The 57288-nt window shown below is 70.6% G+C and carries 54 protein-coding genes, 1 pseudogene and 1 riboswitch (1 of these 56 only partly in view); of the genes and pseudogenes, 28 read left to right on the forward strand and 27 right to left on the reverse strand.

The window, feature by feature from the left end; genetic code table 11:
- The 3 genes from D452_RS28825 to D452_RS0123030 all read right to left on the reverse strand — a co-directional run.
- Positions 1-483: biotin/lipoyl-containing protein (locus D452_RS28825; RefSeq protein WP_040694709.1), on the reverse strand; the 483-nt coding region annotated here is incomplete at its 3' end.
- 123 nt (positions 484-606) lie between these two features.
- Positions 607-1983 (reverse strand): dihydrolipoyl dehydrogenase, encoded by a 1377-nt coding sequence (lpdA, locus tag D452_RS0123025; RefSeq protein ID WP_017546497.1) that lies wholly within the window; start codon positions 1981-1983, stop codon positions 607-609.
- A gap of 146 nt (positions 1984-2129) precedes the next feature.
- Positions 2130-3650 carry a leucyl aminopeptidase gene (locus tag D452_RS0123030; RefSeq protein WP_083927600.1) on the reverse strand — a complete coding sequence of 507 codons (1521 nt, stop codon included), beginning with the start codon at positions 3648-3650 and terminating at the stop codon, positions 2130-2132.
- A 434-nt stretch (positions 3651-4084) separates the two neighbouring features.
- On the opposite strand from D452_RS0123030, the gene D452_RS30740 reads away from it, so the two are divergent.
- Positions 4085-5815 (forward strand): hypothetical protein, encoded by a 1731-nt coding sequence (locus D452_RS30740; protein WP_017546499.1) that lies wholly within the window; start codon positions 4085-4087, stop codon positions 5813-5815.
- Positions 5816-5824: 9 nt separating this feature from the next.
- On the opposite strand, the gene D452_RS0123040 is transcribed toward D452_RS30740, so the two are convergent.
- Together D452_RS0123040 and D452_RS0123045 are read right to left on the reverse strand one after the other, a co-directional pair.
- A complete protein-coding gene (locus tag D452_RS0123040; protein ID WP_017546500.1) occupies positions 5825-6610 on the reverse strand; it encodes an adenosylcobinamide-GDP ribazoletransferase in 786 nt (261 codons plus the stop codon).
- Positions 6607-7596: a bifunctional adenosylcobinamide kinase/adenosylcobinamide-phosphate guanylyltransferase gene (locus D452_RS0123045; RefSeq protein WP_017546501.1), complete on the reverse strand. Its 990-nt coding sequence runs from the start codon at positions 7594-7596 to the stop codon at positions 6607-6609. Before D452_RS0123045 ends, D452_RS0123040 begins: the two co-directional genes overlap by 4 nt.
- 206 nt (positions 7597-7802) lie before the next feature.
- Here D452_RS0123045 and D452_RS0123050 point away from each other — a divergent pair, with 206 nt between their 5' ends.
- On the forward strand, positions 7803-8006 hold the full coding sequence (locus tag D452_RS0123050) for a hypothetical protein (RefSeq protein ID WP_017546502.1): 204 nt from the start codon (positions 7803-7805) through the stop codon (positions 8004-8006).
- A gap of 259 nt (positions 8007-8265) precedes the next feature.
- Here D452_RS0123050 and D452_RS28830 read toward each other — a convergent pair.
- A pseudogene (locus tag D452_RS28830) lies at positions 8266-9266 on the reverse strand (aldo/keto reductase family protein).
- A 123-nt stretch (positions 9267-9389) separates the two neighbouring features.
- Positions 9390-10052 (reverse strand): DUF3043 domain-containing protein, encoded by a 663-nt coding sequence (locus D452_RS0123060; protein ID WP_026129604.1) that lies wholly within the window; start codon positions 10050-10052, stop codon positions 9390-9392.
- A 96-nt stretch (positions 10053-10148) separates the two neighbouring features.
- On the opposite strand from D452_RS0123060, the gene D452_RS0123065 reads away from it, so the two are divergent.
- The 7 genes from D452_RS0123065 (at position 10149) to rpsD (ending at position 15641) form a co-directional block, all read left to right on the forward strand.
- On the forward strand, positions 10149-10916 hold the full coding sequence (locus tag D452_RS0123065) for a PspA/IM30 family protein (RefSeq protein WP_083927601.1): 768 nt from the start codon (positions 10149-10151) through the stop codon (positions 10914-10916).
- Entirely contained in the window at positions 10913-11191 is a 279-nt protein-coding gene (gene pspAA / locus D452_RS0123070) for a PspA-associated protein PspAA (protein WP_017546506.1), read from the forward strand. Before D452_RS0123065 ends, pspAA begins: the two co-directional genes overlap by 4 nt.
- Positions 11192-11386: 195 nt before the next feature.
- Positions 11387-12313: a zinc metalloprotease HtpX gene (gene htpX / locus D452_RS0123075; protein WP_017546507.1), complete on the forward strand. Its 927-nt coding sequence runs from the start codon at positions 11387-11389 to the stop codon at positions 12311-12313.
- Positions 12314-12348: 35 nt separating this feature from the next.
- Positions 12349-12969 carry a PspA-associated protein PspAB gene (gene pspAB, locus D452_RS0123080; protein WP_017546508.1) on the forward strand — a complete coding sequence of 207 codons (621 nt, stop codon included), beginning with the start codon at positions 12349-12351 and terminating at the stop codon, positions 12967-12969.
- Between the two features lie 261 nt (positions 12970-13230).
- Positions 13231-13581: a HesB/IscA family protein gene (locus tag D452_RS0123085; RefSeq protein ID WP_017546509.1), complete on the forward strand. Its 351-nt coding sequence runs from the start codon at positions 13231-13233 to the stop codon at positions 13579-13581.
- Between the two features lie 192 nt (positions 13582-13773).
- Positions 13774-14745, forward strand: coding sequence for a carbohydrate kinase family protein (locus D452_RS0123090; protein ID WP_017546510.1), 972 nt, complete (start codon positions 13774-13776; stop codon positions 14743-14745).
- Between the two features lie 284 nt (positions 14746-15029).
- Positions 15030-15641 carry a 30S ribosomal protein S4 gene (rpsD, locus tag D452_RS0123095; RefSeq protein ID WP_017546511.1) on the forward strand — a complete coding sequence of 204 codons (612 nt, stop codon included), beginning with the start codon at positions 15030-15032 and terminating at the stop codon, positions 15639-15641.
- 238 nt (positions 15642-15879) lie between these two features.
- On the opposite strand, the gene D452_RS0123100 is transcribed toward rpsD, so the two are convergent.
- Entirely contained in the window at positions 15880-16137 is a 258-nt protein-coding gene (locus D452_RS0123100; protein ID WP_017546512.1) for a sulfurtransferase TusA family protein, read from the reverse strand.
- Between the two features lie 404 nt (positions 16138-16541).
- Here D452_RS0123100 and ctaC point away from each other — a divergent pair, with 404 nt between their 5' ends.
- The 4 genes from ctaC (at position 16542) to D452_RS0123120 (ending at position 21190) form a co-directional block, all read left to right on the forward strand.
- On the forward strand, positions 16542-17504 hold the full coding sequence (gene ctaC, locus D452_RS0123105) for an aa3-type cytochrome oxidase subunit II (RefSeq protein WP_449289526.1): 963 nt from the start codon (positions 16542-16544) through the stop codon (positions 17502-17504).
- On the forward strand, positions 17505-19178 hold the full coding sequence (ctaD, locus tag D452_RS0123110; protein WP_017546514.1) for an aa3-type cytochrome oxidase subunit I: 1674 nt from the start codon (positions 17505-17507) through the stop codon (positions 19176-19178).
- Between the two features lie 12 nt (positions 19179-19190).
- Positions 19191-19616: a cytochrome c oxidase subunit 4 gene (locus D452_RS0123115; RefSeq protein ID WP_017546515.1), complete on the forward strand. Its 426-nt coding sequence runs from the start codon at positions 19191-19193 to the stop codon at positions 19614-19616.
- Between the two features lie 248 nt (positions 19617-19864).
- Positions 19865-21190 carry a L,D-transpeptidase gene (locus D452_RS0123120; RefSeq protein ID WP_026129606.1) on the forward strand — a complete coding sequence of 442 codons (1326 nt, stop codon included), beginning with the start codon at positions 19865-19867 and terminating at the stop codon, positions 21188-21190.
- On the opposite strand, the gene D452_RS0123125 is transcribed toward D452_RS0123120, so the two are convergent.
- The 5 genes from D452_RS0123125 to D452_RS0123145 all read right to left on the reverse strand — a co-directional run bounded on the left by D452_RS0123125 (position 21187) and on the right by D452_RS0123145 (position 26871).
- A complete protein-coding gene (locus D452_RS0123125; RefSeq protein WP_017546517.1) occupies positions 21187-22332 on the reverse strand; it encodes a glycosyltransferase family 4 protein in 1146 nt (381 codons plus the stop codon). The two genes, D452_RS0123120 and D452_RS0123125, sit on opposite strands and share 4 nt — an antisense overlap.
- A gap of 101 nt (positions 22333-22433) precedes the next feature.
- Positions 22434-23471 carry a C40 family peptidase gene (locus D452_RS0123130; RefSeq protein ID WP_017546518.1) on the reverse strand — a complete coding sequence of 346 codons (1038 nt, stop codon included), beginning with the start codon at positions 23469-23471 and terminating at the stop codon, positions 22434-22436.
- 350 nt (positions 23472-23821) lie between these two features.
- Positions 23822-24817: a C40 family peptidase gene (locus D452_RS0123135; RefSeq protein WP_083927602.1), complete on the reverse strand. Its 996-nt coding sequence runs from the start codon at positions 24815-24817 to the stop codon at positions 23822-23824.
- Positions 24818-25183: 366 nt separating this feature from the next.
- Positions 25184-26593: an NYN domain-containing protein gene (locus tag D452_RS0123140; RefSeq protein ID WP_017546520.1), complete on the reverse strand. Its 1410-nt coding sequence runs from the start codon at positions 26591-26593 to the stop codon at positions 25184-25186.
- Positions 26590-26871, reverse strand: coding sequence for a hypothetical protein (locus D452_RS0123145; RefSeq protein WP_017546521.1), 282 nt, complete (start codon positions 26869-26871; stop codon positions 26590-26592). The genes D452_RS0123140 and D452_RS0123145 overlap by 4 nt, the downstream gene beginning before the upstream one ends.
- A 131-nt stretch (positions 26872-27002) precedes the next feature.
- Here D452_RS0123145 and D452_RS0123150 point away from each other — a divergent pair, with 131 nt between their 5' ends.
- The 3 genes from D452_RS0123150 to D452_RS0123160 are packed head-to-tail and all read left to right on the forward strand — an operon-like array spanning position 27003 to position 29847.
- Positions 27003-28781 (forward strand): DEDD exonuclease domain-containing protein, encoded by a 1779-nt coding sequence (locus tag D452_RS0123150; protein WP_017546522.1) that lies wholly within the window; start codon positions 27003-27005, stop codon positions 28779-28781.
- Entirely contained in the window at positions 28759-29523 is a 765-nt protein-coding gene (locus tag D452_RS0123155) for a rhomboid family intramembrane serine protease (RefSeq protein WP_017546523.1), read from the forward strand. The genes D452_RS0123150 and D452_RS0123155 overlap by 23 nt, the downstream gene beginning before the upstream one ends.
- A gap of 48 nt (positions 29524-29571) precedes the next feature.
- Entirely contained in the window at positions 29572-29847 is a 276-nt protein-coding gene (locus D452_RS0123160) for an Lrp/AsnC family transcriptional regulator (RefSeq protein ID WP_017546524.1), read from the forward strand.
- A 45-nt stretch (positions 29848-29892) separates the two neighbouring features.
- On the opposite strand, the gene trpD is transcribed toward D452_RS0123160, so the two are convergent.
- From trpD to D452_RS0123175, 3 genes are all read right to left on the reverse strand, one after another.
- Positions 29893-30984: an anthranilate phosphoribosyltransferase gene (trpD, locus tag D452_RS0123165; protein ID WP_017546525.1), complete on the reverse strand. Its 1092-nt coding sequence runs from the start codon at positions 30982-30984 to the stop codon at positions 29893-29895.
- 61 nt (positions 30985-31045) lie between these two features.
- Positions 31046-31177 carry a hypothetical protein gene (locus D452_RS31770; RefSeq protein ID WP_017546526.1) on the reverse strand — a complete coding sequence of 44 codons (132 nt, stop codon included), beginning with the start codon at positions 31175-31177 and terminating at the stop codon, positions 31046-31048.
- Between the two features lie 19 nt (positions 31178-31196).
- The gene (locus tag D452_RS0123175) at positions 31197-31634 is read right to left on the reverse strand and encodes a hypothetical protein (RefSeq protein ID WP_017546527.1); all 438 of its coding nucleotides are present in this window, start codon (positions 31632-31634) and stop codon (positions 31197-31199) included.
- A gap of 535 nt (positions 31635-32169) precedes the next feature.
- Between D452_RS0123175 and ctaE the strand changes: the two genes are divergently transcribed.
- From ctaE to qcrB, 4 genes are read left to right on the forward strand one after another with little or no spacing between them, the layout of a single operon-like run.
- On the forward strand, positions 32170-32745 hold the full coding sequence (gene ctaE / locus D452_RS0123180; RefSeq protein WP_394297098.1) for an aa3-type cytochrome oxidase subunit III: 576 nt from the start codon (positions 32170-32172) through the stop codon (positions 32743-32745).
- 17 nt (positions 32746-32762) lie between these two features.
- On the forward strand, positions 32763-33683 hold the full coding sequence (gene qcrC / locus D452_RS0123185; protein ID WP_449289527.1) for a cytochrome bc1 complex diheme cytochrome c subunit: 921 nt from the start codon (positions 32763-32765) through the stop codon (positions 33681-33683).
- On the forward strand, positions 33676-34806 hold the full coding sequence (qcrA, locus tag D452_RS0123190) for a cytochrome bc1 complex Rieske iron-sulfur subunit (RefSeq protein WP_017546530.1): 1131 nt from the start codon (positions 33676-33678) through the stop codon (positions 34804-34806). Before qcrC ends, qcrA begins: the two co-directional genes overlap by 8 nt.
- Positions 34807-34809: 3 nt before the next feature.
- On the forward strand, positions 34810-36462 hold the full coding sequence (qcrB, locus tag D452_RS0123195; RefSeq protein ID WP_017546531.1) for a cytochrome bc1 complex cytochrome b subunit: 1653 nt from the start codon (positions 34810-34812) through the stop codon (positions 36460-36462).
- A 232-nt stretch (positions 36463-36694) separates the two neighbouring features.
- Here the strand turns inward: qcrB and D452_RS0123200 are convergent, their stop codons facing one another.
- Complete coding sequence (locus tag D452_RS0123200) at positions 36695-38503, reverse strand: AMP-dependent synthetase/ligase (RefSeq protein WP_017546532.1); 1809 nt, start codon at positions 38501-38503, stop codon at positions 36695-36697.
- 572 nt (positions 38504-39075) lie between these two features.
- Here D452_RS0123200 and D452_RS0123205 point away from each other — a divergent pair.
- Entirely contained in the window at positions 39076-39594 is a 519-nt protein-coding gene (locus tag D452_RS0123205) for a hypothetical protein (RefSeq protein WP_017546533.1), read from the forward strand.
- A 145-nt stretch (positions 39595-39739) separates the two neighbouring features.
- Positions 39740-40687 (forward strand): ROK family glucokinase, encoded by a 948-nt coding sequence (locus D452_RS0123210; protein WP_017546534.1) that lies wholly within the window; start codon positions 39740-39742, stop codon positions 40685-40687.
- 96 nt (positions 40688-40783) lie between these two features.
- Here D452_RS0123210 and D452_RS0123215 read toward each other — a convergent pair whose 3' ends face one another.
- Positions 40784-41647 carry a lysophospholipid acyltransferase family protein gene (locus D452_RS0123215; protein WP_017546535.1) on the reverse strand — a complete coding sequence of 288 codons (864 nt, stop codon included), beginning with the start codon at positions 41645-41647 and terminating at the stop codon, positions 40784-40786.
- A 417-nt stretch (positions 41648-42064) separates the two neighbouring features.
- On the opposite strand from D452_RS0123215, the gene D452_RS0123225 reads away from it, so the two are divergent.
- From D452_RS0123225 to macS, 3 genes are all read left to right on the forward strand, one after another.
- A complete protein-coding gene (locus tag D452_RS0123225) occupies positions 42065-42862 on the forward strand; it encodes an alpha/beta hydrolase (RefSeq protein WP_017546537.1) in 798 nt (265 codons plus the stop codon).
- Positions 42859-43773, forward strand: a complete 915-nt coding sequence (locus tag D452_RS0123230) for a hypothetical protein (RefSeq protein WP_017546538.1) — start codon at positions 42859-42861, stop codon at positions 43771-43773. Before D452_RS0123225 ends, D452_RS0123230 begins: the two co-directional genes overlap by 4 nt.
- A gap of 72 nt (positions 43774-43845) precedes the next feature.
- The gene (gene macS / locus D452_RS0123235) at positions 43846-44925 is read left to right on the forward strand and encodes a MacS family sensor histidine kinase (protein ID WP_017546539.1); all 1080 of its coding nucleotides are present in this window, start codon (positions 43846-43848) and stop codon (positions 44923-44925) included.
- Positions 44926-44944: 19 nt separating this feature from the next.
- Here macS and D452_RS0123240 read toward each other — a convergent pair whose 3' ends face one another.
- The gene (locus D452_RS0123240) at positions 44945-45583 is read right to left on the reverse strand and encodes a molybdopterin-dependent oxidoreductase (RefSeq protein WP_017546540.1); all 639 of its coding nucleotides are present in this window, start codon (positions 45581-45583) and stop codon (positions 44945-44947) included.
- 367 nt (positions 45584-45950) lie between these two features.
- On the opposite strand from D452_RS0123240, the gene aroF reads away from it, so the two are divergent.
- Positions 45951-46997: a 3-deoxy-7-phosphoheptulonate synthase gene (gene aroF, locus D452_RS0123245; protein WP_017546541.1), complete on the forward strand. Its 1047-nt coding sequence runs from the start codon at positions 45951-45953 to the stop codon at positions 46995-46997.
- Between the two features lie 111 nt (positions 46998-47108).
- Here the strand turns inward: aroF and thiI are convergent, their stop codons facing one another.
- The 7 genes from thiI to thiO all read right to left on the reverse strand — a co-directional run bounded on the left by thiI (position 47109) and on the right by thiO (position 55090).
- Entirely contained in the window at positions 47109-48401 is a 1293-nt protein-coding gene (gene thiI, locus D452_RS0123250; protein WP_017546542.1) for a tRNA uracil 4-sulfurtransferase ThiI, read from the reverse strand.
- A gap of 177 nt (positions 48402-48578) precedes the next feature.
- Positions 48579-49604: a 6-phosphofructokinase gene (locus D452_RS0123255; protein ID WP_017546543.1), complete on the reverse strand. Its 1026-nt coding sequence runs from the start codon at positions 49602-49604 to the stop codon at positions 48579-48581.
- 152 nt (positions 49605-49756) lie between these two features.
- Positions 49757-50422, reverse strand: a complete 666-nt coding sequence (locus tag D452_RS0123260; RefSeq protein WP_017546544.1) for a response regulator — start codon at positions 50420-50422, stop codon at positions 49757-49759.
- 87 nt (positions 50423-50509) lie between these two features.
- On the reverse strand, positions 50510-52489 hold the full coding sequence (pknB, locus tag D452_RS0123265; protein WP_026129609.1) for a Stk1 family PASTA domain-containing Ser/Thr kinase: 1980 nt from the start codon (positions 52487-52489) through the stop codon (positions 50510-50512).
- Between the two features lie 376 nt (positions 52490-52865).
- Entirely contained in the window at positions 52866-53666 is an 801-nt protein-coding gene (locus D452_RS0123270) for a thiazole synthase (protein ID WP_017546546.1), read from the reverse strand.
- Positions 53667-53669: 3 nt separating this feature from the next.
- Positions 53670-53882 (reverse strand): sulfur carrier protein ThiS, encoded by a 213-nt coding sequence (thiS, locus tag D452_RS0123275; protein ID WP_017546547.1) that lies wholly within the window; start codon positions 53880-53882, stop codon positions 53670-53672.
- A 2-nt stretch (positions 53883-53884) separates the two neighbouring features.
- Positions 53885-55090, reverse strand: a complete 1206-nt coding sequence (gene thiO, locus D452_RS0123280; protein WP_083927603.1) for a glycine oxidase ThiO — start codon at positions 55088-55090, stop codon at positions 53885-53887.
- A riboswitch (TPP riboswitch) is annotated at positions 55089-55199 on the reverse strand. It overlaps the preceding gene by 2 nt.
- Positions 55200-55318: 119 nt before the next feature.
- Here thiO and D452_RS0123285 point away from each other — a divergent pair.
- Positions 55319-55678 (forward strand): Rv2175c family DNA-binding protein, encoded by a 360-nt coding sequence (locus tag D452_RS0123285; RefSeq protein ID WP_026129616.1) that lies wholly within the window; start codon positions 55319-55321, stop codon positions 55676-55678.
- A 67-nt stretch (positions 55679-55745) separates the two neighbouring features.
- On the forward strand, positions 55746-56411 hold the full coding sequence (thiE, locus tag D452_RS0123290; protein ID WP_017546550.1) for a thiamine phosphate synthase: 666 nt from the start codon (positions 55746-55748) through the stop codon (positions 56409-56411).
- Positions 56412-56819: 408 nt separating this feature from the next.
- Here thiE and D452_RS0123295 read toward each other — a convergent pair whose 3' ends face one another.
- On the reverse strand, positions 56820-57288 hold the 3' end of the coding sequence (locus tag D452_RS0123295) for a zinc-binding dehydrogenase (RefSeq protein WP_026129611.1). Its footprint extends 503 nt past the window's final position; only the last 469 of its 972 coding nucleotides appear in the window; its start codon lies beyond the right edge, outside the window; the stop codon is at positions 56820-56822.

Here is a 57288-nt window from a genome sequence, read left to right on the forward strand (position 1 = left end):
GAGGAGCGGCTCGTCCTCCTCGACGGTGTCGCCGACGCTCTTCAGCCACTGGGTGATGGTGCCCTCGGTGACGCTCTCACCCAGGGCGGGGATGGTCACGGGGGTGCCGGGGCCGTCGGAGTCGGCGGCCGGCGCGGCGGGCTCGGGCTCGGGGGCCGGGGCGGGCTCCTCAGCGGCGGGCTCGGGCTCAGGCTCGGGCTCAGGCTCGGCGGCCTCGGGCTGAGCGGCCTCGGGCGCGGGTGCCGCGTCGTCGGCGCCGTCACCGTCGCCGCCGATGATCGCGATCTCCGCGCCGATCTCCACGGTCTCGTCCTCGTCGACGAGGATCTTGGTGAGCACTCCGGCCACCGGGGACGGGATCTCGGTGTCCACCTTGTCGGTGGAGACCTCAAGGAGCGGCTCGTCTACCTCGACGGTGTCGCCCACGTTCTTCAGCCACTGGGTGACGGTCCCCTCGGTGACGCTCTCACCCAGGGCGGGCATGGAAACGGAAGTCGGCATGGATTCCTCGTTGGATCTGGACGCGGTACCTGCCCAGGCCTTGATGGGCAGCGCGGATGTGTGCGGGGGCGGGCCGGTGAGGGCCCGCCCCCGGGGGTGAAGCGGTCAGTCGTGGACGTGCAGCGGCTTGCCCGCCAGCGCGAGATGCGCCTCGCCCAGCGCCTCCGACTGGCTCGGGTGCGGGTGGATCAGCTGCGCCACCTCGGAGGGCAGGGCCTCCCAGTTGTAGATCAGCTGGCCCTCGGCGATGAGCTCGCCGACGCGGCTGCCGACCATGTGGACGCCCAGCACGGGGCCGTCCTTCTCGGCGATGACCTTGACCGCGCCCTGGGTCTGGAGGATCTGGCTCTTGCCGTTGCCGGCCAGGTTGTAGTTCATCTCGACGACGTCGTGACCGCGCTCCTTGGCCACCTTGGTGGTCAGACCGACGGAGGCGACCTCAGGCTCACAGTACGTGACACGGGGGACACCGTCGTAGTCGATCGCGGGCGGGTTCTGCCCGGCGATGTGCTCGGCGACGAAGATGCCCTCGGCGAACCCGACGTGCGCGAGCTGGAGGGTCGGGATGAGGTCGCCGACCGCGTAGACGTTGCCCACACCGGTGTGCAGGTTCTCGTCGACCTTGACGAAGCCGCGGTCCAGGGTGACGCCCTGCTCCTCGTAGCCCAGGCCCTCGGAGACCGGGCCGCGGCCGATGGCGACCAGCAGGACCTCGGCCTCCAGGGTCTTGCCGCCCTGGAGGGTGACGACCACGCCGGAGTCGGTGGTCTTGACCGACTCGAACGGGGTGCCCAGCTCGGACTTGATCTTCCGCTTGCGGAAGGCGCGCTCCAGCAGCTTGGAGCTGGACTCCTCCTCGACGGGGACCAGGTTCTTGAGGGCCTCGACGATGGTGACGTCGGCGCCGTAGGAACGCCACACGCTGGCGAACTCCACGCCGATCACGCCGCCGCCCAGGACGATGACGGACTCGGGGACGCGGTTCAGGCCCAGGGCCTGGTCGCTGGTCATGACCTTGTCGCCGTCGATCTCCAGGCCCAGGGTCTTGGGCTTGGAGCCGGTCGCCAGGAGGATGTTCTTCCCCTTGTAGACCTTGCCGTCGACCGTGACCTCGTCCTTGCCGGTGAGCTTGCCCTCACCCTCGACGACGGTGATCTTGCGGGACTTGATCAGCCCGCTCAGGCCCTTGTGCAGGCCGCTGATCACCTTGTCCTTGTACTTGTGCACCGCGTCGATGTCGATGCCCTCGAACGTGGCCCGGACACCGAAGTTCTCGCTCTCCTTGGCGGTGTCGGCCACCTCGGCCGAGTGCAGGAGGGCCTTGGTGGGGATGCAGCCGCGGTGCAGGCAGGTGCCGCCGAGCTTGTCCTTCTCGATCAGGACGACGCTCATGTCCAGCTCCGCGGCGCGCAGTGCCGCCGCGTAGCCGCCGCTGCCGCCGCCAAGGACGACGAGGTCGAAGGTGCCGCCGCTCTCACTCACGGGAACGAACTCCTAGTTGTGGTGGCTGGTGATGGGTGGTGGAAGACCGCGGGCCACCGCCGCCGCTGGCGGTGTGTCGATCGGGGACCCCCGGCTGCCGGGGACGGGGGGCGCTCGGCTGGGGAGCGCCGCCCCGCCCTTCCGGACTACTGCTTGCGGGCGTAGTCCTCGGCGATGCGGACGAGGGTGCGGGTACCCGCACCCGTGCCGCCCTTGGGGGTGTATCCGTGCGGGCCGCCCTGGTTGAAGGAGGGCCCGGCGATGTCGAGGTGGGCCCACTTGGTGCCCTCCTCGATGAACTCCTGGAGGAAGACGCCCGCGGAGAGCATGCCGCCCCAGCGCTCGCCCGCCACGTTGGCGATGTCGGCGACCGAGGAGTCGAGCCCGGCGCGCAGCTCGGCCGGGAGCGGCATCGGCCAGGAGGCCTCGCCCTCGGCGGTGGCGGCGGCGACGATCTCGTCACGCACGGCGTCGTCGTTGGACATGACCGCGAACACGCGGGTGCCGAGCGCGACCAGCTGGGCGCCGGTCAGCGTGGCGATGTCCACGATGAGGTCGGGCTCGTCCTCGTGGGCGCGGACCAGGCCGTCGGCCATGACCAGGCGGCCCTCGGCGTCGGTGTTGAGGACCTCGACGGTCCTGCCGCCGTAGATGCTCAGGACGTCGGAGGGGCGCTGGGCCGTGCCGCTGGGCATGTTCTCGGCCACGGTCAGGTAGCCGACCGCGTTGACCTTCAGGCCCAGGGTGGAGATGGCGCGCATGGCGGCGAGCACGGAGGCGGCGCCGCTCATGTCGGACTTCATCCAGTCCATCGAGCCCGCGGGCTTGAGGGAGAGGCCGCCGGAGTCGAACGTGATGCCCTTGCCGACGAAGGCGACCTTCCTGGTGGCCTCGGGGTGGCTGTAGGCCAGCCGGACCAGGCGGGGCGGGTTGGCCGAACCCTGACCGACACCGGTCAGGCCGCCGTAGCCGCCCTCGGACAGGGCGCGCTCGTCCAGGACCTCGATCTCCAGCTCGGCCTGCTGGGCGATCTCCTGGGCCGCCGACGCCAGGTCCTCGGGGACGAGGTCGGCGGGGGCGGTGTTGACGAGGTCGCGGGTGAAGGAGACAGCCTCGGCCAGGACGGCGGCGCGCTCCACGGCGTCGGCGGCGCCGTCGGCCTCGCTGACCACGGTGAGCGTGGCGGCGCCGCGCGCGGCCTTCTTCTCCGCCTTCTCACCGGTGCGGTAGCGGTCGAAGCTGTAGCAGCCGAGTTCGGCGCCCAGGGCGACGGCACCGGCCTGCTCGGCGGTGCTCGCGGGCAGGGCCAGGACGACGCGGCCCGCACCCTCGGGGCGCGCGCTCAGCGCACGCAGCGCCGCACCTGCGGCGCGTGAGAGGACGTCGGGGTCGACGGCACCGTCGGCGGGCGCCGGGCCGAGCCCGACCGCGACGACGACCGGGGCGCTGACGGCTCCGAGGGAGGCAATGGTGTGCACCTCCTCAGGGGCGCCGCTCGCTCCCAGGAGCGACAGGGTCGAGCCGAGGCCGCCGGAGAAGGCGGCGTCGACGCTATGAGCGCCCGATGCGGGCTCCGGGGCGTCGCCTCCGGAGTGGTAACCGACGACAACCGCGTCGGCGTCGAGCGAACTGGGGGACTCCGTGTTTACTGACAACGTCGTGCTCACGTCCTCGATGCTAGTCCTCCCGCGCCCCCGACGGTGACGCGGCGTCCCACGCCCCAGGGGTCCTGACGCGGCGCTCCCCGCCGTCGCGCGGTGCCGCCGGGGCCCCGGGTGGGTGCGCCTCCGTCCGCGCCATGTGGGGGCTCTGGTCCCTCGCGGGAGGTGTCGCACGCGGTCGGCGGCGCCCGAACGCGCTGTCCCCGGCCCTGACCGCGTGAAACCCGGTGTGAAAAAATGTGATGATGGCGACATCCGGCCGTCGCGGAAAACTACCAGACCGCACGAATCGGCAGGTGAAACAGCCCCCGGTCCTTCACAGCGGGGCGCCGCCACCCCCCTCCCCGTACCCGGCACCCCGGCCACGGCTCCGGAGCCGTCCAGTTCTAGGATCGCTTCTGCGAGCCCTCACTCGCCCTTGACCTGCACGGGAGGAACACATGCCGGGTCCCGCAACCTCCGTCGCGTTGGCCCCGCGGGCCTCCCGTCTGGCCACCGTCGCGTTGACCCTGTTCGCCGTGTCCGTCACGACCCAGGCCCCGGCCGGGGCGGACTCACAGGTGGCGGACGCCGTCCGGGAACTCGCGTCGGGTGAGCACGTCCACGTCGCCGAGAACGGCCCGGACGTCCCCGAGGAGACGCTGGCGCTCGCCCGTGCACGGCTCTCCGAGGCGAGGACCCCGATCCGGGCCGCCCTCCTCGAAGGCGTGGACCCGGCGCGGGCCGTGCACACCCTCGCCGGGAAGGTCGGCGAACCCGGCCTGTACGTGGTGGCCACCGAGGAACGCGCCGCCACAGGGAGCGTCACGACCAACCTGTCCTGGACCGCCGTGGGCATCGACACCGGCGGCGCCGACCTGGAGGAGCACTTCGTGTTCTCCCACGGAGACACGGTGGAGCAGCTGGTCAGCGCGGTGGACCTGGTGGACGGCGACCTGCTCGACGACATCGGGTCGGCCGTGCGCGAAGAGACCGTGTACGTCCACCCCGCCGTCGAGGCGGCCCTGCCCGACCTGGACACCGCGGCGCTCCGGGAGCGGTTCGACGGCCTGGACGACACCCGTGTCGCGGTCGTTCCTCCACCGGGCGAGAGCGCCTCCAGCTACGAGGAGGAGTACGCCGACGCCCTGCTCGACCCGCTCGGTGACGACGGCACGGCCCTGCTCGCGGTGTGGACCTACGACGACTTCAGGTTCACCCCGGCCTCCGGACCGGAGGGGCCCGAGCCTGCGGACCTCGCGTGGCTGCTGCCGCTCGGCCCCGGCCTGGACGGACTGGCCCCCGCGCTCCACGTCTTCGCCGGAGCGGTGGACGGGAACGTGGTGGCCGACGCCCGCACGGCACTCGCCGAGGACCACCTGTTCGTGCACCCGAGGGCGGGCGCCGACATCAGCGAGGCGCAGCGTGCCGAGTTCGACGCCGCCCTGGCCGCCCTGAACGAGCCGGTCCGGGTCGCGGTCCTGCCCTCCGGTGCTCGGTTGGAGGCCGACCCGGACGGCGGCGCCGCTCCTCTGGCGGAGGCGGTGGGCGACGGGCTCGACGGCCCCGTGGTCGTCTACGCGCTGGACGGCTCCGGCGGAGTGGAGTACTACCCGGTGGACGGAGGCGTCGACGGTGAGCACGACCTCGACTCCGCCGTCTTCTTCGGCCTCGACCACGACAGTGCCCGCGCCTCGGTGGACGGCCTCCTCGCGGAGTTCGGCGACGATCCGGTGGTCAGCACGGACACCCCCGCCACGGACGGGGGGACCACCCTGCCCTGGCCCGCCGCACTCGGACTGCTGGTCTCCCTGGGCCTGGTCTCGCTGGGCCTGGTCGGCTCGCGGGAGCGGCGTCGGGCCCTGGCCGCCCGGGAGGAGGAGCGCCGGGCCGCCGAGCAGGAGGACGCCGAGACCATGGCGGAACTGCGCGCCGAGGAGGCGGCCCGGGTCGCCGACATCCAGGAGGAGAACGACCGGGGCATCACCGAACTGGGCGAGGCCCTGGCCCACGCCGAGGCGCCGGTCACCGACTCCGTGGCGGAGTTCGAGACCCACCTGAGGGAGTACGAGCGGCTCAAGGAGGACAACGAACGCGCGGACGACATCGACCGCGTCCTCTCCGTCCGCCACCGCACGGAACAGGCGCGCGACCGCCTGGAACGGTGGAACCGCCGCCAGCGCGGTCAGTGACCGAGGGGCTCAGGCCCGCACAGCCGCCGCCGTCACCAGCAGGACCACCGTCACGGCCGTCTCCACCAGGGCGCCCAGGACGTCCCCGGTCACCCCGCCCAACCGGCGGACGGCCCGGTACAGAAGAGCTCCGGCCGCCGCCAACCCGGCCACCGACCCCACCGCGCAGGCCACGGCGAAGCCGGGGGAGTGCGCCAGCCCGAGCAGGCACGCGGCCAGCACCCCGGCCGCGCACGCTGACGCGGCCAGGGGACGCACCGTCCCGGCCACGAACGAACCCAGCCCGTCGGGACGCGCCGAGGGCACCCCCGTGCACGCCAGGGTCACCGCCAGCCGTCCGGTCGCGCCCGCGACCACGGCGCCGGACACGGCCGCCCAGGGTGAGACCCCGACCAGCTGCGCCAGTGCCAGCACCTGGGCGCCCACCGCCACCAGCAGGGTGATCACCCCGAACGGGCCGATGTCGGAGCGGCGCATCACCTCCAGCGCACCCTCCGCCGGGCGTCCGCTGCCCAGGCCGTCGGCGAGGTCGGCCAACCCGTCCAGGTGCAGGCCCCGGGTGAGCAGCGCCCCCAGCCCCACCGAGAGCAGCGCCGCCAGCGGCGCGGACCAGCCCCACCACGCGCCGGCCGCCGCGACCCCGCCGACGACCCCGCCGAGCAGTCCGCCCAGCAGGGGAGCCCAGACCATCGCCCACCCGGCCACGCCGCGGTCCACCCGCGCCACACGGACCGGCCAGACCGTGAAGGTGCCCACGGCCATCCGTGCTCCGGCCAGAGCGTCGGCCCCGCTCACCCGAGCTCCACCACGCGTCCCGCCGTCACGAGCACCACCGCTTCGGACTCGGCACCCACCCACTGGTTCAGCAGGCCCAGCTGATCGCGGAAGATCCGGCCCGAGCGGGTCGGCGGAACCACACCCGAGCCCACCTCGTTGGTCACCGCCACCACGTAGGCCCGCGTCGAACGCCAGGCCTCCAACAGCTCGTGGACCGCGGTCTCCAGCAGCTCCTCGGCGTCCTCGGGCGGCTGGTCCTCCCAGAGACCGCATTCGCCCATCACCCAGGTCAGCCAGGTCCCCAGGCAGTCGATCAGCATCGCGCCCTGCGTCTGCCTGAGCAGCGACGCGAGTTCGGTGGTCTCCTCGGTCCGCCACCACCAGGGGCGCCGCCGCGCGTGTCGCTCTACCCGCTCAGCCCACTCCGGGTCCGCCTCGTCGGGGACCGGCCCGGTGGCCGCGTAGACCACCCGGGGTTCGGTCAGCAGACGGAGTTCGGCCTCGGTCGACTTGCCCGAGCGCGCGCCGCCGGTGACCAGGGTCCGGTACGGCCCTTGCGGGCGGGACTCCGGCCACACGGCGGGCGGACAGGACATGACCGTGCCGTCCCCCGGGGCCATGACGCCCCACAGGTGGGCCCGCCGGGCGAACTCTTCGGGGGACCGGATCCGGTGGTCGCCGCCGACCGCCACGACGGCGGTGGTCACCCCGATCACCCCGGACCGTCGCAGCTCACCGACGACCTCCGGACGCTGGGCCGCGTCCACGATGACCATGTCCACCTGTTGGGCGGGCGCCGACGAGTACGCGGACGAACCGGAGGGACGACCGTCGGCGGGCGGTCCCCCCGGCAGCGGACCAGGTCCGGAGCGGGCGAACAGCAGACGGCCTCCGTCCGCGCCCTCCACCAGGGCGCCGTCCGGTGTGTTCGTCACCGTGTAGCCGGGCGGGACCGGTCCGACCGCCCCCGCCTCGCGTAGGCGGAAGCGGTCGTCGACGGTCACCCGCAGCGGCAGGCGGCGTTCCGCATGGGCCTTGTTGCAGGACGAGCAGGTGCACTGCGGGGCTGGCCAGCCCGTGTGACCCGCTGTCCCCAGAAATCGGATACGCACCCAAAAAAGTAAACAGCATCGTGGACCAAGGCTTGGTTAAGCTCGGCTCAGGATCGCGGTGCACCCACCGTGGAACCGGCGACGAAGGGCGGGCGAGGATGGCGTGGACGTGGCGGTACATCGGGGTCGATGGTGACCGGACGGGGGCGGAGGACCTGCCGACCGAGTCGTTCACGTCGCGTGGCGACGCCGAGAGCTGGCTCGGGGAGAACTGGGCGGAGCTCGCGGAGGGCGGCGTGGCCAGCGTCGCCCTGCTGGAGGAGGACCACGAGGTCTACACGATGCCCCTCGGCGCCGAGTAGGTCGGCCGCGCGCACTGCCGGATCCGGCCCGACCAGGTCCGGCCGTGGGACGGGCCGAGGGCCCGGCGGTCGCACGGCCGCCGGGCCCTCGGTGACGCGGCACCAGGCCCTGTTTCTTGGATGAATCCTCCCAGCCGTCGCCCGCCACCACCCTCAACGGACGCCTGCGGCGCGGTGTCCTCGCGTCACCACCGGGCGGCCTCTCTCATCGATGTCGGCACTCCGCCGACACGAGCGAGAGCATCCGGAAGAACAGGCCCTAGCCGCGGACGTTCTCCGGGCTCTTGGTGAGCTCCGGGTCGCGCTCCACGCTGTCGCCCAGGACCTCGTCGATCCGGGCCATCAGCGCGGCGTCGAGCTTGACCCCGGCCGCCTTCACGTTGCTCTCGACCTGCTCGGGGCGGGAGGCGCCGATGATCGCGGCGGACACGTTGGGGTTCTGGAGGACCCAGGCCACGGCCAGCTGGGACAGGGTCAACCCGGCCTCGGCCGCCAGCGGCTCCAGCCGCTGCACCCGCNCAGGGCCTGGTCCGCGACCTTGTCGGCGAGGAAGCGCTCGCTCTTGGGGTCGCTGGCCCGCGAACCGCTGGGGAGCTCCTGGCCCGGCTTGTACTTGCCGGTGAGGACGCCGCCCGCGATGGGCGACCACACGAGCTGGCCGATGCCCTCGCGCTCGGAGAGCGGGACGACCTCGGACTCGATGACCCGCCAGATCATGTTGTACTGCGGCTGGCTGGAGACGATCCGGTCGAAGCCCATCTCGTCGGCGATCTTCAGCGCCCGCTCGATCTGGTCGGCGCGCCACTCGGAGACACCGATGTACAGGGCCTTGCCCTGGCGGACCAGGTCCTCGAAGGCCCGCATGGTCTCTTCGAGCGGCGTGCTGTAGTCGTACCGGTGCGCCTGGTACAGGTCCAGGTAGTCGGTGCCCAGACGGCGCAGGGAGTCCTCGCAGCCGCGGATGACGTGCTTGCGGTTCAGACCCCGGTCGTTCCTGCCCTCGCCCACCGGCCAGAAGACCTTGGAGAAGATCTCCAGGCCGTCACGGCGCTGACCCTTGAGCGCCCGGCCCAGCACCTCCTCCGCCCTGCCCTGCGCGTAGGCGTCCGCGGTGTCGAACGTGGTGATGCCCGCGTCGAGCGCCGCGCGGACGCAGGAGGCCGCGGTGTCCTCCTCTACCTGGGAGCCGTGGGTGATCCAGTTCCCGTAGGCGATCTCGCTGATGATCAGACCGCTGTTGCCAAGATGCCGAAATTCCATGCCGAGCACTCTAGTTGGCGGGGCCTCGGTCGGCGTGACGGGGCTCGGGGCGATGTGAAGGGCCGGTGCGGTCACCGGCCCCGCTCACGTCGTCGGGGATGGGGATGTGGGACGGCCGGTGGTTCAGCGGACGCCGCTCGGTGTGGGGTCGTCGCCGACCTTCAGCCGGGGCTTGGGCAGACGCAGGCGCCGGAACTGCAGCTGGCGCATCGCGGCGTACATGCCGATGCCCTTGACCGCCGGGTCGTCCGGGAAGTACTCGGTGGCGTGGCGCTTGACCGTGCGGCCGATCATGACGCCCTCGGCGATGATCGTCACCATCATCAGCGGCCACAGCACGTAGGCGACGCCCACCTGGAAGACCGGGTTGTTGATGAACAGCAGCGCGATGATCAGGATCGAGAACGGGAGGAAGAACTCGCTCGCGCTGCGGCGCGAGTCGATGAAGTCCCGGGCGTACGCGCGGGCCTTGCCGAGGTCCTGCTGCCGGAAGTACTTCTCGTCTCCCTTGGGAGCGCCGGAACGCCGGGCGGTCGTGCCGCGTTGACGTTCGAGACGGTCCCGGTAGGCGCGGTAGGCCTCCTTACGGGTCTCAGGGGCCTTCACCGGTCGGCGCGGGGTGCCTTCGGATTCCCTGCGCTTAGGGGTGGGCACACCCTTCTTGGGGGTATATCCCTTAGGTTGGGTGGCCTCAGTGGCCTCAGGGCTGGCGGATTCGGCGGAGGTCGAATCCGGGGCTGCGGAAGCGGAGCGACGTCGGAACACACCCTCAGGGTAGCCGGTCATAGCTTTATGGCGACCGCGGGCCAGACCGCGTAGGGTTGGGCAAAGCGCCCGCTGGGAACAGCCGATGTACGCACCGAGAAGGGGACGGCCACGCCAATGAGCGTGTTTCAGCGACTTTCGATGATCTTCAAGTCCAAGGCCAACAAGGCCCTGGACTCTGTCGAGGACCCCAGGGAAACCCTCGACTACTCGTACCAGAAACAGCTCGAACTGCTTCAGAAGGTTCGTCGCGGTGTCGCTGACGTCGCGACCTCCCGCAAGCGGGTCGAGCTCCAGATCCAGCAGCTCGAACAGCAGTCCGGCAAGCTGGAGAACCAGAGCCGCGCCGCTCTGACCCAGGGCCGCGAGGACCTCGCCCGCGAGGCCCTCACCCGTCGTTCCGGCCTCACCAGCCAGATGGAGGGCCTGCGCGAGCAGCACTCCAACCTCCAGAACGAGGAGCAGAAGCTCACGATGGCGGCCCAGCGCCTGCAGGCGAAGGTGGACGCCTTCCGCACGCGCAAGGAGACCATCAAGGCGACCTACACCGCCGCCCAGGCCCAGACGCAGATCAGCGAGGCCTTCTCCGGTATCTCCGAGGAGATGGGCGACGTCGGCATGGCCGTGCAGCGGGCGGAGGACAAGACCGCCGAGATGCAGGCCCGTGCGGGCGCGGTGGACGAGCTCCTCGCCTCCGGCGCGCTGGACGACGTCACGGGCACCGGCCCGAAGGACGACATCCAGTACGAGCTCGACCAGATGGCGAGCACGACCGGTGTCGAGGCCGAGCTGGAGCGTATGAAGCTCGAACTCGGCGGCGGCAGTGGTGGCGCCACCCCGCAGATCGAGGGCGGCAACGGGGCCGGGAACCGGGAGGGCTCGTGATCGTTCGCATCATGGGTGAGGGGCAGCTCGACCTCACCGACGCCGACCTGGACCTGCTCAACGACTTCGACGCCGCCCTGGAGGCCGCGATCGAGTCCGGTGACGAGGCCACGTTCCGCAAGGCCCTGCACGACCTCCTGGCGAAGGTCCGGGAGGACAGCAAGCCGCTGCCGCCCGACTCCCTGGAGCCCTCGCAGTTCATCCTCCCCCCCGCCGACGCCAGCATGGACGAGGTGCGGGAGATGCTCCAGGACGACGGGCTCATCCCGGGCTAGGAACCACCCCGGGCCAGGGACCACCCCGTCTCGGTTCCCGCGTGCGCGTTCTTCCCCCCCGGCCGCCGTGATCCGTCACGGCGGCCGGGGTGTGTCCGGGGTCATGCGGCCGTGGGGACACGCGGTGCCCCGCTTTAACCCGTTTCTCACCTCCCCGAACTACACTCCGACACATCCGCAGGGGAGGGAGTCGGCGTGGCTGGTTCGAAGTTCCGTCCGGACCGGGGGCTGACGGCCCGGATGGTCATGACCATGGTCCTGCTGTTCCTGGTCTACGTCGCCTTCGTGGTGGGTTTGGTCCTCGCCGGGCTCAACGTCTGGCTGGTGCTGGTCCTCGTCGCGGCGTTCGCCCTGTTCTCCTACTTCTCCTCCGACAAGATCGCGATGTTCGCGATGGGCGCCAAGGAGGTCACCCCCGAGCAGGCGCCCGACCTGCACGCCATCGTCGACCGCCTGTGCGCCATGGCCGACATGGCCAAGCCGCGGGTGGGCATCGCCGACACCGACGTCCCCAACGCCTTCGCCACCGGCCACAACGAGAAGTCAGCGGTCATCTGCGTCACCACGGGGCTGACGCGCCGCCTGGACGGCCCGGAGCTGGAGGCGGTCGTCGCCCACGAGCTCTCGCACATCGCCCACCGCGACGTGATGGTGATGACGATCGCCGGGTTCCTCGGCATCGTCGCCGGGTTCCTCACCCAGGCCGGTCTGCGCTTCGCCATGTTCGCCGGAGCGGGCGGCGGACGCGGCAACAACAACGGCCCCGCCCCGGCGGTCGTCGCGCTCCTGGTCGTCCTGGTCAGCGCCGTCGCCTGGGTCCTGAGCTTCCTGCTCACCCGCGCACTGTCCCGCTACCGCGAGCTCGCCGCGGACCGCGCCGCCGCGTACCTGACCGGCCGACCGTCCGTGCTGGGCAGCGCCCTGTCCAAGATCACCGGCGACATGGCCCGCATCCCCACCCGGGACCTGCGCCAGGCCGAGCCGTTCAACGCGTTCTTCTTCGCCCCGGCCTTCGCGAAGAAGGGCTTCAGCATGAACCAGCTCATCGCCACCCACCCGCCGGTCGAGCAGCGCCTGGCCCAGCTCGGCGACATCTCCCGCCAGCTCGGTCGCGGAGCCTGACCCCACCGAACCACCCACGAGGGGAACCCACCACCATGAGCTTCTGGCGCAGCCTGCTCGGCCGCTCGGAACCGGCCAAGCCCGACCTGGACGCGCTCTTCGGCCTGCCCTCGGCCGCGCTCACCCTGCGGGCCGGGGTGGGACTGACCCCCACGGGTTCGGGGTCGGTGGCCTTCCGCGCCTCCGAGGGCGCGGCCTTCGCCGACATCGAACGCGACGTGACCGAGCTGCTCAACGCGGGGGAGGGGCCGTCGGTGGAGCAGACCACCGACGACTACGGCTACACCTGGCTGGTCCTGCGCCCCGGTGCCGCGCGGGGGGCGACCACCGGCGACGAGCCCTCGGGCGGGGAGCTCGTGGACACCGACATCACCGGCCTGGTCACCGACCTGCACGCCGTCAACTCCACGCTGGAGGCCAACGGGTACGGCCCCTCCCTGCTGTGCTCGCTGGTCGGCTTCACCGACACTCGGGGCCGTTCCGTGGGCCTGGTCTACCTGTACAAACGGGGCACCTTCTACCCCTTCGCCCCCGAGGGCGGTCAGCGCCGCGACAACGCGCTGGAACTCCAGGTGGAGGCGTCAGCGGGGGACGACCTGCCGATGGAGAAGGACCGCTCCCGCTGGTTCCCGGTCTACGGCGCCCCCGGCCTGTGAGGCGGGGCCGTCCGGAGATGGCATCTGCGGCCCGGACAAATTACCCTTGGAGGTACGAGCACACCCGTGCGTCGCCTGGGCCACACTTGCACCGTGCGGCCGGGGTGCCAGCGCGAACACAGCGGCCACGCGACGGAATGCCACACCGGCCTCCGACGTTGGGACCCGTTGAAGAGGACTGGACCCGCCGACGCGGGCCGGTCCGGTAAGCGACCGGGGTCGCCAGACGGCCGCAACCCCTTTCCAGAGGAGCTTTACAACATGACGGTTCAGAGCGAGGCCACCGCGCAGGGAGTCATCCTCACCGATGGTGCGGCCGACAAGGTTCGGGCGCTCCTTGACCAGGAGGGCCGGGACGACCTGCGCCTGCGTGTGGGCGTCCAGCCCGGTGGTTGCTCGGGGCTGCGTTACCAGCTCTACTTCGACGAGCGAGACCTCGACGGCGACGTCATCGCCGACTTCGACGGTGTCGAGGTCGTCACCGACCGCCGCAGCGCCGCCTACCTCATCGGCGCGACCATCGACTTCGTGGACACCATCGAGAAGCAGGGGTTCACCATCGACAACCCCAACGCCACCGGTTCCTGCGCCTGCGGTGACTCCTTCAACTAGGCGTCCCGAGGCTCCCCAGGGGAGCGTTCAGGTTCTCGGAACCACAGGGGGAGGGCGGACGCGGACGAGCGTTCGCCCTCCCCCTCTGGGTACCCTTGGCTGGTCCGAACGGGCACGTCCCCGGCATGCCCTGAAACAGCTCGCCGGATCGTCCCCGAGCGATCCACCTCGCCAGCAAGGAGCCCACGTCCCGTGCGTATCGCGGTTGCCGGATCCATCGCCACTGACCACCTGATGACCTTCCAGGGTCGGTTCGCCGAGCAGATCATCCCTGAGCAGATCCAGCAGTTGTCCCTCTCCTTCCTCATCGACGAGCTGGACGTGCGCCGTGGCGGCGTCGCGGCCAACATCTGTTTCGGCATGGGCGGGTTCGGCCTGAGCCCGGTCCTGGTCGGTGCCGCCGGCGCCGACTTCGAGGAGTACCGTTCCTGGCTCGACCGCCACGGCGTCGACACCTCCGCGGTGCACATCTCCGAACTGCGCCACACCGCCCGGTTCGTCTGCACCACGGACCTGGACCAGAACCAGATCGCGTCCTTCTACACGGGCGCGATGGCCGAGGCCCGCAACATCGAGCTCCAGCCGATCTCCGACCGCGTCGGCGGCCTCGACCTCGTCCTGATCGGCGCCGACGACCCCGCGGCCATGATCCGTCACAGCGAGGAGTGCCGCACCCGCTCCATCCCCTTCGCCGCCGACCCCTCCCAGCAGCTGGCCCGTATGGAGGGCCCGGAGGTGCGCACGCTGATCGAGGGCGCCGCCTTCCTGTTCACCAACGAGTACGAGAAGGCCCTGGCCGAGCAGAAGACCGGCTGGTCCGACGCCGACGTCCTCTCCCGCGTGGGGACCCGCGTCACCACCCTCGGGGCCAAGGGCGCCCGGATCGACCGCAAGGACGAGCCGAGCGTCCACGTTCCCTCCGCCGCCGTCGACGAGCTCGTCGACCCCACCGGCATGGGCGACGCCTTCCGTGCCGGCTTCCTGTCCGCCCACTCCTGGGGCCTGCCCCTGGAGCGCGCGGCCCAGGTCGGCAACGCCACCGCCGTGCACTGCCTGGAGGCCGACGGCCCTCAGGAGTACACGCTCACCGGTGCCTCGCTGCTGGAGCGCCTGGAGCGTTCCTACGGTGCCGAGGCCGCCGAAGAGGTCCGCCCCTTCGTGTGACCCGTGTCCGCCCCGGCCGGAAAAGAACGCACTCTGGTCGGGGTGGTACCCCGGAGCCCGTAAAGTGGATGGCTGTGACCCGCACGGGAAGTCCCGTGCCCGCCCGGTGCGTCGAAACGCGTGCCGGGTCATTCGCCCGAACCGCTCGCGCCGGGTCACGCGCGGCGGTGGGGAACCCGCTCCGACCCGCACCGCGGGACACCGGGGCTCGGGCGCCCTGAGCGCCTCCCAGATCTAGGCCAGCCTTACCTGGGATTCCCTGATTCACCCTGAAAGGACTTCGCATGCGCTACACCGGACCGAAGGTGCGGTTGTCCCGGCGCGCCGGCACCCCGCTGACCCGTAAGGCGGTCAGCTACTTCGAGAAGCGTCCGTACCCGCCCGGCGAGCACGGTCGTCGCGTCCGCCGCAACAGCAGCGACTACGCCGTTCGTATGGCGGAGAAGCAGAAGGTGCGCTGGTACTACGACCTGACCGAGAAGCAGCTGGTCAGGATCTACGAGAACGCCAAGAAGCGTCCCGGCCGTACCGGTGAGGAGATGCTCGGCGAGCTGGAGCTGCGTCTGGCCACGGTCGTGCTGCGCGCCGGTCTGGCCGCCTCGATCTACGCCGCGCGTCAGTTCATCAACCACGGTCACATCACCGTGGACGGCAAGAAGGTCGACATCCCGTCGTACCAGGTCAAGCCGGGCCAGATCATCAGCGTTCGGGAGAAGTCCCGCTCGATGGTCCCGTTCGTCGAGGCCGCCGAGGGCATCCACGCCGACGACAAGATCGCCGGATACCTCGCCGTGAGCCACAAGGACCTGCGCATCGCGGTCGTCGACCGCCCCAAGCGTGAGCAGATCCCCGTGCCCTTCGACGAGCAGCTCGTCGTCGAGTACTACGCTCGCTAGACGGTTCCCGCGGTCGCGGTTCCCTTCCTCGGGGGCGGAACCGCAGTGTGGGACAGGCCGCGTGGACCCCGTGTCCGCGCGGCCTTCGCCTTGTCCGGTACCTCCCTCCCTCCGCCCCTTTGGTGCTTCGGGAGGGGGATCGGGTACTTCGCGCCGCCCCCGGAAAACTGGACGGCGTGAATCGTTATCGCAACGGGACCGAAAGCCCGGCCCGGTGTTCCGGTGATGTCGACGGCGGTCAGTACATCCGGCGGATGTGAAAAGCGCTACCCCGCGCCAGTGGCCGCTCGACGACGAACTCGTGCATCTTCATCCGGCACCAGGACGGTATGTCCGCGCTCGCCGCGGGATCGTCCGCGGTGACCGCGATGACCGCCCCGATAGGCACTTCGCGCAGTCGGGCGGCCAGCATGATGATCGGGATCGGGCACTTGAGCCCCACCGCCTCCACGGTGACCAGCGGCTGCTGCGACGTCGGTCGCTCGGGCACGTCCACCCCCTGTTGGTTGTCGTCCTGTGGCCCAATCTTGACCCGGTGCGCTGCAAAAGGCGCACCCGGTTAAGGGTGTCGTAAACCCAGCGATACGCTCGCCTTGGTCTCGCGTCGCGAACGCGCACACCACCGCATCGAGCGGAGATGTGAACGGGAGCGGCCAAGGGGCCCGGGGGATCGCCGGGCCGCGCCTCGTAGCCAGCCGGGAGGACTTCCCTCGGGGGCGACCTGGCCCGGCTCCGTGGGGCCGCCGAACGTTTCGAGAGGGCGCGTCTGGCAACACGCTGACCAGGCAAGCCCATGAACGGCACGCTGGGCGGTTCGCGATAATGTTTCCCCCTGACAAGCTTTGGATACTTAGGCCGCCCGTGGAGAATCCACGGGCTTCACCGCTGGGAAGGCAATCCGTGAGTCCGACCCGCCAAAAAAATCGGCGCTCAACACTGCGCCGATGGGCACCACGCGGCGCCGCGCTCGCCGTGCTGGGGCTGGCCGCGACCGGCTGCGCGTCGAACGATCTCACTCGTTTGGGCATGCCGGAGCCGATCACCGAGCAGGCCGAGCGTGTTATCTCGCTCTGGCAGGGCTCGTGGGTGGCGGCTTTCGCGGTCGGCGTCCTTGTGTGGGGACTGTTCATCTGGACAATCCTCTTCCACCGCAAGCGCTCTGAGCAGTTGCCGCCGCAGGTGCGGTACAACATGCCCATCGAAGCGCTGTACACCGTTCTGCCGATCGTCGTCATCTCGGTGCTCTTCTTCTTCACCGCGCGAGACCAGGCCTACCTGCTCGACACGGAAGAGCCCGCCGACGTCCATGTAGAGGTCGTGGCCTTCCAATGGGCCTGGCAGTTCAACTACATGGACGACACCAAGGAGAACGGTGGCGACGTGCTCTTCTCCGAGGTTGGTATTCCCAACCCGGACGGCACCGCCAACCGTGACACCCAGACGACCCTCGTCCTTCCCGAGGGCGCGGTCGTCCACTTCGACCTCCACTCTCCCGACGTCATCCACTCGTTCTGGATCCCGGCCTTCGGCTTCAAGATGGACGTCGTCCCGGGCCGGGACAACTCCTTCCAGGTCAACCTCATGGAAGGTTCCGAGGGCGAGTACGTCGGTCGTTGCGCGGAGCTGTGCGGTGTGGACCACACCCGCATGCTCTTCAACGTCGAGGTCCTCCCGCAGGACGAGTACGACGCCTGGGCCGCAGAGCAGGAGGCCAACGCGACCGAGGCCGCAGAGGCCGCCGAGGCCGCTGCCGCTGAGTCCGAGGCCGCCGAGACCGACGACGCTGAGGGCACGGGTGCTGACGGCACCGACGCTGAGGGCACGGGAGCCGAGGCGACCGAGTCCGAGGAGAATGACGAGTAAATGACCACGACGGCAACCGAACCCCGCACTGACGGTCAGGCACCGTCACGCAAGGGGTCGATCATCGTCAACTGGCTGACGTCGACCGACCACAAGGTCATCGGGTACATGTACCTGATCACCTCCTTCGCGTTCTTCCTCTTCGGAGGCGTGCTGGCGCTCCTCATGCGCCTGGAGCTGTTCCACCCGGGCATGCAGTACATGTCCAACGAGCAGTTCAACCAGCTCTTCACGATGCACGGCACGATCATGCTGCTGATGTTCGCGACCCCGCTCTTCGTCGGGTTCTCGAACATCCTCATGCCGTTGCAGATCGGCGCCCCCGATGTGGCCTTCCCCAGGATCAACCTGTTCGGCTACTACCTGTTCCTCTTCGGTAGCCTCATCGCGATCAGCGGCTTCCTGACCCCGGGCGGCGCGGCCAGCTTCGGCTGGTTCGCCTACACCCCGCTCTCCGACGCGGTCCGCTCGCCGGGCCTCGGCGGCGACCTGTGGATCCTGGGCCTGGCCGTCTCCGGTCTGGGCACGATCCTCGGTGCGGTCAACTTCATCACCACCGGCCTGTGCATGCGCGCGCCCGGTATGACGATGTTCCGCATGCCGATCTTCACCTGGAACACCCTGCTCACCAGCGTCCTGGTGCTCATCGCGTTCCCGGTCCTGACCGCGGCCCTGATCGCTCTGGGCGCCGACCGCATGGTCGGCACCCAGGTCTTCAACGCCGAGCACGGCGGCGCCATCCTGTGGCAGCACCTGTTCTGGTTCTTCGGCCACCCGGAGGTCTACATCATCGCGCTGCCGTTCTTCGGTATCGCGACCGAGATCCTCCCGGTCTTCAGCCGCAAGCCGATCTTCGGCTACAAGAGCCTGGTGGCGGCGACCATCGCCATCGCGGGCCTGTCCGTGACCGTGTGGGCCCACCACATGTTCCCGACCGGCGCGGTGCTCCTGCCGTTCTTCTCGTTCATGACGTTCCTCATCGCGGTTCCGACCGGTGTGAAGTTCTTCAACTGGATCGGGACGATGTGGCGCGGACAGCTCACGTTCGAGACGCCGATGCTGTTCACGATCGGCTTCCTGGTCACCTTCCTCTTCGGCGGTCTGACCGGTGTGCTGCTCGCTTCGCCGCCCATCGACTTCCACGTCACCGACTCCTACTTCGTGGTGGCGCACTTCCACTACGTGGTGTTCGGCACCGTGGTGTTCGCGATGTTCGCGGGCTTCTACTTCTGGTGGCCCAAGTTCACCGGGCGGATGCTCAACGAGAAGCTGGGCAAGTTCCACTTCTGGCTGCTCTTCCTGGGCTTCCACGGCACGTTCCTGGTGCAGCACTGGCTGGGTGCCATGGGCTTCCCGCGTCGTTACGCGGACTACCTGGACACTGACGGCTTCACGCAGCTGAACCAGATCTCCTCTGTCTCCTCGTTCGTGCTCGCGGCCTCGACGCTGATCTTCTTCTGGAACATCTACGTCACCGCCAAGAGGGCGCCGCTGGTCACCGTGGACGACCCGTGGGGTTACGGCTGCTCGCTGGAGTGGGCCACCTCGTGCCCGCCGCCGCGACACAACTTCACGTCGCTGCCCCGGATCCGGTCCGAGCGTCCGGCCTTCGACCTCAACCACCCGCACGCGGCCGCACCCGGTGCCGTCGCCGCCGGTGCCGAGAAGAAGTAGGGGGTAGAGCACATGAAGATGCAGGCCTACCTGTTCATGGGCATCTCGACCTTCTTCGGTCTTGCTGCCGCGCTGTACATCTACTGGTCGCTCCAGGACACCGGTGAGATCGAGTGGGCGGGTACCACCGCCCTGGTGGTCTCCATCGGTTTCGGCTGGATGATCGGTTTCTGGCTCTGGCAGTCGGCTCGCCACAGCGAGCACCACCACGGCCTGCCGGCCGAGGAGCGGCTCGACGGCGAGATCGCCGAGAACGCCGGTGAGTACGGCTTCTTCAGCCCGCACAGCTGGTGGCCGATGTTCGTCGCGATGGCCGTCGCCTTCACGGCGGTCGGCGTGGCGATCGGCTGGTGGATGGTGATCACCGGTTTCTTCGCCGTCATCCTCACCTCGCTGGGCTGGGTCTTCGAGTACTACCGCAAGGAGTTCCAGCACTGACGTGCACACCCCGCGTGCCTGTCACTCTATGAGTGCTTTCGGCTACGCAGGGTAGGATGTGAGTGTCACCGCCCCGGTGACCGGACGCGTCGTCCCAGACGACCTCCGGCCGCCGGGGCGCTCTTGTTCGGTGGCCCACGTGACGCTGCCTTCGCAGGTCACGCCGCATCCAGGCCCTGTCGGCGTCACGCCGGTGCGCAGGCTCCGCGCACGCCTCGGGCCGCGTACGGACGCTGGAGGTCCTTGGCGTGAAGCGACGAATCGCCTCTTCCCGAACGGCCGCGGCAGCGGCAGCCCTGGTGTTCCTCGCGGCGGCGTGCACCCCCGAGGGCGGGGACGGCCCCGGGGGCACCGCGGCCCCCGGCGAGGACGAGCCGGGGCCGGAGGTGGAGGTCACCCCGGAACCGGGCGCCACGGAGATCCCTCCCAACACCCCCATCCGGGTCGAGGCCGTGGACGGCACCCTCACCGACGTGCGGGTCCATCAGGAGACCGAGGGCGAGGTCGCCTCCGGTGACGCGAAAGAGGTGGCCGACACCGGGGTCGAGGGTGAGGAGGAGGACCCCTTCCCCGTCACCGGCACACTCAACGAGGCCGGGGACGCCTGGGTCAGCGACTGGAACCTGCGTCCCGCGTCCTCCGTCAGGGTGTTCGTGACCGCGGCCGACGAGGAGGGCGAGGAGACCGAGGTGGTCTCGGAGTTCACCACCATGGGCGCGGAGGCCGACCAACGCCTCGAACTCGTCTCCAACTTCCCGAGCGAAGGTGACGTGGTCGGGGTGGGCATGCCCGTCATCGTCAACTTCGACCGGGCGGTCACCAACAAGGAGCAGGTGGAGAACTCCATCCAGGTCACGGCCGAGGAGGAGACCGAGGGCGCCTGGAACTGGGTCACCGACGAGATGGCGGTCTTCCGGCCCAAGGAGTACTGGGACCCCTACCAGGAGGTCACCGTGGACCTTCGGCTGGCCGGGGTCGAGTCCTCCGAGGGCGTCTACGGCGTGGAGGACCACCGCGTCCGGTTCGAGGTCGGTCGCGAGCTGGTGTCGACGATGCACGTTCCCGACCACGAGATGACCGTGTCCATCGACGGCGAGACCGTCCGCACCATCCCGGTCAGCAACGGGTCCGCCGAGGAGCGCTTCAACACCACCACCTCCGGTGTCCACCTCACCATGGAGAAGTACCAGGCCCTGGTCATGGACTCCGCGACCGTGGGCATCCCGGAGGGGTCGCCCGGCTACTACCGGCTGGACGTGGACTGGGCGGTCCGCACCTCCAACAGCGGCGAGTTCACCCACGCGGCTCCGTGGAACGCGGGGAACATCGGCAGCGCCAACACCTCCAACGGGTGCACGAACATGACCATGGAGGACGCCCGCTGGTTCCACAACCAGGCCCTCATGGGGGACATCCTGGAGACCACCGGCACCGAACGCGACCTGGAGTGGGACAACGGCTGGGGCTTCTACCAGCGTTCCTGGGAGGAGTGGCTGGCCAACAGCGTCACCGGGCAGCCGCAGAGCACCGACGGCTCCGGCACGCCCGGCTCAGTCCACGGTGACGACCTCTAGGGTGTCGGCTCCGCGCCCCTGAGAAGGCCGTCCAGGCGTCCGAGGGTGCGCTCCCAGGTCCACTCGGCGCTCACCCACTCCCGGCCGCGTGCGCCCATCTGGGCGGCGCGGTCGGGGTCCTTCAGGAGACGGATGAGCGCCCGCGCGGTCGGGCCGGGCATCGACCCGTCGACCACGTGTCCGGTCTCGCCCTCCAGGACCGCGTCCGGGGCGCCGCCCGAGGCCCCGGCGACCACCGGCAGGCCGGTGGCGGACGCCTCCAGGTAGACCATGCCGAGGCCCTCCACGTCCAGGCCGCCCCGCCGGGTGCGGCACGGCATGGCGAAGACGTCACCGGCGTCGTAGTGGGCGGGGAGCCGTTCGGCGGGGACCGGTCCGGTGAAGCGCACCGAGTCCGTCCCCTGCGCGGCCGAGCGGAGCCGGGGCGCGAGGGGGCCGTCCCCGACGAACAGCAGGACGGCGTCGGGCACGTCGGCCAGCACGCGCGGCCAGGCCCGGAGCAGGGTGTCCTGGCCCTTGCGGGCCACCATCCGGGAGACGCACACGACCACCGGACGCGAGCCCAGGCCCAGCTCCCGTCGGACCTCCTCGCCGCCCGAACCGGGTCGGAAGCGCTCGGTGTCCACCCCGGGGGCGAGGCGGCGCATCCGTTCCGCGGCGGTGGCGGACAGTGAGCGGGCCAACCGTCGGCGGGTGTACTCGCCGAGGTAGGTGACCGTGTCGACGCCGTCACCGATCCGCCGTAGCGCCGAACTCGCCCCGGGGACCACCGTCCAGCCGGTCTCGTGCCCGTGGGTGAGCGCCACCTGGCGCCGCACCCGTGAGCGCATCCCGGGGGCCAGGAGCCCCAGGGGGGCGGCGGCCCCGTAGAGCACGGAGTCGCACCCCTCCATCTCGGCGATGGCCCGGGCACGCCGTGCCACCCCCGGCGTGGGGAGCAGCACCGGCCCGGCCTCGCGCACGATGGGGAACGCCTGGTGCAGGTCGAAGTAGGGGTCGGCGCGGTGGTCCTCCGCCGTGGGGGAGGAGCAGTAGACCAGCACGGACCCAGGGGGGCGGCGCCGGGCCAGCTCGTGCACGAAGGACTCGATCCCGCCCGCGCGCGGAGGGAAGTCGTTGGTGATGATCAGGGTTCGCGACACCTGAGCGAGTCTAGGCGCCCGGACACGGAGAGGGCCTCTGGGAAACGGGTGGTTTCCCAGAGGCCCTCTCGCCGGTTCCCCGGCCGTGGGTGTCCGGGTCCCTAGGGGCGGACCGCCGCGACGAAGTTGGAGCGGTAGTAGTCGCTCAGCTGGACCGTGCCGATGGGGCGGGAGGACGTGGAGGCGTGCACCATCACGCCGTCGCCCGCGTACAGGCCCACGTGGCTCGGGTTCGGGCCGTAGAAGAAGATCAGGTCACCGGGCTGCATGTTCTCCCAGGAGACACGCTGACCCGCGTTGATCTGGTCGTAGGTGGTGCGCGGCAGGTTCACGCCCGCCTGGGCCCAGGCGGCCTGGGTGAGACCGGAGCAGTCGTAGCCGTTGGGTCCGGTGCCGCCCCAGACGTAGGGTTTGCCGACCTGCTGGTAGGCGAAGCTCAGCACGGTCTGGGCGTTGCCGGTGGCCGGGCCGGTGTAGTCGGCGCCGCCGCCTCCACCGCCCCCTCCGCTGCCGCCCCCGCTGGCGTCGCTGCTGACGTTCTCGGTCGCGGCGGCCTGTTCCTCGGCGGTCAGCTCGGAGAGGATCTCCTCCTGCTCGCTGATCGCGTCCTCCGCCGCCTCGGTGGCCTCCTCGGCCTGCTCCAGGGCATCGGCCGCGGCCTCCTCCGTGGACTCGGCCTCGCCGCGCAGGCCCTCCAGGTGTTCGAGCTCCTCCATGTACTGGGAGAGGCTCTCGTGCTGCTGCTCGGAGAGGTAGGTGAGGTCGGCCTGGTGCTCCAGGGCCTCCTCGGGGCCGGTGGCCCCGATCAGCTGGGCGGGAGAGGTCAGGTCCACGCCCGTGTAGGTGGTGTTGGCCAGGGCGCGAACGCCGCTGCTGAGGGAGTCGACCTTCTTCTCGGCGGTCTCGACGTCGGCGAGGATGCCCTCGAGTTTCTCCTCGGCCGCCTCGTGGGCCTCCTTGGCCTCGTTGTAGGTCGCGTTGAGTTCGATGAACTCCTCTTCGAGGCGTTCGATCTCCTCCTGGACCTCCTCGGACGTGGGCTCGGCGTGGGCCACGGCGGCGGGGAGGAGGAAGGCTCCGATGGCGAGGGAGGCGATGACCGCGGTACGGCGTTGGCGTTCGCCACGGGATGCAGACACTGAAGCACCTTTCTCCCCTTGTCCCAGGCGATACGGGGAACAAGGGACTGCACCGGGTGGGGAACCTCGGGCCAGAGAGGGTGGCCGAAACGGTGTGGGGGTGTGCCCGACCCGGGCGCGGCTGTCACCACCAGGGGGTGGTGAATGAGGAGCAACCGCGCTCGGCGATGAACACTAGTGCATTGGTCAGGAAGCTCTCAACTGTTTCGTGACATTCCGCTGGAAGACGAGGAGTGTCCGAAAACCGGGTGCATGTCCCTAAAAGGACCCCTGGCGGAGGGTGCGACCCCCTCGACGCGAGAGGCCGCCGTCCCGGTGGGGGACGGCGGCCTCAGGTGACCACGAGGGGATCAGGGGCGTACGGCGAACTGGAACTGACCGCCCCAGTAGGCGGCCAGGCCGACGACCTCGATGTTGCGGCCGCTGCTCGGGGCGTGGACCATCTGCCCGTTGCCCGCGTAGAGACCGTTGTGGCCCAGGTCGCCGAAGAAGAACAGGATGTCACCCGGCTGGACGGCGTTCATGTCGTAGATACGGGTACCCACGTCGGCCTGCCCGTAGGTGGTGCGGGGCAGGTCGACGCCGGCCGCGCGCCAGGACGCCTGGACCAGGCCGGAGCAGTCGTAGCCGTTGGGGCCGGTGCCGCCCCACACGTAGGGCAGGCCGACCTTCCCGTAGGCGAAGTCCAGGGCTGACGAGGCGTTGCCGCTGCCGCCGTGGCTCTGGCCGCCGCTGTCGTCCCCGCCCTCGGCCGAGGCGTCGGAGTCGGGGAACTGGGCCAGGATCTCCTGCTGCTCCTCGATCGCCTCCTCGACCTCGTCCTTGGCCTCCTCGGCCTCGTCCTTGGCCTTCTCGGCCTCTTCGAGGGCCTTCTCCGCCTCGTCCTTGAGAGCGAACAGGCGCTCGGCGGACTCGCCGAAGTCGTCCAGCTGGGTCTGCTGGGTGTCCGACAGGTAGTTGAGGTCCGCGTTCTGCTCCAGCAGCGCCTCGGGGCCGTCGGAGGTCAGGACGTTGGCGGTGGAGTTGAGCTCGCCGCCCTGGTAGGTGGCGCTGGCGAACTGCTGGACCTTCTCCCGCAGATCGTCGTAGCGCTCCTGCTCGTCACCGACCTGGCCGTCGAGCTCGTCGAAGGCGGCCTTGGCCGCCTCGTAGTCCTCTTCGGCCTGGTTGAAGTTCTCGACCGCGGTGGAAGCCTCTTGGTTCAGTTCCTCGATCCGGTCCTCGACCTCGTCCTGGGTCGGCTCGGCGTGTGCGATGCCGGGGGCGATGAAGGTACCGGCGGCGACCACACCGAGACCGGTCGTAGCGATTCGGCGAGCCGTACGCCGACCACCGGAGTTCTTCATGGCGGTCCACGCTCCTTGAGGTTGAAAAGTCCGCATGGGGTGCTGGAGACGGAAGGAAATCGGGGGGAACCCGTGTGTGGGCACGGGCCTCACGAGAGTGTGCGGGTCCCGGTCGGCCTGGGGAGGCACAAGGGTGGCCTTCTATCCGACAGGGCACTCACGTTCCTGGAAGAACCTAGCGGAACGGCCTGCGCGCCTCAACCACGGCACCCGCACGATTCCGCCCGGGACACCGTGCTTCCCGGCGGGGGAGGCGCGGACCGACCAGGTGGGAGGGGAGGGTCGACGGGCCCGGCGCGCCCACGCGCGTGGTGAGACTCTCAGCCGAGACGAGGCGGCGGAGGAGGCGCACCGGACCCGGGGCGCTCAGGAGTGCGACTCCAGGTGGCGCAGGAAGACCGTGGACGGCACCGCGCGAGCCCCCGCCCGCCGGACCGTCGAGACGATCTCCTTGTCGGAGGTGACGACCGCGATCGGTCGGCCGGGTGGTTCGGCCCGCACCAGCCGCACGATCAGGGTGTCGGCGATCTCCCCGGGAGCGCTGAAGAGCACCCGTACCCGGCGGCTGGGCGTCACCGGCGGGGCCTCCACGTCGGCGCCGTCGAACACACAGGTGATCTCCGCCTTGGTCCGGCTCGCCAACCCCTCCAACGACGAGAGCAGGCGTGCGCGCTGGTCCGCCAGCGGCAGGGTCCCGTAGCCGGTCTTGGTGACGTTGTAGCCGTCCAGCAGCAGGTGCACCCGAGGAACCGTCAGCAGGTGCTCCAGCAGGCCGGGGGCGTCGTCGGGCAGACCGCCCAGCGACACCCGGCGGTGCTCCTCCTGGGCCTCCGCCACCAGGTCGGCCGGACTGTCCAGGGACGTGGGCAGCGCCAGCTCGCGGCGCAGACCGTGTGAGGCGTCCACCAGCACGTCCAGCAGCACGCGCAGCCGGGCCTCGTCGGCGTTGCGGCCGGTGCGCACCGCGCGGCGGGCGTTCTCCACCTGCGCCTCCGCGTCCGCGAGGCGGGACCGCAACCTGCGGTTCTCCACCTCCAGGGCGCTGACCTGGCTCTCGTTCTCGTGTCGCCGGTCGGTCGTCTCGGACACCACCCGCTCCGCCTCGGCCACCGCCCTCCTGGCGCGCTGGCGCTCGCTGTGCACCTTGCGGCGCAGCTCGGCGATCTCGGTGCGCTGCTCGCCGATCTGTCCGCGCAGGCGCTCCAGCTCCGCCTGGTGGCCCTGCTGCGTCTCCTCCAGGCGTCGCCGGACGTCGTCGAGGGCCTCCGCGGCCTCGTCCACCTCCCGAGCGCTGGTCTGACGCTCCAGCTCCTCGTGGACGCCCTCGATGATCTCCGGCCACCCCTTGGGACGCAGGAGGTAGGCGCTGGCCGCCACCGCCACCGGATCGGCGGCGGGCGGGACGACTCCCGCGCGCATGCCCTCGGCCAGCTCGGGCCAGACCTGCTCGACCCGGGCGGCGACCTTGCTGCGGAAACCGTGGTCGTTCTCCAGCTGCGCGGCGATCTGCGGACCGGCCAGCCGTGCCCGGCGGCGGGGCTCGAACTTGGCGACCCGGCGCAGTACCGGGGGCAGGTCGGAGGAACGCATCCCGCCGAGCACGTCGGAGCCGTACTCGACGACACGGGCGCGCACGGGTTCGGGCAGCGGGCGGCGCAGCCGTTCCCCGCCCTCCTCCGAGGGCACCGACTCCTCGTGCTCCTCGTGGTTCACCGCCCCGGGGGTGCGGTCGCCGTCGTCACCACCGGAGCCGCCCGTCTCCGGGCGGGCGCTCATGCCCGACCCGTCGGGCTCTCCGCCGATGCGTCGGAGACCGACGAGTCGGCGTCGGGGCGGGGGACGATCTCCACACTGTCGGTGGCGCCGCACCAGCGGCACTTCACCCTCTCGACCGTCTCGGAGAGCACTGTGCGCTCCTCGACCGCTCCGACGCCGGACAACTCCTGGTGCACGAAGTCCTGGGAACGGACCGTCCGGGTCACGTCGAACCGCGTGAGGTTCCCGCACCCGGTGCATCGCCAACGCTCACTGTCACCCGGCATCGCGATCCCCACGGTTCCTCCTTGCGTCGTCCTCTTCACGGGCCGGCGGACTCTGCCGTCCCGTCACCCACATCTTTCCATGTCGGGCGCGTCTGACCGTAGTCCGGAAGTGTTTGGTCGTGGGCCCCGACTAACCTGACCGCGTGGTTCGACAGTCCGTGGCGCCCGAGGGCGTCCAAACCAGCATCGGGGACCTGGGCACACCGCTGGCCGGGGTGTCCTTCGTCGTCGTCGACCTGGAGACCACCGGCACGAGCGCCTCCCGGTCCCGGATCACCGAGATCGGCGCGGTCAGGGTCCGCGACGGCCGGGTGACCGACGAGTTCACGACCCTGGTCGACCCCGGCATGCTCATCCCGGCCAACATCACCCTCCTGACCGGCATCACCCAGTCGATGGTGGCCACCGCCCCGCCCATCACCCGGGCGCTTCCGGATCTGCTGGCCTTCCTGGACGCCGAACCCGACACCGTCCTGGTGGCGCACAACGCACCCTTCGACACCGGATTCCTCAAGGCCGCCTGCGAACGCGAGGGCGTCGAGTGGCCCGGCTACCCGGTCGTGGACACCCTGCGGCTGGCCCGGGCGGTCCTGCTCCGGCCCGAGGTCCACAACCACCGCCTGGGCACCCTCGCCGCCTACTTCGGCGCCCCCACCACCCCCAACCACCGGGCCCTGGACGACGCCCGCGCGACCGTCGACGTGCTCAACGGCCTCCTGGCCCGCCTCGCGCCCATGGGGGTGACCAGCCTGGAGGAGCTGCGGGCGGTCAACAAACCCCCCAGCCGCGCCCAGCGGGCGCGCCGCCACCTCGCCGAGGACCTGCCGGAACGCCCCGGCGTCTACGTGTTCACCGACGCCCGGGGCGAGAGCCTCTACGTCGGCAAGAGCAACAACCTGCGCCGCAGGGTCGCCACCTACTTCACCGCCGCCGAGTCCCGAAGACGCATCCGGGAGATGGCGGGCCTGGTCGAGGGCGTCACGCCCATCGTGTGCACCACCGAACTGGAGGCCTCGGTCCGCGAGCTGCGCATCATCGCCGAGCGCAAACCGCCGTTCAACCGCCGCTCACGCAACCCCGAGCGCTCCTCCTGGGTCACGCTCACCCCGGGGCCCCTGCCTCGCCTGTCCGTGGTCCGCGTCATCAAGGACGACGGCGCCCCCTACCTCGGCCCCTACCCCTCGCCCCGGGCCGCCGAGGAGGCCAGGGAAGCGATCCTGCACGCCCTTCCACTGCGCCAGTGCACGCACACGTTCACCGTCGAGCCGCCGAAGGACCGTGAGCGCGGCGCCCGGGACACCCCACCACGGCTGGCCCCCAACGGAGTGAAACCGTGCGTCCTCGCCCAGCTGGGACGCTGCGGCGCCCCCTGCGACGGGACCGAGTCGCTGACCGACTACACCGCCCACGCCGACGCCGCCCGCACCGCGATGACCGGCGACCCCGCCGTGGTCGTGGACGCGCTCACCGGGCGCATCCGGGAGCTCTCCGCCGAACTCCGCTACGAGGAGGCGGCGGCCCTGCGCGACCGCCTCTCCGCCTTCCTGCGCGGGGCCCGGCGCGCCCAGCGGCTCACCGCGATCGCCGCCGTCCCGCACCTGGTCGCGACCGGCCCCGGAGGCACCGGCTGGGAGACCGTGGTGGTCCGCCACGGCCGCCTGGCCGCCAGCGCCGTCCTGCGCCCCGGCACCGACCCCACCGCCTTCCTGCACTCCCTCACCGCCACCGCCGAGCGGGTCCCCCCGGGGTTCGGCCCGGTCCCCAACGCCACGGCGGGGGAGACCGAGCTGCTCCTGGACTGGCTCGAACGACCCGGGACCCGCCTGGTGGAGATGGAAGGTGAGTGGACATGCCCGTTGCGGAGCGCCGAAGCCCACACCGGGATGACACACTGGGCGCATGGCCGCGCTTCCGCTCAATGACGACTACCCCGTCCGACGCGCGCCCGTCATCGCCTTCGGGCTGATCGCGGTCAACGTCCTCGTCTACCTCGTCTCGCCCCAGTCGGCCACCGCCGTCTGGTACCCGGCGGACGCGGTCGGGCGCTACTGCGCGATCGACGACTACTTCATGCGCTGGGGCGCCATCCCCGACGAACTACTCGGCCGGGTCGACCTGGCCGGACCGCTGAGCCCCACCTGTGAGGGGATCACGGGCAAGTCCGTCTGGTTCTCCGTGTTCAGTTCCATGTTCCTGCACGCGGGCGCCATGCACCTGCTCGGGAACTTGGTCTACCTGTTCGTGTTCGGGCCGGTCGTCGAGGACCGCATCGGCAAGCTCCGCTTCCTCGCCCTCTACCTGGGCACCGGGGTCGTGGCCGCCTTCGGCTTCGCCCTGGTCGACACCGACGGGACCGTGCCCATGGTCGGCGCCTCCGGCGCGATCTCGGGGGTCCTCGGCGCCTACCTGGTGGTGCAGTTCCGCAGCAGGGTCACCACACTGGTGTTCGGCGTCATCCCGATGCGTCTGCCCGGGTGGGCCGTGGTGGGAAGCTACTTCGCACTTCAGTATCTTCTCTACGTCACATCCTCGACCGCCCCTGGCGCTGGCACCAACGTGGCCTACGCGGCACACGTCTACGGGTTCATCGCGGGGGTGATCGCGGGGCTGGTGGTCCACCGGCTGCGCTGGCGCTCGGGGACCAGGCTCTCCGACGCCCACTAGCGCGCCCCGGCCCGGCGCCGCCCCGCACCGAACCGCCCAGGAGGCACAGTGATCACCGCGATCGTCATGATCAAGGCCGACGTCCACCGCATCCCCGAGGTCGCCGAGGCGATCGCCGAGATCGAAGGAGTCAGCGAGGTCTACTCCGTCACCGGCGGCGTCGACCTCATCGCCATGGTGCGGGTGCGCCGCCACGAGGACCTCGCCGACGTGATCCCCAACCACGTCAACAAGGTCCCCGGCGTGATCTCCTCCGACACCCACATCTCGTTCCAGACCTACTCCAAGCACGACCTGGAGTCGGCCTTCGCCATCGGCTGGTAACCCGGCTCCGGCCTGCTCCGCCTCCGGGGGAGGGTTCACAGAGCCCTACAGGGCCTTGGCCAGCCCCTGGCTGGTCTCCACCCAGGAGGCCAGCCGGCGCTCGGCCGCGCCGCTGTCCACAGCCTCGGCGGCCCGGCCGTACCCGGCGCGGACCGCGTCGGTCAGGGAGCCGTCCACACCCTCCACGGCGGCCAGCGCGGCACCGGCGTTGAGCAGCACGGCGTCGCGCACCGGCCCCGGCCGCCCGGCGACCAGGTCCCGTACGGCCTGGGCGTTGAACTCCACGTCCCCACCGCGCAGGGCGTCCGGACCCGAGCGCTCGATACCGAGGTCGGCCGGGTCCAGGCGCTCACGGCGAGCCTGGCCGCCCTCGACCACCCAGACCGTGGACGTGGTGGCCGTGGTCAGCTCGTCCAGGCCGTCGTCGCCCCGGAACACCAGTGCCGAGGAGCCCCGGCGGGCGAACACCCCGGCGATCACCTCGCACATGCGCTCGTCGAACACCCCGATGGCCGAGGCGGTGGGCTGGGCGGGGTTGGTCAACGGCCCCAGGAAGTTGAACACGGTGGGGACCGCCAGCTCGCGGCGCGGCTTGGCCGCGTACCGCAGCGAGGGGTGGAACAGCGGGGCGAAGCAGAAGGTGACACCGGCTTCCCGGGCCACCCTCACGGTCAGCTCCGGCGGAAGGTCCAGGACCACACCGAGGCGCTCCAGCACGTCGGCCGTGCCGCAGGAGGAGGAGGCCGCCCGGTTGCCGTGCTTGACCACGCGCGCCCCCGCGGCCGAGGCCACGATCGCCGCCATAGTGGACACGTTCACCGTGTGGGCCCGGTCGCCGCCGGTCCCGACGATGTCCAGGGTGGGGCCGTCCACGCTGATCCGGATCGCGTTGTCGAGCATGCTCTGGGCCAGTCCGGTCACCTCGGACACGCTCTCGCCCTTGGCGCGCAGGGCGATCGCGAAACCCGCGATCTGCGCGTCGGTCGCCGAGCCCGCCATGATCTCGTTCATCGCCCACGCGGTGTCGGCGCTGCTGAGGGTGACCCCGCCCAGCAGGGCGGTGATCAGGTGGGACCAGCTCCGCTCCTCGACGGCGGAGGCCCTCTGGTCCTGTTCGGGTGTGACGGGGACGTTCATCTACTTCGACTCCTGGGAGAACGGGCAGGTGGAGCCGGGGCGGGCGCACGGGCCCGCCCCCTCAACGGCTCCGGGGGACAGGGAGGGACGGGTCGGAGCGACGCCATCGCCCGATGTCGGCGCCGTGGTTGAGGGCTCCGCCCACCACGATGCGACGGCGCAGGTCCCTGTCACCGTTCATCCTGTCGGTCATCTCGTCACACCCCACGGTCTCAGCCGCTGAGCGCCGCGACGCGCTGGCGCATGAGCTCGGCCAGCGACTCGGCGAGCGCGACCGGGTCGATCGGGTGGCTCACCACCTGGTCGGCCTGCGACCAGGTCGCCAGCCAGCCGTCGTCGCGCCGACCCACCAGCAGGAGCACCGGCGGGCAGCGGAAGATCTCGTCCTTGACCTGGCGGCACAGGCCCATCCCGCCGGTGGGCGCGGCCTCACCGTCGAAGATGGCCACGTCGATCCGCTCGGCCGGGTCCTTGGACTCCAGCTTGCGCAGGACGCCGGGGGCGGTCGCGCACTCGACGAACTCGACCTTGGGCACATCGGTGGCGGGGCGGCGGCCGATCGCCGTCCGCACCTGCTCACGGGTGTCCGCCTTGTCGCTGTAGACCAGCACGCGCATCCTGGCACCCGTGTCCGTACCGCTGACCACCATCGCGCAACCGTCCCATCGCGTCTGACCGCGGCCGCCGCCGTGGGGGGTGCGACCGTGGCGTTCGTTGGCTCTTCCGCCTATGACTGTATTGCCTCGGGGCCGTCCGGCACCGAGGGGAGCCGGCGGACCGGTGAAGGAGTTGAGACCTTCGACACCACAGGATGCCAGGGACACACGGGGCCGCGCTAACCCGCCCTGGGCGCGGCGTTGTCCAACGGTGATCGTTTCGATACCTTGGCGTTGGTTGGGACAGGTTGAAGCGTCTTCCAGCCGGGTACGGATCGCCTCAACCGCGCCGGATCGCGCTTTTGTGCGCTGGCGGGCGCGTCGGAGGCCGACACCGGGTGCACGAGCGGCTACAGTAACGCCCGAGTCACGGTGGGAGCGCCGCCCCGGCCCCCGAGACCGGTCGATACCGGGACCGATCCGTCTGCTTACGGGGGGTCGAGTACGGACCTGCGCGAGAAGCCGTAATAATGCTCCCGTGGCGACAGCAACCGCGAACCCAAAAACAGCAACCGCATCAGCTCATGGTGTGGCAAAGCGTCCTGACCTGGTGAGTGTTGGCACCATCGTGTGGCTGGCCAACGAACTCATGTTCTTCGCTGCGCTGTTCGCGATGTACTTCACCATCCGATCGGTGACCAACGGGAACCCCGAGCTCGGCGAGTGGGCGGACGTCCACCTCAACGTGCCGTGGGCCCTGACGATCACCACCGTCCTGGTGGCCTCCAGCTTCACCGCGCAGATCGGCGTCTGGGCCGCTGAGCGCGGCGACGTCAAGAAGCTGCGCATGTGGTTCTTCATCACGTTCTTCATGGGCCTGTTCTTCATCCTTGGACAGGCGTATGAGTACTACGAGCTCATCGTCCACGAGGGCCTGACTCTCCAGTCGAGCGCCTACGGGTCGATGTTCTACCTGACCACGGGCTTCCACGGACTCCACGTCATCGGTGGTTTGATCGCGTTCCTCATCATGCTGGGACGCACGTACGCCGCGAAGCGCTTCACTCACCAGCAGGCGACCAGTGCGATCGTCGTGTCCTACTACTGGCACTTCGTCGACGTCGTCTGGGTCGCTTTGTTCGTAACCATCTACTTCATCCAGTAACCCGAAACGGGGAAACCGTGAAATGGATTACCGCGCGGCGACGGCATCCCCTGGCGGGGTATGTCGTCGTCATCCTCGCGCTAGCCCTGTTCGGGGTGGGGTACGCCGGACTGGCCCCCACCTCGGACCAGGCGCAGGCGCAGACCCTTGCCGCTGAGGCGCCGTCCGCGGACGACGTGGACATCGCCCAGGGCAAGACCATCTTCGACCAGACCTGTGCCTCCTGCCACGGCCTGGACGGTTCGGGTTCCGACCTGAACGGTCCCGACCTGCGCGAGGTCGGCCCCGCCGCCCTCGACTTCCAGGTCAGCACCGGTCGTATGCCGTCGATGGACCCGGACAGCCAGATGCCGCGCAAGCCGATGGCCGTGTCCGAGCAGGATCTGGCGGACCTGATCGCGTACTACAACGCGCAGATCAGGACCAACGGTGCCGGAGCCGACGTGCCCTACGAGGTGCCCGACGCCGCTCCGCAGCGTGCCGACTTCGACCAGGAGGAGGCCTACGAAGAGGCCCTCTCCGAGTACGAGGCCGAGTACGACGCCTACATCGAGGGCGCCAGCAACACCGACATGGGCATGAAGCTCTACCTGACCAACTGTGCGCACTGCCACAGCTGGTCCGGTGGCGGCGGCGCCCTCACCGACGGCCGCTGGGCCCCCGAGATCCATGACTCGTCTCCGCGTGAGATCTACGAGGCCATGGTCAGCGGACCCGGCGCCATGCCGATGTTCAGCGACGGCGTCGTCACCCCCGAGGAGAAGCAGGAGCTCATCTCCTACGTCAAGACGCTCCAGGCGGAGCCGAACGCCGGTGGCATCTTCGACCTGGACCGAGTCGGCCAGGTCGCCGAGGGCTTCATCGGGTGGACCGTCGGTCTCTCCCTGATCATCGCCTGCGCGATCTGGATCACCGCGAAGCAGCGTGCCCATGACTGAGAACAACAACGACAACAACACGGGGGACGACGCCAAGGAGCGCGTCGTCGGAACCCCGACGGACACCACCGACGTGGTGACCGAGACCTCCGCCAAGGCTGAGAGCGAACACAACGGGCCGTACCTGGCCTCGGAGACTCACCAGCACTCGGAGGAGAAGCAGGTCCGCGGCGAGAAGCTCGCCTCGGTGTGGTTCATCATCGCCTTCCTCGGCGGTGTGGGTTTCATCGTCTCGTACTTCCTGTTCCCGCCCACGGCGGCGGGTCCCGCGATCGCCGACCCCCAGATCGGCCAGTACTCGAACGTGCTGCTTGGTGGAACGCTCACCATCGCCATGTTCGGTATCGGCGCCGGTATGACGGTCTGGGCACGTAACGTGATGCCGCACTACGAGGTGGCGTCGCCGTACGAGGATCTTCCCTCCAGCCCGGAGGAGAAGGGCTCGTTCAGCGAGTTCTTCATGAAGAGCGCGGACGAGAGCGGCTTCACCAAGCGGCCGCTCATGCGTCGTACGCTCATCGCGGCCATGCTGCCGCTGGGCATCGCGCCCATCGTCCTGCTGCGCGACACCGGCCCTCTGCCGGGCGAGCAGATGAAGGTGACCCCCTGGGTCGACGGCATGCACATGTACGTCGAGGGCACCCACCGCAAGATCAGGGCGGAGGACCTGGAGAACGACCCGTACGGGATGATCTCCGCCCTCCCCGCCCTGGACGACGACCGGTACCCGCACGGGATCAGCCTCACCGACCAGGCCAAGTCCGTCATCCTGCTCATCAAGATGCCGGAGGACGACTGGAAGGGCGGGATGAACGACGCCGTCCGCGAGGGCAGCGACGAGACCCGCCTCAACTGGACCCACGAGGGCATCGTGGCGTACTCGAAGATCTGCACGCACGTGGGTTGCCCCGCCGCGCTGTACGAGCGCACCACGCACCGCATCCTGTGCCCGTGCCACCAGTCGACGTTCGACGCGTCGGACGGCGCCAAGGTGGTCTTCGGTCCCGCGCACCGTCCCCTGCCCCAGCTGCCGATCGGCGTCGACGATGAGGGCTTCCTCATCGCCAAGGGCGACTTCAACGAGCCGACCGGGCCGACGTTCTGGGAATACAGGAAGGACTAGTCGATGAGTAAGACCACGCAAGCTCCCAAGGCGCTGCGCGGCGTCGGAAACTTCATCGACGACCGCTTCCACCTGGCCAAGACCGGCGAGAAGAACCTTCGCAAGGTCTTCCCGAACCACTGGTCCTTCATGCTGGGCGAGATCGCGCTGTACTCGTTCATCATCCTGCTCGTCAGCGGTGTGTTCCTCACGCTGTGGTTCAAGCCGAGCATGATCGAGGTCGTCTACGACGGCTCCTACGAGCGCCTCCAGGGCGTTCCCATGAGTGAGGCCTTCGCCTCGACCCTCTACATCGACTTCGACGTCCGTGGCGGGTTCCTCGTTCGGCAGATCCACCACTGGGCCGCGCTGATCTTCGTGGCCTCGCTGGTGGTGCACGCGCTCCGGGTGTTCTTCACCGGTGCGTTCCGCAAGCCGCGTGAGATCAACTGGCTCATCGGTGTCGCCATCTTCACCCTGGCCATGGTCGAGGGCCTCTTCGGCTACTCGCTGCCGGACGACCTGCCCTCGGGCATGGGTGTCCGCATCCTCCAGGGCGTGATGCTGGCGCTGCCGCTGGTGGGCTCGTACGTGTCGATGTTCCTCTTCGGCGGGGAGTTCCCCGGCGAGGACATCATCACGCGCCTGTACATGCTGCACGTGCTGCTGATCCCCGCGCTGCTGCTGGGGCTCATCGTCGCGCACTTCATGATCCTCTGGCACCAGAAGCACACGCAGTATCCGGGACAGGGGAGAACCGACAAGACCGTCGTGGGAACACCCATGTTCCCGGCGTTCGCGGTCAAGGCGGGCGGGTTCTTCTTCTTCACGTTCGCCGTGATCGCCGGTCTGAGCGCGTTCGTCCAGATCAACCCGATCCACCTGTTCGGTCCGTTCACTCCGACGTCCATCACCTCCGGTCTCCAGCCGGACTGGTACATGGGCTTCATGGAGGGTTCGCTGCGCATCTTCCCGAACACCCTGGACTTCACGATCCCGATCGGCGCCGGCTACCCGGTCATGACGGCGGTCCTGGTCCCGGGTCTGGTGGTACCGGGCCTGATCTTCGGTGCCATGGGCGCCTGGCCGTTCGTGGAGCAGTGGATCACCGGCGACAAGCGGGCCCACAACGTCGCGGACCGTCCTCGCAACGCCCCGGTCCGCACCGGTCTGGGTGTCGCGGGCATCGTCTTCTACGGTGTGCTCTGGCTGGCCGGGTCGAACGACATCCTGTCGGAGACCTTCTCGATCGACCTGTACCTGACCACGTACATCTTCCGTGTGCTGGTCATCGCCGGTCCGATCGTGGGCTACATCGTCACCAAGCGGATCTGCCTGGGTCTCCAGCGCCGTGACCGGGAGACCCTGGAGCACGGTTACGAGAGCGGCATCGTCCAGCAGCTGCCCAGCGGTGAGTTCATCGAGGTTCACAAGGAGAACTCCGACGAGACCACCCACGTGCTGGAGAGCAAGCCGGTCATCACCTCGACCGCTCTGGAAGAGGACGCGACCGACGACAACGGTGTGGAGAACCCGGCGGCCCGCAAGCCGATGGGCAAGCTCCGCCGTGCGCTCGCCCACTGGTACACGAAGGACAACGTGTCCTTCGAGGGCGTGGAGGCCCACAGCGGCCACCACCTGAACCACTCCTCTCACGGAGACGACAAGGGCCACTAGGGTCCACCTGTCGTGACGACGGACCCGGCCGCATCGCGCGGCCGGGTCCGTCGTGTGTCCGCCGCAGGAGCGGCCCTACCGGCCCCTGGCGACGCTGAGAGGCGCTCGGTGGGGCGTGGAGGGGCGGGCGCACACCCGTGGGTGGGCGCGGCGCTCCGGGGCCCTCAGCGCACGGAGAAGGGGGCCGACCGCCCGTGGCGGTCGGCCCCCTCAGTCATGGGGAGCGCCGGGCTCAGCCCGCGTAGATGTCGTCGATCTCCTTGCTCCACTGCTTGCTGACGACGTGGCGCTTGACCTTCAGGGAGGCGGTCATCTGGCCGCCCTCCTCGGTGAAGTCGCTGGGCAGGATCTTGAACTTCTTGATGCCCTCGGCCTTGGAGACCGCCTTGTTGGCGTCGTCCACGGCGCCCTGGATGGCGGCCTGGAGGTCGGCGTCACCGGTCAGGTCGGCGATCTCGCCCGTCTTGTTGTTCGAGGTCTTCCACAGCTCGAAGGACTCGGGGTCGATCGTGACCAGGGCCGCGATGAACTTGCGGTTGTCACCCACCACCATGCACTGGCTGACCAGGGCGTGGGAGCGGATGCGGTCCTCCAGGACGGCCGGGGCGACGTTCTTGCCGCCCGCCGTCACGATGATCTCCTTCTTGCGGCCGGTGATGCTGAGGAAGCCGTCCGCGTCGAGGGAGCCGAGGTCACCGGTGCGGTAGAAGCCGTCCTCGTAGGCCTCCTCGGTGGCCTTCTCGTTCTGCCAGTAGCCGACCATGATGTGGTCGCCCTTGAGCAGGATCTCGCCGTCGTCCGCGATGCGCACGGTCGTGCCGGGCATGGGCTGGCCGACGGTGCCGATCTTGTTGAAGCCGGGGCTGTTGACCGAGGTCGGGGCGGTGGTCTCGGTGAGGCCGTAGCCCTCGACGATGGTCAGGCCGACGCCGCGGAAGAAGTGCCCGAGGCGGTCGCCCAGGGCGGAGCCGCCGGAGACCGCGTAGTCGGCCTGGCCGCCGAGGCGGTCCGTGATCTTCCCGTAGACGAGTTTCTTGAACAGACCGTGCTTGAGCTTGAGGGTGAACGGGACGTTCCCGGTGGCCAGCGCCTTGCTGTACTCGATGGCGGTGTCGGCGGCGGCGTTGAAGATCTTGCCCTTGCCCTCGCCCTCGGCCTTCTGTTGGGCCTTGGTGAAGACCTTCTCGAACACGCGGGGGACCGCGAGGAGGAACGTGGGCTTGAAGACCGAGAACTGGTCGATCAGGTCCGGGCCGGTGCTGGGGTAGTGGCCCAGCACGGCCTTGCCCTCGATGACCATGACCTGGACGAAGCGCGCGAAGACGTGCGCCAGGGGGAGGAAGAGCAGGGTGGAGGGAACGCCCTCGTGGCCCAGGATGATCGGCTTGGCCGGGCCCTCCAGCGCGGAGTGGGCGATGAAGAGGAAGTTGCGGTGGGTGAGTTCGCAACCCTTGGGGCGGCCGGTGGTGCCGGAGGTGTAGATGAGCGTGGCGAGGTCGTCGGCGCCCACCGCGGTGCGGCGGGTCTCGAGGTCCTCGTCGGAGACGTCGGTGCCGGTGGCGGTGAGGGCCGTGAGGTCGTCGCCGTCGAACCGCCACAGGTGGGCGAGCTCGGGCGTGTTGGCCCGGATTCCCTCGACGCGCTTGGCGTGGTCCTCGGTCTCCACGAACGCGGCCTTGGCCCCGGAGTCGGAGAGGATCCACTCGATCTGCTCGGCGGAGGAGGTCTCGTAGATGGGTACGGTGACGGCGCCGACCGACCAGACCGCGTAGTCGACCGCGGTCCACTCGTAGCGGGTGCGCGACATGAGGGCGACGCGGTCGCCCTGCCCGATGCCCGCGTTGATCAGGGCCTTGGCGTATCCGACGATGTCGCCGTGCAGCTGCTCGACGGTCACGTCGCGCCACTGGCCGGCCCCGGCCTCCTCCTGACGGCGGGCGGCGACGGCGTTCGGCTCGCTGGCCGCGCGCGCAAAGAGCGTGTCGGTCAGCCGCGCGTCATCGGAGATCTCAGCCTTCGCGGGAGAGCTGTATTCGCGCACGTGATGCTCCTGGACGTGTACGGGTTCTGGGTGGTGGGGACGTGACGACCGTAACAACACCATCCTACTCGTGAGTAGAACAGGTTGCCGTTCGGTATCCAACGGTGATCCGAGCCGGACGCGCCCCGCGGGGCGAACACCCTGCTCGTCGTGTGTCCGCCCGGTGGCCGCGTGTGGTCGGGTCGGGCCTTCCCCTGTGATGTTGTCGGCGTGGTCGTTGCCGCCGGGGCGCGGGTCGCCCCCTGTCGGTCCGCCCGGAATTCGCAGGTCAAGCAGTTGATCCCGGCTACTGTCCGCGCGGAGCCGAGACTATCGCGCGCCGAGCTCTTCGTGTGCATCCGGTGAGGTTCGCGTCATTTCCGCCCAAAAGGGAGCGGTGTCCGTTTGGGGTGCCGAACGGAGGGCCCGGTGTTTCCTCCCGGTTGCCGTAACGCGACGGACCCCAGGGGTCATCCCCGGTCAGGTCCCCCGGGGGTCCCTGGCTCTTCCCTGAACCTCCCCGGCCGCGCCTGTCGGCGCCGGGCCCGGGCGGTTAACGTGATGCCAGACGCACCTACAGGAGGCTCACGGACATGACCGACAACAACACCGGGCGCTCGGAGCGGTCGGGCGGCGGACGTCCCGACAACCCCGACCTCATCGACGACGCGCTGCGCCTGGTCGACACCCTCCAGCGCAGGCTCCTGGTCGCCGGGGTCAAACGCGGTGTCAGTGCCGTCACCAGCCCCCCGGCCAAGGGTGACGTGTGGGAGGAGGCGATCCGCGTGGAGACGCAGGAGCAGCGCCCCCCGCTGGAGGAGTTCGTCGAGATCGTGCGCAGGAGCGCGCCGGAGGTCGCCGGGCACCTCGGGCGGGCCGGCCTGTCCTTCGCGGACGCCGTGGGGCGCACCTGGGGCGTCGTGGAGCGCTCCTTCGAACAGGGCCGGGAAGAGGCCGCCCGGGCGCGGGAGGAGCGGGAGGAGCGTGAGCGCGAGGACCGCGAGCGGGACGCGCGTGCCCGACGTGACTCGCCGGAGGCTTCGGAGGGGGCTCCCCGGGGTGGCGAGAAGGCCCAGGGTGGCGAGGATTCGCAGGTCACGGCAGGGGATTAGGGCAAATGGGGTGCTGGTCCCTCTCGGGGTGTGCCCCGCCGCCCGAGCCTGGTTTAATCGAATGGTTTACACCATTTGAAAACCCTCTGCCATGAACCTTGAGACTTATGTCAGAGTTCGGGCGTAAGTAGAAGGAGCTGCCCCCATGCTGACCATTGGCGTAGACATCGGCGGAACCAAGGTCGCCGCCGGTGTCGTCGACCACGACGGGCAGATCCTGGACAAGGTCAAGTACCCCACCCCGGCCAACGACCCGCGCGCCCTGGCCGAGGTCGTGGGCCGGGCCGTACGGGAGCTCCGCGATCGCCGACCCGAACGCGGGGTCAGCGCGGTGGGGGTGGGCGTGGCCGGGTTCGTGGACGAGGACCGCGCCACCGTCCAGATCGCCGTCAACCTCGGCCTGCACGACGAACCCCTCAAGGAACGCGTGCAGCGGCACGTCGACCTCCCCGTGGTCATCGAGAACGACGCCAACGCCGCCGCCTGGGCCGAGGCCCGGTTCGGAGCGGGGCGCGGCAGCGATCACATCGTCTGCGTGACCCTGGGCACCGGGATCGGTGGCGGCCTCGTCCTCGGAGGCGCCCTGCACCGGGGGCGCCACGGCGTCGCCGCCGAGGTCGGGCACTACCGCATGGTCCCGCACGGCCGCCGCTGCGCCTGCGGGAACCACGGCTGCTGGGAGCAGTACGCCAGCGGCCGCGCCCTGGTGGCCGAGGGACAGGACCTGGCCCGCACGGACCCCGAGAGGGGCGAGCGCATGCTCAAACTCGCGGACGGCCTCGTGGAGCGGATCGAGGGCGAGGTCATCACGCGCGCCGCGATGGAGGGCGATCCGGCCGCCCTGGAGTGCTTCCGGATCGTGGGGGACTGGGCCGGGCTCGGCCTGGCCGACCTCGCCGCGATCCTGGACCCCGAGTGCTTCGTGCTCGGCGGCGGGGTCTCCGACGCGGGGGACATCATCCTCGACCCGGTGCGCGCCTCGTTCGCGCGGCACGTCTCCGGACGCCCCGACCGCCGCCTCGCCGAGGTGCGCGTCGCCGAACTCGGCGGCGAGGCGGGCATCGTCGGCGCGGGCGACCTCGCCCGGCACTGAGGGGCCGCGTCGGCCACCGCGCACTCGACCGACGCGAAGGGGGCGGTCACCGGGAATCCCGGTGACCGCCCCCTTCGCGTCCTGCGCGGTGCGACGCTACGCGTCGTCGTCCCGCTTCCCCCGGGCCTGCTCGGCGTCGGCCCGCCCCGCTGCCTTCCGGGCGCGCTTCTCCTCGCGAGCGGCCTCCTTGCGGGCCTTGCGGTCGGCCCTGCGCTCGGCGCGGCGGGTCCGGCGCTCGTCCTTGGCACTGGCCTGCTGCTCGCGCCGGGCCTCCTTCTCCTCGGCCTCGATCTCGGCCTTGACCGCCTGCGCGTAACGGTCCACGTACTCCTGGCCGGAGAGCTCCATGAGCGCGTACATGATCTCGTCGGTGATCGCCCGCAGGACCCGCTGGTCCTTCTCCATCCCGTAGTACCGGGAGAAGTCGAGCGGCTTGCCGAAGACCACCTTGGGGCGCACACCCAGCTTGGGGACGGTGCGGCCGGGAGGCATGATCTTCTCCAGGTTGATCATCGCCATCGGCACGACCGGGGCCTTCGCCTCCAGAGCCAGACGGGCCACACCGGTGCGTCCCCGGTACAGCTTGCCGTCCGGGGAGCGGGTGCCCTCGGGGTAGATCCCCAGCAGTTCTCCGCGCTTGAGCACGCGCAGCCCGGTGCGCAGGGCCGCCTCACTCGCCTTGCCGCCGGAGCGGTCGATCGGGATCTGACCCACGCCGGTGAAGAACGCCCGGCTGACGAACCCCTTCACACCGGTGCCGGTGAAGTACTCGGCCTTCGCGAGGAAGGTGATCCTGCGCGGGAGCGGCAGCGGACCGAAGAAGTGGTCGGAGAACGACAGGTGGTTGCTGACCATGATGGCCGGACCGCGCCGCGGCACGTTCTCCACGCCCTCCGCGCGGGGTTGCCACAACACGGCCAGAACCGGCCCCAGGATCGCCTTGACCACCCAGTAGAACATTGCTTCAGATCACCCCTGCACACGCGGGGAGCACTGGGGCAGGGCCTGCCACGTCTCACTGTCCCGCTCGGCTGACATTGTCCGGAAGGCCCCCACCGCGGACACGGGGAGGCTGACGAGCGCCATCTTCCCACCACGTGCGGGTCTCCACCAAAAGCGTCCAGAACGGACTCATACCGTTCTTCGCGGGTCAGGAGCAGAACGCGCCGCGGGGCACTGTCGAGGATACTCACGACCGGTGGGGGTCTCGCGGCAGGTCCGCCCCAGGACACCCGGGAACACGCCGGGCGCTCCCGGGGTTCGGGCAGGAGAACGCTACCGTTCACTCGATGACAAACGCTCGCCCGAGCGACTAGCCTCACGGCTGGGGCCGCCGTCCCGACCGGTTCCCCGCCGAACGATCCCGGGAGCAGATCTGTGAGACCGACCAGCGCCATCCCCCTCATCCCGGGGGCGGACCCCTTCAGCCACACGGGTTCGGGCGTCGGAGTCCTGCTCTGCCACGGGTTCACCGGGTCGCCGTACTCGATGCGCCCCTGGGCCGAGTACCTGGCGGAGGCGGGCCTGACGGTGGAACTCCCGCGCCTGCCCGGACACGGCACCACCTGGCAGGACATGGCCTCCACCACCAGCGACGACTGGTACGCGGAGGTGGAGGCGGCACTGCTCGACCTCGCGCACAGGTGCGACGAGGTGTACGTCATGGGCCTGTCCATGGGTGGCGCGCTCACCCTGCGCCTGGCCCAGGAACACCCCGACATCGTCCGGGGGGTGGTCCTGGTCAACCCTTCCCTGACCGTGGAGGACCACAGGCTCCCGATCATCGCCCCGATCCGCCACCTCGCCGCCCGCCTGATGCCCTCCACGCCCGGCCTGTCCAGCGACGTGGCGCTGGAAACCGCCTCCGAGGGCGGGTACGACCGGGTGCCCACCGCCGCCGCCGCGACACTCCCGAAGCTGTGGCGCGCGGTTCAGGACGGCATGTCCGGTTTGCGGGCGCCTGTTCTGGCCTACCGGAGCCCCCAGGACCACGTCGTCGGACCGGACAGTCTGCGTATCCTCGCTAAGAGGGCGGTCAACACCCGGCTGACGATCCACCTGCTCCACGACAGCTACCACGTCGCGACTCTCGACCACGACGCCGCCACCATCTTCGAAGGAAGCCTCGCGTTCGTACGCGAGCGCAGTAGAAGCGGGGAAGGAACCGACCGATGACGCAACGTCGGGGCAACGGCCTGCTCGCCGACGCCTACGTTCCGCTGATCCTGCTCGCGCCCTCCCACGCCGACCTCATGCTGGAGGCGCTCCGGCGCAGCGGGATCGCCGCCTACGCGGTCCCCCTGGCGGAGGACGTCCTGGAGCCGACCGGCGGCCAGGTCGAGGACCCGCCCACCGACCACCTCTACGTCGACGCCGAGGAGCGCGGCGCCGCGGAGCGGGTGCTCGGCTCCGAACTGCCCGACCTGAGCGAGCACGGAGCCGGCCCCGACCTGTTGGCGCCGCGCGCCGAGATCAGACCCGAGGCCGAGGGCGAGGAGGCCCAGGAGGCCTCCGCCGGGCACGAGGGCAACGACGCACCCGTCGGCGGCGACCTCCTGGACGGCCCCCCGGCCAACGTCGAACCCGACGCCTCCCGGGCGCGCGCCAACGACGAGGACGACGTCTGGAACGACCTGGTCGCCCGCTTCTACGACGACTCCGAGGGCTCCAGCGAACAGCGGGACCGGGTCGCCTGGCCCGACGTCGAGAACCTCAGCGCTCCTGACGAGCACCAGACGCGGCTCGGCGACATCCTCGCCAACCTGCCCCGGGACCCGGGCGAGGACGACGAGGAGTCCCGCGATGAGGACCGCCGCCGGGCCGAGGCGGAGATGGAGGGCCACTACGAGCCGCCGCCCCCGCCGCCCCTGCTCCAGGGCGACCGGGTGGGCATCGCCGCCTGGTTCGGACTCCTGGGCGGGCCGGTGCTGCTGTTCGGCGCCGCCTTCATGGGCATCGCACTACCGAACTGGGTCATGTTCCTGGCCGTCGCGGCCTTCCTGACCAGCTTCGTCGTGCTCATCCTGCGCATGACCGACTCCCGGCCGCCCGGTGACAACGGTCCCGACAACGGGGCGGTGGTCTGACCCCTGGGCTTCGACGTCCCCCTCTGGCGCGCCTTCGCCCTCTTCCGCGCCGTCGCTCTGGTCTACGCCCTCGTGCCGCTCGCCCAGCACCACGAGTACCTGACCCGGCCCTGGCTCGCCTGGGCGGTGCTGGTCGCCATGGCCTGCTGGACCGTGGTGACGACCTACGCCTACGCCCACCCGGCCTGGCGGACCTCGCGCCTGCTGGTCGCCGACCTCGCCGTGGCCTTCGGCTGCATGTTCGCCACCGGTCTGGCGGCCACCCCCCACTACCTCACCCAGGCGCCCCCGCTGAGCTCATACTGGTTCGCCGGGGCCGCGCTGTCGGCCAGCGTCATCTGGGGCCGCCGCGGCGCCGCCACGGTCGCGCTGGCCTACGGCTTCGCCGACATCACCCTGCGTGTGCTGATGGACGCCAAGATCACCGCGGCCACCGTGCGCGGGGTGGCACTCCTGCTGCTGGCCTGCCTGGCCGTCGGCTACATGGCGCGGGTCGCCGAGCAGGCCGAGCGGCGCTTCGCCCAGGCGGTGACCCTGGAGGCGCGCATCCGCGAACGCGAGCAGCTGGCCCGCTCCATCCACGACTCGGTCCTCCAGGTCCTGTCCCTGGTGCGCCGTCGCGGCGACGAGATCGGCGGCCAGGCCGCCGAACTGGGCCGGATGGCCGGTGAGCAGGAGGTGCGGCTGCGGTCCCTGCTCACCGACGGCCTCGACGCGTCGGCGTCGGTGCCCACCGAACCCGGTGCCGAGGCCGCCCCGGACTCTCCGGCGGACCTCAGAGAGGCGCTGCGCCGTCTGGAGACCGTGCTGGTCTCGGTGTCGGCCCCGGCCACCCCGGTGCTCCTGCCGGGAGACACCGCCGCCGAACTCGCCGCCGCCGTGGCCGCCGCGCTGGACAACGTGGAACGGCACTGCCCGCCCGGGACCCGGGTGTGGGTCCTGCTGGAGGACGAGGAGCACGCGGTCACCGTGACCGTGCGCGACGACGGCCCCGGCATCGAGCCCGGGCGTCTGGAGCGGGCCCGAGCGGACGGCCGCCTCGGTGTCGCCCAGTCGGTCGTCGGCCGGGTCCGCGACCTGGGCGGCACCACCGAGCTGTTCTCGGAGCCCGGTGAGGGCACCGAGATCGAGATGTCCGTCCCACGCGCCTGAGCCCCGGGCGGGCACGGCGTCAGCGCAGCGGGGGCCCGTCCCCGGGTTCCTCCTGGTGGGAGAAGCGCTCCTCGTTCCAGGGATCGGCCCTGTTGTGGTAGCCGCGCTCCTCCCAGAACCCCCGCCGGTCACCCACCATGTACTCCACGGACCGCAGCCACTTCACGCTCTTCCAGCCGTACAGGTGCGGTACCACCAGGCGCACGGGGAAACCGTGTTCGGGGGCCAGCGCCACACCGTCGTGGTGCGTGGCGAGCAGCACTCCGTCGTCGAGGAAGTCGTCCACCCGCAGATTGGCGCTGTAGCCGTACTCGCCCCACGCCATCACGTGCGTGACCTCAGGCGACGGCGGGGCCAGCCGGACGAGGTCGGTCGCGAGGAGCCCTCCCCAGGGGACCCCGGGCACGGTGAACCGCATGACGCAGTGGAAGTCGCGGACCACGTCCGTGCGGGGCAGACCGCCGAACTCCTGCCAGGTCCACCGGTAGGTGCCCAGGGACTCGGTCGCGCCGAACACCCGGAAGTCCCACCGCTCCGGGCGGAAGGTGGGCACCCTGCCGTAGTGCAGGGGCCTGTGCTCGTGGCGCACCGCCTGGCCCGGCGGCAGGCGCGGTCGCTGTTCCGCGCCCGTCCCCCCGGCCTCCTCGCCCTCGGACAACCCGTCCTCCCGTCCCTTCGATCCGGCCCCGCGGGCCCTGGTACGTCCCCCCGCGCAGGGGTGGACGACGGCGTCCTGTCATCCTGCCAGGCGCCGGCGAGAGCCACGTCACTCCCCCCGGTCGTGTGGGGGAGTGCTCACCTTGCGCTATAGTCACTGCCATGCAGCAGAACTTTTGGCGCTTTTATGGCTACCGGCCCATCTCCCCGGTCGCCTGTAAAGCGCTGCGCTGACACAGACGACTTCCCAGGAGCCCCGGGCCGGTAACGGCCCGGGGCTCCTTTGTTTTCGCCCGGGGTCGAAGCCCCCGGCCTCGGCGCGACAACCGCGCGGCTCAGCCACCCAACCGACACACAGGGAAAACCACATGGTCATCGTTATGGCGCCGGGCGCCACCTCCGACAACATCGAAGCCCTCGTCGAGCTGGTCACCTCCGCCGGAGGCGAGGCGTACGTGACACGCGGCGTCAGCCGCACCATCATCGGTCTGGTCGGCAACGTCGAGCGCTTCCAGGACCTCGGCCTGGCCGCCAAGCCCGGGGTGAGCGAGGTGCTGCGCATCTCGGCGCCGTACAAGCTCGTCAGCCGCGAGAACCACGACAGCCGCACCGTGGTCAGCGTCCGCGGTGTCCCGATCGGCGGCGACAACATGACCGTCATCGCGGGCCCCTGCGCCGTCGAGACCCCCGAGCAGACCCTCGAAGCGGCCCTCATGGCCAAGGCCGCCGGTGCGGCCCTCCTGCGCGGCGGCGCCTACAAGCCCCGCACCTCCCCGTACGCCTTCCAGGGACTGGGTGAGGAGGGCCTGAAGATCCTCGCCGACGTACGCGAGAAGACCGGAATGCCCATCGTCACCGAGGTCGTGGACGCCGCGGACGTCCCGCTGGTCGCCTCCTACGCGGACATGCTCCAGGTCGGCACCCGCAACATGCAGAACTTCGCCCTCCTCCAGGCGGTCGGTGACGCCGGGAAGCCGGTCCTGCTCAAGCGCGGCATGAGCGCCACCATCGAGGAGTGGTTGATGGCCGCCGAGTACATCGCCCAGCGCGGCAACCTCGACATCGTCCTGTGCGAGCGCGGCATCCGCACCTTCGAGAAGGCCACCCGCAACACCCTGGACATCAGCGCCGTTCCGGTCGCGCAGGGTCTGACCCACCTTCCGGTGATCGTCGACCCGTCGCACTCCGGCGGCAAGCGCGACCTGGTCCTCCCGCTCTCCCGCGCGGCCATCGCGATCGGCGCCGACGGCGTGATCGTGGACGTGCACCCGAGCCCGGAGACCGCGCTGTGCGACGGTCCGCAGGCGCTGCTGGAGGAGGACCTGCCCCAGCTCCGCGACCTGGCGGGCACCCTGGCCACCCTGAGCGGCCGCACCCTCACCCCGGCGCCCGCGCGCGAGCTCGCCGACAGGTGAACGCCGGTTTCTGAGGCCCCGGCCGCCCGGGGGTGACACGACGGTGCCCCGGACGCTCACGAGCGTCCGGGGCACGGTACCGTCCACGGGCCCGGAGCGGGCCCGCCCGTCCTACACGGCCGGGGTGACGGCCTTGGCGGCGGAGGGGGCGACCTGGGTGGGCGCGGCCTCTCCCAGGAAGCTGGGGCGGTGCAGCTGCGCGGTGGTCACCAGGTGCTCGGCCAGCTCCTCAGCGTCCAGGCGCTTCTCGATCTGGCGCAGGTCGCCGATCTTCGCCGCGGTCTCGACCTGGCGCGGAGTGAGCATCGTGCAGCAGTCCTCGTCGGGCAGCTCCGAGATGGACAGCGTCCCGATCCGGCGGGCCTGGTCCATGATCTCGGTCTTGTCCATGCCGATGAGCGGCCGCAGGATCGGCAGGTCGACCGCGTCGTCCAGGGCGGTCAGGTTGGTCATCGTCTGGCTGGAGACCTGGCCCAACGCGTCACCCGTGATCAGGCACTCCGCCTTGAGGTCGTCGGCCAGGGCCTCGGCGGTCTTGAGCATCAGCCGCCGCTGGGCCACGATCTGGAGCCGCTCGATGCCGGAGCTCTTCAGCTGCTGCTGGGCCTTGCCGAACGGCACCACGAACAGGCGCGAACCCACCTGGTAGCGGTCCAGCTGGCGGACCAGGCTGTAGGCCTTGTAGATGGACTCGGGGCCGGTGAAGGGCATCCCGGAGAAGTGCAGGAAGTCCACCTTGAGCCCGCGCCGGATCATCCGGTGGGCGGCGACGGGGGAGTCGATGCCGCCGGACATCAGCACGAGGCCGCGCCCGCTCATCCCGGCGGGCAGACCGCCCTGACCGGGGATGCCGTCGGTGAAGACGAACGCCTCGTCCTTGTCGACCTCGACGTACAGGGTGTTGTCGGGCCGCTTGAGGTTCACCTTGTAGCCGTGCGCCTCGATGATCCGGGACCCGAGGTATCCGGCCAGGTCGCCGGAGTTCATCTCGAAGCGCTTGTCGCGGCGACGGGCGCGCACCGCGAAGGTGCCCTCGCGGCCCGCCATGGAGCGCACACCGATGTCGACGATGGCGTCCAGGTCCTTGGCCACGCGGCGCACCAGGTGCACCCAGACCACGCCCATGACGTTGGCCATACGGTCGGCGATCTCCGCGATCTCCAGGTCGGAGGCGCCGGGCTTGCGCACGATGATCACGCCCGCGCCGCGCTGGGAGAGGCGGATGTCGCCCAGGTCGCGCACGGAGGAGCGGATGTTGTTGTGCAGGCGGCGCTCGAACAGCTTGCGGTTGGAGCCCTTGAGAACGATCTCGCCGAGCTTCATGAGCACGCAGAGCTCGCCGAGCCCGGCGTCGGCTCCGACCTCGGTTACGGGGAGCGGCGCGGACTCAAGCGACGCGGACATGGTGCTACCTCCGGAGGGTGATACCTGGGGTGGGCGGTGGAACGATGCCTTCCAGTATCGAACAATCCCCGGACCGCTCGGTCCATTCCCGGTGCACACGGCATCCGGGTGAGACCCCGGACACGGCCGGGCCCCTCCCTGACGTGGGAGGGGCCCGGCACACGCCACGGTCGCGCCCTAGCCGAAGAAGACCTCGGCCTCCTCGTAGCGCTCCGCGGGCACGGTCTTGAGGGTGTCGGTGGCCTCGGCCAGGTCGACCCGCACGATGTCGGTGCCCTGGAGGCCGACCATCTTGCCGAAGGACTTGTCGTGCACGGCCTCGATGGCGTTCACGCCCAGGCGGGTGGCGAGCACCCGGTCGAAGGCGGTGGGGGTGCCGCCGCGCTGGACGTGGCCCAGCACGACCGAACGGGCCTCCTTGCCGGTGCGCCGCTCGATCTCCTCGGCGAGCGTCTGGCCGATCCCGCCCAGGCGCACGTGGCCGAAGGCGTCCGTCTCGCCGGTGGCCAGCTCCAGCTGCCCCTCCTTGGCGTGGGCGCCCTCGGCGACCACGATGATGGGCGCGTACTGGGTCTCGAAACGGCTCTCGACGTGCTTGACGACCACGTCCATGTCGAAGGGTCGCTCGGGGATGAGGATGACGTTGGCGCCCGCGGCCATGCCCGAGTGCAGGGCGATCCATCCGGCGTGGCGGCCCATGACCTCCACGACCAGGGCGCGGTGGTGCGACTCCGCCGTGGTGTGCAGGCGGTCGATCGCCTCCATGGCGATGTTGACCGCCGTGTCGAACCCGAACGTGTAGTCCGTGGCGTTGAGGTCGTTGTCGATGGTCTTGGGCACGCCCACCACGTTGACGCCGCGGTCGTGCAGCTGGCGGGCGACACCCAGGGTGTCCTCGCCGCCGATGGCCACCAGCGCGTCCACGCCGAGCCCGGCCATGTTGTCCTTGACCCGCTCGACGCCGCCCTCGATCTTCATGAGGTTGGTGCGGGAGGAGCCCAGGATCGTGCCGCCCCGGGGGAGGATGCCGCGCACCGCGGAGACGTCCAGGGGCATGGTGTCGCCCTCCAGGGGGCCGCGCCAGCCGTCCCGGAAGCCGACGAACTCGTATCCGTAGTCCTTGATGCCCTTACGGACCACGGCGCGGATGACCGCGTTCAGACCAGGGCAGTCTCCACCGCCGGTCAGCACCCCGACTCGCATACGACTTCTCCTCGACGTTGGTGGGTGTTCCGGGCGCTGGGCGCCCTATGGTCTAGACCATAGTGGGCGGGGGGAGTCCGGGCCAACCCCGCCTGGAGAACGCCATCCGAAACCCCGCGTTACGGCCGCCGTCGGGGGGAGGCGTCACGGGGTCATTCGTCCAGGCCCCGGTCGATGGCGTAGCGCACCAGCTCCACCCGGTTGTGCAGGTGCAGCTTGGTCAGGGTGTTCTGGACATGGTTCTGGACCGTGCGGTGGGAGATGGTGAGGCGGCGGGCGATCTGCTTGTAGGCCAGTCCCTTGGCCACCAGCCGCAGCACCTCGGTCTCCCGGGGCGTCAGCTCGGGTGCCCGCTCCCGGCTGTCGGCGGAGCTGTCGTCCTCGGCCGACAACCGCCGGTACTCGCCGAGCACCAGTCCGGCCAGCCCCGGTGTGTAGACCGCCTCGCCGGTGTGCACCCGGCGGACGGCGTCGAGGAGCTCCTCGCGCCCGGCCGACTTCACGAGGTAGCCGGTGGCACCCGCCTTGACCGCCGCGAGCACGTCGTCGCTCTCGCCGCTGGCCGACAGCACCAGCACCCGTGGGGGCTCGGGCAGCGCCACCAGCGCCGCGGTCAGCTCCACCCCGTTGGTGTCGGGCAGGTGCAGGTCCACCACTGCGAGGGTGGGCCGGACCGCCGGGGCGATCCGCAGGGCCTTGGCGCCGTCGCCCGCCGTCCCCACCACCCGGAGCCCGGCCTCGGCAAGGTCCCGCGCCACCGCGTCACGCCACATGGGGTGGTCGTCCACGACCATCACCCGGATCTCGTCACCGCTCATGCGGCCGACCCTAGTACTGCCGCCCCCTTCCCGGACAGGGGAAGGGGGCGGCGGTCGCTCCGGTCCGTGCGGGGCACGGGCACCGGGTCAGTCGTCGTCGTCCTCGTCGAGGTCGCCCAGGTCGATCCCGCCGGGGGTGGCGGTGAGCTGGATCTTGGTGCCCTCGGGAGCGGTGCCGGTGTGCGACTGGTGCGCCACCACGCGGCCGCCGAAGATCCGCTCGACCTCGACCTCGAACCCGGCCTCCTCCAGCTCCTTGCGGGCGTCGCGGACGGAGTCGCCGACCACGTCCGGGATGTCGACCTCGGGCGGGCCGCTGGAGACGGTCAGCGTCACGCTGGCCCCGGGGCCGACGTTGGTGCCGGTGTCGGGGGACTGGCTGATCACCAGACCCTCGTCGATGCTCTCGCTCTCCTCCTCCACGATCTCGGCCGTCAGACCGAGGTCGCTGAGGGTCTTCTCGGCGTCCTCGCGCTTCTCCCCGGCCAGGCTCGGAACGGGGATCCCGCTGCTGACGGTGATGGTCACCGTCCCCTCCCGGTCCGCGTCCTCCCCGGCCTCGGGACTGGTGGCCAGCACCTCGCCGGGGGCGTTGTCCGGGGAGTCCTGCTCCTCTTGGACAACGCTCTCGTCGTCGAAGCCGAGGTCCTCCATCGCCTTGAGCGCGTTGGCGACGTCGTCACCCACGAGGTCGGGCATGGACACGTTCTGCGGGCCCTTGGACAGGAACACCGTCACCGTGTCACCGGGGGAGAGGCGGTCGTCCACCTCCGGGTCGGTGTCGCCGACCTCACCGGCCGCCGCGTCGTCGCTGTACACCGTGTCGTCGGAGAGATCGACCACCAGTCCGGCGGCGCGGATCTGCTCGCTGGCGGCCTCGGGGGACAGCCCGATCACGTCGGGGACGGACTCGTAGCGGCCGAGCAGGAACCACCAGCCCGCCACCCCCACGACCAGGGCCGTCACGAGCGCCCCGACCACCAGGAGGCGGTTGCGCGAGAACCACGACCCGCCCCTCGCGGGGTAGTCGTCGTAACCGTCGTCGTCGTAGTCGTCCCGACCCAGGTCGGCGCCGTTCATGTCCACGACCATGGTGGCGTTCTCGGTGCCCGGACCCGCGCCGCCCGCGATCAGCTGGGGCGCGGTCATGGTGGCGGCCGAGTTGGCCTGCGGTGCCACGGGGGCCAACGGCGCGGCCGAGCCCGAGACGGTGTCCGGCAGGGTGCGCAGGACCTCCAGGACCTTGGCCAGGTACTGGCCCGCGTTGCTCGGACGGTACCGGGGGTCGCGCTCGGTGGCCTTGGTGACCAGGCCGTCGACCTCGGGCGGCAGGTTCGGCAGGAAGTGCGAGGGGCGCGGGACGTCCTCGGTCACGTGCTGGTAGGCGATCGCGATCGGCGTCTCACCGGTGTGCGGCTGGCCGCCGGTGAGCAGTTCGTAGAGCATGATGCCGGCCGCGTAGACGTCGCTGCGCGCGTCGGCCGTGCCCTTCTCGATCTGCTCGGGCGCCAGGTAGGCGGCGGTGCCCATGAGCGTGCCGGTGCGGGTCAGCCCCTGGTTGGACTGCTCCACCGCGCGGGCCAGACCGAAGTCGGCCACCTTGACCCGGCCGTCCTTGCTGATGAGGACGTTCTCAGGCTTGACGTCGCGGTGCACCATGCCGGCCTGGTGGGCGGCGCCGAGCGCGGCCAGCACCGAGGCCATGAAGTTCAGGGCCTGCTTCGGGGCCAGTCGCCCGTGCTCCTTAAGGAGGTCGCGCAGGGTCTGGCCCGGGACGTACTCCATGGCCAGGAAGACGTGCCCCTGGTCCTCACCCTGGTCGAAGACCTGCACGACGTTGGGGTGCGAGAGCTTGGCGACCGAGTGGGCCTCGTTGATGAAGCGCTGGACGAAGGTCGGGTCCTGGGCCAGGGAGGGGTGCATGACCTTGAGTGCCAGCCGTCGGTCCAGCCTCAGGTCGTGGGCGACGTAGACCGTCGCCATGCCGCCACCGGCGATCCTTGACTCGACGAAGTAGCGACGGTCCAGCGTCGCGCCTACAAGCGGGTCGGAAGTCGTCATGTCCACGGCGGGATTGTGTCCTTGCTGCGGGGAGCGCGGGCGTTCGCTGCCGGTGGCGCGTACCCGACACCTGGTGTCGATCCGACACGATAGCGGAAGCCGGTGTCAGGTTTGCCCCGCGGTTCACGGTCGCGGCGGCCCTCGTGTCCACCGTCGTGGAGCCGACCGGAGTCGGTTCGGGGCGTTCGCGCCTGGGCGGTCTGTGGGTGCGGTGCCGTCGCGCGGCACGCACACCCCTCCCACGGTAGGGGACGGCTCCAAACCCGGTGGTCACGGTGTGTTTGCGTGTCGTGACCCAACGTTCCGACGCGTGTGTCGGTGCAGGCGGCGGCCCCGCCCCCGGACTCCCGGCCCCCACCGCGGGGTGTCCCTCCCGAGGTGCTCAGACCACGTCGGGGCTGGACGCCCTGGCGTGGCGGCGGACCGGGATGCGCCCGGCCAGCCGGGCGCCGCGTCCGGCGCGCACGGCGTCGCGCATCGCCGTGGCCATCCGCACCGGCTCCTGGGCGCGGGTCACGGCCGTGGCCAACAACACCGCGTCACAGCCCAGTTCCATCGCCAGCGCGGCGTCACTGGCCGTGCCGATGCCCGCGTCCACGATCACCGGGACGTCGGCCTGCTCGACGATCAGCTCCAGGTTGTGCGGGTTGCGGATGCCCAGGCCGGAACCGATCGGCGCGGCGAGCGGCATCACGGCGGCGCAGCCCAGCTGCTCCAGACGGCGCGCCAGCACCGGGTCGTCGTTGGTGTAGGGCAGCACGGTGAAACCGTCGTCGACCAGCGCCTCCGCGGCGTCCAGGAGCTCCACCGGGTCGGGCAGGAGGGTGTGCTCGTCGGCGACCACCTCCAGCTTCACCCAGTCGGTGCCCAGCGCCTCGCGGCCGAGCCTCGCCGTGCGCACGGCGTCCACGGCGGTGAAGCACCCGGCGGTGTTGGGCAGCGGACGGATGCCGTTGCGGTCCAGGACGTCCCACACCGACCCCTGGGTGCCCGGACTGATCCGGCGCATCGCCACGGTGGTGAGTTCGGTCCCCGACGCCAGGAGCGCCTCCTCCAGAACCTCCAGGGAGGGTGCCCCGCCGGTGCCGGTGATGAGGCGGGAGCCGAAGGAGACCCCCGCGATGACGAGCGGGTCCTCCAGGGCGCGTTCCGCGACGGTCACGGACTCGTGCGTCTGTGTCATGGTTCAGCCTCCCTGTACGGCGGTGAGGACGTCCACGCGGTCGCCCGCGGAGAGCGCGGTGTCCGTCCAGGCGGTGCGGCGTACCACCTCGTCGTTGACCGCGACGGCGATCCCCCCGGGAACGGCGCCGTCCCCGGCGTCGGTGAGTGCGCGCACGACCCCGTCCACGGTGGTCGCCGCGCTCTCCTGGGCCTGTCCGTTGATGATCAGTTCCACTGCTACTCCCACGTCTGCTCACGCGTCCATCTGCTGGCTGCGAACCGACGCGCGTACGGGGGCAGCGCGCCGGTGGTGAGGGCCTCGGCCATGACCTCCCCCGTCACAGGGGCCAGCAGGACCCCGTGTCGGAAGTGACCGGCGGCCAGGTGAAGTCCCGGGACCCGGGTCGGGCCCAGGAGGGGTTCGTTGTCGGGCGAGCCCGGCCGCAGTCCCACACAGGTCTCGACGACCTCCAGCTCGCTCACCCCCGGGACGAGTTCGCGCGCGTCCCGCAGGACCTGCCAGAGCCCGCCCACCGTCAGGGAGGTGTCGTGGCCCAGTTCCTCCTGGGTGGCGCCGACGATCACCTCGCCGTCCGCGCGCGGGACCAGGTAGACGGGGAACCCGCGCACCAGGCCGCGCACGGTACGGGTGACCAGCGGCGGTTCCCCGGAGGGCACCCGGGCGCGCAGCAGCTGTCCCTTGACCGGGCGCAGCGGCGGCACCACGGGTTCGGGCACCCGGACCCTCTCGCCCCAGCACCCGGCGGCCAGCACCACCTGGTCGGCGGGCAGAGCGGTGCCGTCGGCCAGGCGCACGCCCAGTCGCGACCGGTCGGGGCCCGGGGAGGTGACCTCCTCCGCGTACCCGGAGAACTCGCGCACGCCCGCACGTCCCCCGGCCCGGGCCAGGGCCAGGAGCAGGGCGCGCGGGTTCACGGAGTGGTCCTCGGGGGCCAGCACCCCGCCGCGCACGCCGGGCGCGAGCGTCGGTTCGAGTCGGCGGCACTCGCGGCTGGTCAGCCGTCGGGTGGGGATGCCCAGGCGTTCCTGGAGGGCGTGCAGGTCGGTGAGGACGGCCAGGTCGTCGCGGTCGAAGGCCACCAGGAGGGTGCCGGTACGGCGGTGGCCGACGTCGACCCCGCTGGCCTCCTCCAGTTCGGCGACGAAGCCGTCGTACAGGCGCGCGGAGCGCACCCCGAGCTCCATCAGCTCCTCCTCACCGAAGGCCGCCTCCGTGGCGGGGGTGAGCATGCCCGCGGCGACGGTCGAGGAGGCGCGCGCGGTGGAGGGTTCGGTGACGGGGTCGGGTTCGACCAGGGTGACGGCGAGACCGCGCTGGGCGGCCCGCCAGGCGGTGACCCGGCCGACGACCCCGCCGCCGATCACGACCACGGTATTGGTGGGATGAATCGTCTTCTGTGGGGGAACGTCGTTGGTGCGCACGGCGCCGTGTTCCACTCCCTTCGCCGGTATGACCCGGATCAGGTTCGTGCGGTCGGAGGCCGCGAGCCTCCCTCTCAGCCGGGTCCACCCGGCTCCCGCGGGACATGTCTCTGGGCCCCATCCTAGGACAACGCGTCCGGACCGGCCGTGGCGGGGATCTCCCAGGCAGGGTGTCCTCAGGCGGCGCGATGGTCTCCGAGGCCCGGTCGGGTGTGGCAGATTGGTGAGGTGACACAAAGCGATCGTGAACTCGACGAACTCGTCGGCGAATGGCTGACCCTGCGTGAGGCGGCCGCCCCGCTGGGCGTGAGCCCCAACCGCATCAAGACCCTCATCCGCGAGAACCGCCTGATGGGCGTGGTGCGCGGTGGGGAGCTCTCCATCCCCGCCGCCTTCCTGGACGGTCAGGACCTGGTCAAGGGCCTGCCGGGCACCATCGTGCTGCTGACCGACGCCGGATTCTCCACCGGGGAGGCCCTGCGTTGGCTGTTCACCCCGGACGACACCCTGCCGGGCACACCGATCCAGGCCATGCGCGAGAACCGGGGCACCGAGGTCCGACGCCGGGCGCAGGGCATGGCCTTCTGAGCCGTCCACGGCCCGGGGACGCACCACCGCGGTGACGTCCCCCGGGCCGTTGGTTATGGTGGGGCGCGTGAGGACGAGCCACGGAACCAGCCTGCGCGAGCGCCTGGACGCATCCCTTCTGTACCTGTGCACCGACGCCCGGACCGAGAGCGGTGATCTCGCGGAGTTCGCGGACGCCGCCCTGTCCGGGGGCGTGGACATCATCCAGCTCCGGGACAAGGGGCTGGAGGCGCGCGAGGAACTGGCCGCCCTGGAGGTCCTGAGGGAGGCGTGCGAACGCCACGGAGCCCTGCTCGCCGTGAACGACCGCGCCGACATCGCCCGCGCGGTGCGCGCCGACGTCCTGCACCTGGGCCAGCGCGACCTGCCGGTGCCCCTGGCCCGCGACGTCATCGGCGCCGACCCCCTGGTCGGCCGTTCCAACAACGACCCCGAGGCCGCCGCGCGATCGGCGGAGGAACCCGGGAGCGACTACTTCTGCGTGGGCCCGACCTGGGCGACCCCGACCAAGCCGGGACGCCCGGCGGCCGGGCTCGAACTGGTGGAACGCGCGGCCGCGCTGGGCACCGACCGGCCCTGGTTCGCGATCGGCGGCATCGACCTGGAGAACGTGGACCGGGTGCTGGACGCCGGAGCCACCCGCGTGGTCGTGGTGCGCGCCGTCACCGAGGCCGAGGACCCGCGAGCCGCGGCCAGCGCGCTCAGGGCCAAGCTCACCGCTCGACTCGCCTGAATGAACTCCGACGGCCCCGGGATCCCGCACGGGACCGGGGCCGCTCCATGCCCGCCCCTCCCAGGGGCGTCTTCGAGTACGGCGACCGCACGGGTCCAGAGCGTGGTTCTCGGGTGCCTTCGCCGACGGCGGCCTGGCCGCCAGCGCCGTAGGAGTTCGTAGGGGCGGTGGTGGGCGACGTCGGGGCGGATCGATCCAGAAGAAGGGCCGATGTGAGTGGCCGTCTCTTCTGCTGTGCGCTGCCACGTGGGCTCCGCGGTGGCGCACGGTGTGACCCGACCGGGTGGCTGTCCGAGCTTCATCGGCGCACAGCCCCATCCTGTTGGTGACGCGAGGACACCGCGCCGCAGGCGTCCGTCGAGGTTGGCGGCGGGCGGCGGGTGGGACTAGTGATCCGGTCAGCACGACTCAGGGGACCAGGAGCACCTTCCCCAGGACACGGCGCCCCTCCAGAGCGGCGTGCGCCTCGGCGGCCCGCTCCAGCGGCAGGATCAGCCCCACGTGCGGCCGCAGGTGTCCGGCCCGCGCCTCCTCCAGTGCGAGCCGCGTGAGGTCGCTCCGGTCCGTTCCCGGCCGCGCCCGCATCTCGTTCAGGCCCAGGGCGGTGATCCCGCGCCGCTCGGCCTCGGCCGTGTCCACCTCGGCGAACGAGCCTCCGGCCGTGCCGTAGCTGAGGAACCGGCCGCCGTCGGCCACCGCCCCGAAGGAGGCCGATCCTAGCTCGCCGCCGGCCCCGTCGACCACCACGGAGGCCCCGGCGCCGCCGGTGATCCGGCGTACCCGGTCCAGCCAGTCCGGCCGCGAGTAGTCCACGACCTCCTCCGCTCCGAGGGACCGGGCCAGCTCCAGCTTCTCCGCGCCCCGGGCCGCGCCGACC

The sequence above is a fragment of the Nocardiopsis prasina DSM 43845 genome (assembly GCF_000341265.1).
Classification (GTDB): domain Bacteria; phylum Actinomycetota; class Actinomycetes; order Streptosporangiales; family Streptosporangiaceae; genus Nocardiopsis; species Nocardiopsis prasina.

Bases quoted from the DNA above. Each gene is read 5' to 3' on its own strand.
- D452_RS30740 (WP_017546499.1), top strand. From the start codon at position 4,085: ATGCCGGGTCCCGCAACCTCCGTCGCGTTGGCCCCGCGGGCCTCCCGT.
- D452_RS0123050 (WP_017546502.1), top strand. From the start codon at position 7,803: ATGGCGTGGACGTGGCGGTACATCGGGGTCGATGGTGACCGGACGGGG.
- D452_RS0123060 (WP_026129604.1), bottom strand. From the start codon at position 10,052: ATGACCGGCTACCCTGAGGGTGTGTTCCGACGTCGCTCCGCTTCCGCA.
- D452_RS0123065 (WP_083927601.1), top strand. From the start codon at position 10,149: ATGAGCGTGTTTCAGCGACTTTCGATGATCTTCAAGTCCAAGGCCAAC.
- pspAB (WP_017546508.1), top strand. From the start codon at position 12,349: ATGAGCTTCTGGCGCAGCCTGCTCGGCCGCTCGGAACCGGCCAAGCCC.
- D452_RS0123085 (WP_017546509.1), top strand. From the start codon at position 13,231: ATGACGGTTCAGAGCGAGGCCACCGCGCAGGGAGTCATCCTCACCGAT.
- rpsD (WP_017546511.1), top strand. From the start codon at position 15,030: ATGCGCTACACCGGACCGAAGGTGCGGTTGTCCCGGCGCGCCGGCACC.
- ctaD (WP_017546514.1), top strand. From the start codon at position 17,505: ATGACCACGACGGCAACCGAACCCCGCACTGACGGTCAGGCACCGTCA.
- D452_RS0123115 (WP_017546515.1), top strand. From the start codon at position 19,191: ATGAAGATGCAGGCCTACCTGTTCATGGGCATCTCGACCTTCTTCGGT.
- D452_RS0123135 (WP_083927602.1), bottom strand. From the start codon at position 24,817: ATGAAGAACTCCGGTGGTCGGCGTACGGCTCGCCGAATCGCTACGACC.
- D452_RS0123140 (WP_017546520.1), bottom strand. From the start codon at position 26,593: ATGAGCGCCCGCCCGGAGACGGGCGGCTCCGGTGGTGACGACGGCGAC.
- D452_RS0123155 (WP_017546523.1), top strand. From the start codon at position 28,759: ATGGCCGCGCTTCCGCTCAATGACGACTACCCCGTCCGACGCGCGCCC.
- trpD (WP_017546525.1), bottom strand. From the start codon at position 30,984: ATGAACGTCCCCGTCACACCCGAACAGGACCAGAGGGCCTCCGCCGTC.
- D452_RS31770 (WP_017546526.1), bottom strand. From the start codon at position 31,177: ATGACCGACAGGATGAACGGTGACAGGGACCTGCGCCGTCGCATCGTG.
- D452_RS0123175 (WP_017546527.1), bottom strand. From the start codon at position 31,634: ATGGTGGTCAGCGGTACGGACACGGGTGCCAGGATGCGCGTGCTGGTC.
- qcrA (WP_017546530.1), top strand. From the start codon at position 33,676: ATGACTGAGAACAACAACGACAACAACACGGGGGACGACGCCAAGGAG.
- qcrB (WP_017546531.1), top strand. From the start codon at position 34,810: ATGAGTAAGACCACGCAAGCTCCCAAGGCGCTGCGCGGCGTCGGAAAC.
- D452_RS0123205 (WP_017546533.1), top strand. From the start codon at position 39,076: ATGACCGACAACAACACCGGGCGCTCGGAGCGGTCGGGCGGCGGACGT.
- D452_RS0123210 (WP_017546534.1), top strand. From the start codon at position 39,740: ATGCTGACCATTGGCGTAGACATCGGCGGAACCAAGGTCGCCGCCGGT.
- D452_RS0123215 (WP_017546535.1), bottom strand. From the start codon at position 41,647: ATGTTCTACTGGGTGGTCAAGGCGATCCTGGGGCCGGTTCTGGCCGTG.
- D452_RS0123230 (WP_017546538.1), top strand. From the start codon at position 42,859: ATGACGCAACGTCGGGGCAACGGCCTGCTCGCCGACGCCTACGTTCCG.
- aroF (WP_017546541.1), top strand. From the start codon at position 45,951: ATGGTCATCGTTATGGCGCCGGGCGCCACCTCCGACAACATCGAAGCC.
- thiI (WP_017546542.1), bottom strand. From the start codon at position 48,401: ATGTCCGCGTCGCTTGAGTCCGCGCCGCTCCCCGTAACCGAGGTCGGA.
- D452_RS0123255 (WP_017546543.1), bottom strand. From the start codon at position 49,604: ATGCGAGTCGGGGTGCTGACCGGCGGTGGAGACTGCCCTGGTCTGAAC.
- D452_RS0123260 (WP_017546544.1), bottom strand. From the start codon at position 50,422: ATGAGCGGTGACGAGATCCGGGTGATGGTCGTGGACGACCACCCCATG.
- D452_RS0123270 (WP_017546546.1), bottom strand. From the start codon at position 53,666: ATGACACAGACGCACGAGTCCGTGACCGTCGCGGAACGCGCCCTGGAG.